Source organism: Brevundimonas sp. D3-1P (genome assembly GCF_055809335.1).
Genome location: NZ_CM147908.1, coordinates 1,545,240 through 1,600,627, shown reverse-complemented (window position 1 = coordinate 1,600,627; position 55,388 = coordinate 1,545,240). Strand labels below are relative to the sequence as shown.

At 67.8% G+C, this 55,388-nt stretch carries 53 protein-coding genes (2 of these 53 cut by a window edge); 26 read left to right on the top strand and 27 right to left on the bottom strand.

The window, feature by feature from the left end; genetic code table 11:
- On the top strand, positions 1 to 2,031 hold the 3' portion of the coding sequence (locus AC0L6G_RS08215) for a S8 family serine peptidase (RefSeq protein WP_473253180.1). It extends 1,266 nt beyond the left edge of the window; only the last 2,031 of its 3,297 coding nucleotides appear in the window; its start codon lies off the left edge, out of view; its stop codon occupies positions 2,029 to 2,031.
- A gap of 77 nt (positions 2,032 to 2,108) precedes the next feature.
- Here the strand turns inward: AC0L6G_RS08215 and AC0L6G_RS08210 are convergent, their stop codons facing one another.
- From AC0L6G_RS08210 to AC0L6G_RS08185, 6 genes are all read right to left on the bottom strand, one after another.
- Positions 2,109 to 2,780, bottom strand: coding sequence for a hypothetical protein (locus AC0L6G_RS08210; RefSeq protein WP_293825411.1), 672 nt, complete (start codon positions 2,778 to 2,780; stop codon positions 2,109 to 2,111).
- A gap of 45 nt (positions 2,781 to 2,825) precedes the next feature.
- A complete protein-coding gene (locus AC0L6G_RS08205) occupies positions 2,826 to 5,024 on the bottom strand; it encodes a GumC family protein (protein ID WP_473253178.1) in 2,199 nt (732 codons plus the stop codon).
- A 74-nt stretch (positions 5,025 to 5,098) separates the two neighbouring features.
- A complete protein-coding gene (locus tag AC0L6G_RS08200) occupies positions 5,099 to 6,373 on the bottom strand; it encodes an outer membrane beta-barrel protein (RefSeq protein ID WP_473253177.1) in 1,275 nt (424 codons plus the stop codon).
- Positions 6,374 to 6,383: 10 nt separating this feature from the next.
- Entirely contained in the window at positions 6,384 to 7,358 is a 975-nt protein-coding gene (locus AC0L6G_RS08195) for an NAD-dependent epimerase/dehydratase family protein (RefSeq protein WP_473253176.1), read from the bottom strand.
- Positions 7,358 to 8,680, bottom strand: coding sequence for a UDP-glucose dehydrogenase family protein (locus AC0L6G_RS08190; RefSeq protein ID WP_473253175.1), 1,323 nt, complete (start codon positions 8,678 to 8,680; stop codon positions 7,358 to 7,360). Before AC0L6G_RS08190 ends, AC0L6G_RS08195 begins: the two co-directional genes overlap by 1 nt.
- A gap of 148 nt (positions 8,681 to 8,828) precedes the next feature.
- On the bottom strand, positions 8,829 to 9,620 hold the full coding sequence (locus tag AC0L6G_RS08185; RefSeq protein ID WP_473253224.1) for a PhoH family protein: 792 nt from the start codon (positions 9,618 to 9,620) through the stop codon (positions 8,829 to 8,831).
- A gap of 309 nt (positions 9,621 to 9,929) precedes the next feature.
- Here AC0L6G_RS08185 and AC0L6G_RS08180 point away from each other — a divergent pair, with 309 nt between their 5' ends.
- A complete protein-coding gene (locus AC0L6G_RS08180) occupies positions 9,930 to 10,457 on the top strand; it encodes a gamma carbonic anhydrase family protein (protein WP_291535793.1) in 528 nt (175 codons plus the stop codon).
- Here the strand turns inward: AC0L6G_RS08180 and AC0L6G_RS08175 are convergent.
- Genes AC0L6G_RS08175 through AC0L6G_RS08165 form a run of 3 tightly spaced genes read right to left on the bottom strand, consistent with a single transcriptional unit; the run spans position 10,452 to position 12,756 of the window.
- Entirely contained in the window at positions 10,452 to 11,384 is a 933-nt protein-coding gene (locus tag AC0L6G_RS08175; RefSeq protein WP_473253174.1) for a bifunctional riboflavin kinase/FAD synthetase, read from the bottom strand. The genes AC0L6G_RS08180 and AC0L6G_RS08175 overlap by 6 nt on opposite strands.
- 1 nt (position 11,385) lies before the next feature.
- Positions 11,386 to 11,847, bottom strand: coding sequence for a MaoC family dehydratase (locus AC0L6G_RS08170; RefSeq protein ID WP_293825421.1), 462 nt, complete (start codon positions 11,845 to 11,847; stop codon positions 11,386 to 11,388).
- Positions 11,848 to 11,886: 39 nt separating this feature from the next.
- Positions 11,887 to 12,756 carry a TIGR01459 family HAD-type hydrolase gene (locus AC0L6G_RS08165; protein WP_473253173.1) on the bottom strand — a complete coding sequence of 290 codons (870 nt, stop codon included), beginning with the start codon at positions 12,754 to 12,756 and terminating at the stop codon, positions 11,887 to 11,889.
- Between the two features lie 96 nt (positions 12,757 to 12,852).
- Here AC0L6G_RS08165 and AC0L6G_RS08160 point away from each other — a divergent pair, with 96 nt between their 5' ends.
- Positions 12,853 to 13,986, top strand: coding sequence for a mechanosensitive ion channel family protein (locus AC0L6G_RS08160; RefSeq protein WP_291535795.1), 1,134 nt, complete (start codon positions 12,853 to 12,855; stop codon positions 13,984 to 13,986).
- On the opposite strand, the gene AC0L6G_RS08155 is transcribed toward AC0L6G_RS08160, so the two are convergent.
- From AC0L6G_RS08155 to AC0L6G_RS08135, 5 genes are all read right to left on the bottom strand, one after another.
- Positions 13,955 to 14,368 (bottom strand): hypothetical protein, encoded by a 414-nt coding sequence (locus AC0L6G_RS08155; RefSeq protein ID WP_293825426.1) that lies wholly within the window; start codon positions 14,366 to 14,368, stop codon positions 13,955 to 13,957. The two genes, AC0L6G_RS08160 and AC0L6G_RS08155, sit on opposite strands and share 32 nt — an antisense overlap.
- The gene (gene smc, locus AC0L6G_RS08150; RefSeq protein ID WP_473253172.1) at positions 14,365 to 17,802 is read right to left on the bottom strand and encodes a chromosome segregation protein SMC; all 3,438 of its coding nucleotides are present in this window, start codon (positions 17,800 to 17,802) and stop codon (positions 14,365 to 14,367) included. Before smc ends, AC0L6G_RS08155 begins: the two co-directional genes overlap by 4 nt.
- A gap of 12 nt (positions 17,803 to 17,814) precedes the next feature.
- Complete coding sequence (locus tag AC0L6G_RS08145) at positions 17,815 to 18,426, bottom strand: thioredoxin domain-containing protein (RefSeq protein WP_293825430.1); 612 nt, start codon at positions 18,424 to 18,426, stop codon at positions 17,815 to 17,817.
- Between the two features lie 11 nt (positions 18,427 to 18,437).
- Positions 18,438 to 19,079: a DsbA family protein gene (locus AC0L6G_RS08140; protein ID WP_293825431.1), complete on the bottom strand. Its 642-nt coding sequence runs from the start codon at positions 19,077 to 19,079 to the stop codon at positions 18,438 to 18,440.
- 96 nt (positions 19,080 to 19,175) lie between these two features.
- Complete coding sequence (locus AC0L6G_RS08135; RefSeq protein ID WP_293825433.1) at positions 19,176 to 19,727, bottom strand: DUF721 domain-containing protein; 552 nt, start codon at positions 19,725 to 19,727, stop codon at positions 19,176 to 19,178.
- Positions 19,728 to 19,748: 21 nt separating this feature from the next.
- On the opposite strand from AC0L6G_RS08135, the gene mutY reads away from it, so the two are divergent.
- From mutY to AC0L6G_RS08120, 3 genes are read left to right on the top strand one after another with little or no spacing between them, the layout of a single operon-like run.
- Positions 19,749 to 20,786, top strand: coding sequence for an A/G-specific adenine glycosylase (mutY, locus tag AC0L6G_RS08130; protein WP_473253171.1), 1,038 nt, complete (start codon positions 19,749 to 19,751; stop codon positions 20,784 to 20,786).
- 27 nt (positions 20,787 to 20,813) lie between these two features.
- Positions 20,814 to 21,095, top strand: a complete 282-nt coding sequence (locus AC0L6G_RS08125) for a BrnT family toxin (protein ID WP_473253170.1) — start codon at positions 20,814 to 20,816, stop codon at positions 21,093 to 21,095.
- A complete protein-coding gene (locus AC0L6G_RS08120; RefSeq protein ID WP_473253169.1) occupies positions 21,049 to 21,312 on the top strand; it encodes a BrnA antitoxin family protein in 264 nt (87 codons plus the stop codon). The genes AC0L6G_RS08125 and AC0L6G_RS08120 overlap by 47 nt, the downstream gene beginning before the upstream one ends.
- On the opposite strand, the gene AC0L6G_RS08115 is transcribed toward AC0L6G_RS08120, so the two are convergent.
- From AC0L6G_RS08115 to AC0L6G_RS08100, 4 genes are all read right to left on the bottom strand, one after another.
- Positions 21,313 to 23,460, bottom strand: coding sequence for an amylo-alpha-1,6-glucosidase (locus AC0L6G_RS08115; protein WP_473253168.1), 2,148 nt, complete (start codon positions 23,458 to 23,460; stop codon positions 21,313 to 21,315).
- Positions 23,461 to 23,629: 169 nt separating this feature from the next.
- The gene (locus tag AC0L6G_RS08110) at positions 23,630 to 24,745 is read right to left on the bottom strand and encodes a glycosyltransferase family 4 protein (RefSeq protein WP_473253167.1); all 1,116 of its coding nucleotides are present in this window, start codon (positions 24,743 to 24,745) and stop codon (positions 23,630 to 23,632) included.
- Positions 24,746 to 24,944: 199 nt separating this feature from the next.
- Positions 24,945 to 26,036: a site-specific DNA-methyltransferase gene (locus AC0L6G_RS08105; protein ID WP_293825444.1), complete on the bottom strand. Its 1,092-nt coding sequence runs from the start codon at positions 26,034 to 26,036 to the stop codon at positions 24,945 to 24,947.
- A 96-nt stretch (positions 26,037 to 26,132) separates the two neighbouring features.
- Positions 26,133 to 28,220 (bottom strand): catalase, encoded by a 2,088-nt coding sequence (locus AC0L6G_RS08100; protein ID WP_293825445.1) that lies wholly within the window; start codon positions 28,218 to 28,220, stop codon positions 26,133 to 26,135.
- Positions 28,221 to 28,400: 180 nt separating this feature from the next.
- Between AC0L6G_RS08100 and murC the strand changes: the two genes are divergently transcribed.
- The 10 genes from murC (at position 28,401) to lpxC (ending at position 41,208) form a co-directional block, all read left to right on the top strand.
- Positions 28,401 to 29,813, top strand: a complete 1,413-nt coding sequence (gene murC / locus AC0L6G_RS08095; RefSeq protein WP_293825447.1) for a UDP-N-acetylmuramate--L-alanine ligase — start codon at positions 28,401 to 28,403, stop codon at positions 29,811 to 29,813.
- A 68-nt stretch (positions 29,814 to 29,881) separates the two neighbouring features.
- Positions 29,882 to 30,127 (top strand): type II toxin-antitoxin system VapB family antitoxin, encoded by a 246-nt coding sequence (locus AC0L6G_RS08090; RefSeq protein ID WP_293825449.1) that lies wholly within the window; start codon positions 29,882 to 29,884, stop codon positions 30,125 to 30,127.
- Complete coding sequence (locus AC0L6G_RS08085; protein WP_293825451.1) at positions 30,127 to 30,522, top strand: type II toxin-antitoxin system VapC family toxin; 396 nt, start codon at positions 30,127 to 30,129, stop codon at positions 30,520 to 30,522. Before AC0L6G_RS08090 ends, AC0L6G_RS08085 begins: the two co-directional genes overlap by 1 nt.
- Positions 30,519 to 31,427, top strand: a complete 909-nt coding sequence (gene murB, locus AC0L6G_RS08080; protein WP_293825452.1) for a UDP-N-acetylmuramate dehydrogenase — start codon at positions 30,519 to 30,521, stop codon at positions 31,425 to 31,427. The genes AC0L6G_RS08085 and murB overlap by 4 nt, the downstream gene beginning before the upstream one ends.
- A 77-nt stretch (positions 31,428 to 31,504) precedes the next feature.
- Positions 31,505 to 32,446 (top strand): D-alanine--D-alanine ligase, encoded by a 942-nt coding sequence (locus tag AC0L6G_RS08075; protein ID WP_293825454.1) that lies wholly within the window; start codon positions 31,505 to 31,507, stop codon positions 32,444 to 32,446.
- Positions 32,434 to 33,321: a cell division protein FtsQ/DivIB gene (locus AC0L6G_RS08070; RefSeq protein ID WP_473253166.1), complete on the top strand. Its 888-nt coding sequence runs from the start codon at positions 32,434 to 32,436 to the stop codon at positions 33,319 to 33,321. Before AC0L6G_RS08075 ends, AC0L6G_RS08070 begins: the two co-directional genes overlap by 13 nt.
- Positions 33,322 to 33,334: 13 nt before the next feature.
- Positions 33,335 to 34,669: a cell division protein FtsA gene (gene ftsA / locus AC0L6G_RS08065; protein WP_293825457.1), complete on the top strand. Its 1,335-nt coding sequence runs from the start codon at positions 33,335 to 33,337 to the stop codon at positions 34,667 to 34,669.
- 248 nt (positions 34,670 to 34,917) lie between these two features.
- Complete coding sequence (locus AC0L6G_RS08060) at positions 34,918 to 38,256, top strand: TonB-dependent receptor plug domain-containing protein (protein WP_473253165.1); 3,339 nt, start codon at positions 34,918 to 34,920, stop codon at positions 38,254 to 38,256.
- A 235-nt stretch (positions 38,257 to 38,491) separates the two neighbouring features.
- Positions 38,492 to 40,087, top strand: coding sequence for a cell division protein FtsZ (gene ftsZ, locus AC0L6G_RS08055; RefSeq protein WP_293825460.1), 1,596 nt, complete (start codon positions 38,492 to 38,494; stop codon positions 40,085 to 40,087).
- A 221-nt stretch (positions 40,088 to 40,308) separates the two neighbouring features.
- Positions 40,309 to 41,208: a UDP-3-O-acyl-N-acetylglucosamine deacetylase gene (lpxC, locus tag AC0L6G_RS08050; protein WP_293825462.1), complete on the top strand. Its 900-nt coding sequence runs from the start codon at positions 40,309 to 40,311 to the stop codon at positions 41,206 to 41,208.
- Here lpxC and pgeF read toward each other — a convergent pair.
- The 3 genes from pgeF to lgt are packed head-to-tail and all read right to left on the bottom strand — an operon-like array spanning position 41,205 to position 43,951.
- A complete protein-coding gene (gene pgeF / locus AC0L6G_RS08045; RefSeq protein WP_473253164.1) occupies positions 41,205 to 41,975 on the bottom strand; it encodes a peptidoglycan editing factor PgeF in 771 nt (256 codons plus the stop codon). The two genes, lpxC and pgeF, sit on opposite strands and share 4 nt — an antisense overlap.
- A 12-nt stretch (positions 41,976 to 41,987) precedes the next feature.
- Entirely contained in the window at positions 41,988 to 43,085 is a 1,098-nt protein-coding gene (locus AC0L6G_RS08040) for a class I SAM-dependent methyltransferase (RefSeq protein WP_293825466.1), read from the bottom strand.
- Positions 43,082 to 43,951 (bottom strand): prolipoprotein diacylglyceryl transferase, encoded by an 870-nt coding sequence (lgt, locus tag AC0L6G_RS08035; protein WP_293825468.1) that lies wholly within the window; start codon positions 43,949 to 43,951, stop codon positions 43,082 to 43,084. The genes AC0L6G_RS08040 and lgt overlap by 4 nt, the downstream gene beginning before the upstream one ends.
- 174 nt (positions 43,952 to 44,125) lie before the next feature.
- Between lgt and AC0L6G_RS08030 the strand changes: the two genes are divergently transcribed.
- The 3 genes from AC0L6G_RS08030 (at position 44,126) to AC0L6G_RS08020 (ending at position 45,802) form a co-directional block, all read left to right on the top strand.
- Positions 44,126 to 44,425, top strand: coding sequence for an accessory factor UbiK family protein (locus AC0L6G_RS08030; protein WP_291535773.1), 300 nt, complete (start codon positions 44,126 to 44,128; stop codon positions 44,423 to 44,425).
- Positions 44,426 to 44,501: 76 nt separating this feature from the next.
- Positions 44,502 to 45,005 carry a type III secretion system chaperone family protein gene (locus tag AC0L6G_RS08025; RefSeq protein WP_291535772.1) on the top strand — a complete coding sequence of 168 codons (504 nt, stop codon included), beginning with the start codon at positions 44,502 to 44,504 and terminating at the stop codon, positions 45,003 to 45,005.
- Complete coding sequence (locus tag AC0L6G_RS08020; RefSeq protein WP_293825470.1) at positions 45,005 to 45,802, top strand: pyrroline-5-carboxylate reductase family protein; 798 nt, start codon at positions 45,005 to 45,007, stop codon at positions 45,800 to 45,802. Before AC0L6G_RS08025 ends, AC0L6G_RS08020 begins: the two co-directional genes overlap by 1 nt.
- A gap of 10 nt (positions 45,803 to 45,812) precedes the next feature.
- Here the strand turns inward: AC0L6G_RS08020 and AC0L6G_RS08015 are convergent, their stop codons facing one another.
- The 3 genes from AC0L6G_RS08015 to AC0L6G_RS08005 form a co-directional block, all read right to left on the bottom strand.
- On the bottom strand, positions 45,813 to 46,292 hold the full coding sequence (locus tag AC0L6G_RS08015) for a hypothetical protein (RefSeq protein ID WP_291535770.1): 480 nt from the start codon (positions 46,290 to 46,292) through the stop codon (positions 45,813 to 45,815).
- Between the two features lie 84 nt (positions 46,293 to 46,376).
- Complete coding sequence (locus tag AC0L6G_RS08010; RefSeq protein ID WP_293825472.1) at positions 46,377 to 47,744, bottom strand: sensor histidine kinase; 1,368 nt, start codon at positions 47,742 to 47,744, stop codon at positions 46,377 to 46,379.
- A 4-nt stretch (positions 47,745 to 47,748) separates the two neighbouring features.
- A complete protein-coding gene (locus AC0L6G_RS08005; protein WP_291535853.1) occupies positions 47,749 to 48,480 on the bottom strand; it encodes a response regulator in 732 nt (243 codons plus the stop codon).
- An 88-nt stretch (positions 48,481 to 48,568) separates the two neighbouring features.
- On the opposite strand from AC0L6G_RS08005, the gene AC0L6G_RS08000 reads away from it, so the two are divergent.
- Positions 48,569 to 49,447, top strand: a complete 879-nt coding sequence (locus tag AC0L6G_RS08000) for a branched-chain amino acid aminotransferase (protein ID WP_293825474.1) — start codon at positions 48,569 to 48,571, stop codon at positions 49,445 to 49,447.
- A 12-nt stretch (positions 49,448 to 49,459) separates the two neighbouring features.
- Here the strand turns inward: AC0L6G_RS08000 and AC0L6G_RS07995 are convergent, their stop codons facing one another.
- Positions 49,460 to 49,849: a type II toxin-antitoxin system VapC family toxin gene (locus AC0L6G_RS07995; RefSeq protein WP_293825476.1), complete on the bottom strand. Its 390-nt coding sequence runs from the start codon at positions 49,847 to 49,849 to the stop codon at positions 49,460 to 49,462.
- Entirely contained in the window at positions 49,836 to 50,111 is a 276-nt protein-coding gene (locus AC0L6G_RS07990; RefSeq protein ID WP_293825478.1) for an AbrB/MazE/SpoVT family DNA-binding domain-containing protein, read from the bottom strand. The genes AC0L6G_RS07995 and AC0L6G_RS07990 overlap by 14 nt, the downstream gene beginning before the upstream one ends.
- A 137-nt stretch (positions 50,112 to 50,248) precedes the next feature.
- Here AC0L6G_RS07990 and AC0L6G_RS07985 point away from each other — a divergent pair, with 137 nt between their 5' ends.
- Genes AC0L6G_RS07985 through AC0L6G_RS07975 form a run of 3 tightly spaced genes read left to right on the top strand, consistent with a single transcriptional unit; the run spans position 50,249 to position 52,829 of the window.
- Positions 50,249 to 51,523, top strand: coding sequence for a NupC/NupG family nucleoside CNT transporter (locus AC0L6G_RS07985; RefSeq protein ID WP_293825480.1), 1,275 nt, complete (start codon positions 50,249 to 50,251; stop codon positions 51,521 to 51,523).
- A gap of 40 nt (positions 51,524 to 51,563) precedes the next feature.
- A complete protein-coding gene (locus AC0L6G_RS07980) occupies positions 51,564 to 52,184 on the top strand; it encodes a glutathione S-transferase family protein (RefSeq protein WP_473253163.1) in 621 nt (206 codons plus the stop codon).
- Positions 52,185 to 52,190: 6 nt separating this feature from the next.
- Positions 52,191 to 52,829 (top strand): YoaK family protein, encoded by a 639-nt coding sequence (locus tag AC0L6G_RS07975; RefSeq protein ID WP_473253162.1) that lies wholly within the window; start codon positions 52,191 to 52,193, stop codon positions 52,827 to 52,829.
- Here AC0L6G_RS07975 and AC0L6G_RS07970 read toward each other — a convergent pair.
- Positions 52,813 to 53,247: a PaaI family thioesterase gene (locus AC0L6G_RS07970; protein WP_473253161.1), complete on the bottom strand. Its 435-nt coding sequence runs from the start codon at positions 53,245 to 53,247 to the stop codon at positions 52,813 to 52,815. The genes AC0L6G_RS07975 and AC0L6G_RS07970 overlap by 17 nt on opposite strands.
- Positions 53,248 to 53,295: 48 nt before the next feature.
- Between AC0L6G_RS07970 and AC0L6G_RS07965 the strand changes: the two genes are divergently transcribed.
- The 3 genes from AC0L6G_RS07965 to AC0L6G_RS07955 all read left to right on the top strand — a co-directional run.
- Positions 53,296 to 53,601, top strand: a complete 306-nt coding sequence (locus AC0L6G_RS07965) for a DUF3253 domain-containing protein (RefSeq protein ID WP_473253160.1) — start codon at positions 53,296 to 53,298, stop codon at positions 53,599 to 53,601.
- Positions 53,602 to 53,737: 136 nt separating this feature from the next.
- The gene (locus tag AC0L6G_RS07960; protein WP_473253159.1) at positions 53,738 to 54,367 is read left to right on the top strand and encodes a uracil-DNA glycosylase family protein; all 630 of its coding nucleotides are present in this window, start codon (positions 53,738 to 53,740) and stop codon (positions 54,365 to 54,367) included.
- 23 nt (positions 54,368 to 54,390) lie between these two features.
- On the top strand, positions 54,391 to 55,388 hold the 5' portion of the coding sequence (locus tag AC0L6G_RS07955; protein WP_473253158.1) for an alpha/beta fold hydrolase. 85 nt of this gene lie beyond the right edge of the window; 998 of the gene's 1,083 nt are visible here — the first part of the coding sequence; its start codon is at positions 54,391 to 54,393; its stop codon lies off the right edge, out of view.

Sequence of the window (55,388 nt, the reverse complement as noted above, 5' to 3'; positions counted from 1 at the left end):
TCCCGGGCCGTGCTGGAGTACGCCGACGCCGAACTGCAGCGCGTGCTGGGTCAGTACATCGACTACACCGGCGCGGGTTATGCGGCCTACACCGGCACCTCGATGGCGGCGCCGAACATCTCGGGCTTCGGCGCCCTGCTGATGGAGAATTTCCCGGAATATTCGACGGCCCTGATCTCGGATATCCTGGTGTCCAGCTCCAGGGACCTGGATACGCCGGGCGTCGACTTGCGCTCGGGCTGGGGCGCGCCGCAGATGGACGTGGCCCTGCGCGGCCCGACGGCGCTTCGCGACACCCGCGACGTCACCGTCGCCGTGGGCACGGTCGATATCTGGAGCAACAACATCGGCGACGCGCGCGACCGCTATTCGGCCGAGGTCCGCGCCAACTTCGGCGCCGACATCGGCGGCCTGGTCAAGAAGGGCGGCGGGCAGCTGATCCTGACCGGCGCCAACGACTACAGCGGTCCGACGCGGGTCGAGGGCGGCCTCCTGACCGTCAACGGCAGCCTGCTGCGCTCCAGCGCCACGGTCGGCGGCGTCGGCATGATCGGCGGCACGGGCCGCTTGCTGAACCTGACGGCGGAAAGCGGCGGGGTCGTCTCGCCCGGCGACGGCACCAATCCGTTCGGAACCCTGACGGTGGCGGGCGATGTGAACTTCAAGCCCGGTTCCTTCCTGTGGATCCGGTCCAGCGTGAACGGCGGGGCCTATTCGCGCCTGAACGTAGGCGGGGCGACCCGCATCGACGGCGGCCAGGTCATTCTGAAGGCCGACAACGGCGAGTGGAATCTGCGCACGCGGATGAACATCATCAACTCGACGGGCGCCGTGACCGGGACCTTCACGGGGGCTCAGAGCGATCTGGCCTTCCTGGCGCCGGTGTTGACCTATTCGACGAACGGGGTGGTGCTGACGGTGCGGCGCAACGACGTGACCGTGGCTTCGCTGGGCGGCAATCCGAACCAGACCTCGGTCGGCGGCGCCCTGGACGCCATGATCAACAACACCGCCGGCGCCAATCGCGACCTGTCGCTGGAGAACGCCCTGCTGGACGCCAGCGTTCCGGCTGTTCAAGGGGCGCTCGGCGGGCTGACCGGCGAGGTGCACGCCTCGCTCGGCGGCCTGGCCGTGTCGGACACGCGCACGATCCGCGAGGCCATGTCGGATCGTGGTCGCGGCGAAGGCGGCCAGACCTATGTCGGCAACGGCGTCTCGGTCTGGGGCAGCGGCGTCTATGGCGACGGTCGGGGTTCGTCGCACGACGGCGTCGCCAGCTTCCGCAGCGAATCCTCGGGTTATATGGTCGGGGCCGACAAGGCGCTGTCGGACGATCTGCACATCGGCGTGGCCTTGGGTGAAACCCGCTCCGAACTGCGTTCGCCGCGTCTGCGCTCGACGGGACGGGTCAACAGCGAACAGATCGGCGTTTATGGCGGCGCCGGCGTCGGCGACTTCCAGATCCGCCTGGGTGGATCGTGGGCCAACGCCGATGTCCGCACCGATCGCACGGCCCAGCTGAACGCCTTCTCCAACGCCCTGGTCGGCGATTATGACGGCGACGTCTGGCAGGCCTATGGCGAGGTGGCGTGGAGCCGCGCGGTCGGCGCCACGGTGTTCGAACCCTATGGCGCCTACAGCCATGTCGAATACGACGCCGATGTCGCCGAGACGGGCGGAGACGCCGCCCTGTCCGGCAAGGTGAAACAGAAGGCCGATCTGCTGACGGCCGGCTTCCGCACCCGCACCTTGCTTGCGGGCGGCCAGGGCCGGCCGCGCCTGTCGGCCGTGACCCACCTGGCCTACACCCACGATCTGAACGGCGACGGTCCGGTGTTCGACGCCGCCTTCGCCGATGGCCCGCGCTTCCTGATCCAAGGGGCCAACCCCGGCGACGACGTGGTCTCAGGCGGCTTGTCCTTCAACATCCAGGCGAGCGAACGGACGGCGTTCGAGATGGGCTATACCGGCCTGTACAAGGACGAGTACTACGACAATCGCATCTTTGGACGATTCAGCGTCAAGTTCTGATCCGAACCCAGGCGATGGTTCTCGCGCCTCCGGTCATGGGCCGGGGGCGCGATCGCGTTCAGGGCTCCAGAGCTTGGCTATTGAGTTTGGGCGGAAAGCGCGTCGTCGCCCTGGGTGAAGGGGCGGTCGCGGTCAGCCTTGCGATGCTCGATCCAGACGCCCCGCACGCGCGTCAGATGCTCGATCGCCTGGACCGCGCCGCGCATGAAGGTCTCTGGCGTTTCTGCGTCGAGGGGCGGGGCGACGGCGCCCTGGTCGCCGTGAAACACGGTGGCGGCGTAGATGTCCAACTGGTGTCCCTGACGCCGCCCGTCGCGATAGGGGAACAGACACAGGGTGTAGCGTTGCTCGATGCGGCCGGGGCGGCGAGGGGCGACATCGGCGCGCCAGCTGGCGCCGTCGCAGACCGCGGCGCGCACGGGGCGCAACCAGCCGGCCGGGGCGCGCGTCGTCGGGCCTTCCAGACCGAACCCGCCGGGGGCCGCCGGATCGACCAGGGTGAAGCGTCCCGGCGCGCGGGGAATCCGGGCGACGGCCTGGTTGCGGACCGCGACCGTCACGTCCTGACGGGCCAGGTGGCTTTGCAGCGTCTGGGCGATGTCGCGGCCTGAGCGCGAAGTCTGGAAATCGACGATGGCATAGGCCTGGTCCAGACTTTGGGCGACCAAAGGCGCCTGCGCCGCCGCGCCCTGAGCCGCGGTCAGGGCGACCAGTCCGGCAAGTGCGGTCAGACCTTTGCGCATCGTCATGCCTTATCAAGGGCCAGGGGTCTGGCGCGTGTCAACGCCGCGCGGTCAGGCGGCGTAGTATTTGCGGTAGGCCTCGTGAGGATAGGCGCCATAGCTGTGACCGTGAAGGGACCGGTCGCGGGCGTCGACCTGGGTCAGGCAGACGCCCAGGAGACGCGCGCCGGAAGCGTGCAGGACGCGGGCGGCGGCGGAGACGGCGCGGGCGGGCGTGCGGCGCCATCGGGCCAGCAGCAAGACGGCGTCGGCCCTGGCCGACAGGACACGGGCGTCGGCCATCACCAGCACGGGCGCCGTGTCGATCAGGACCAGGTCGAAGGCCTGGCGCAGTTCGGCCAACAGGGCGTCCATCGGCGGGGCGGCGAAGGCGTCGTCGGCCGACAGGCCCGAGGCGGCCAGCGGCAGGACCTGCATGCCCGAGGCCGGGTCCGTCGCCAAGACGGTTCGCCAGGCCGCCGCGCCGTGGAGCACCTCGGCCAAACCGGCGTCGGGATCGAGGCCCAGCATCCGGGTGGCGCCGCGTCGGCGCGGATCGCCGTCGATCAGCAGGACCCGTGCGCCGGAGCGGGCCGCCACGCGCGCAAGGCACAGGGCGGTCGTGGTCTTGCCTTCGCCCGGCAGGGCCGAAACGACCGCCACGATCCGGGCGCTCGGGGCCGCCAGGGGAATGACCGGCGCAGCCGGCGGGGACAGGCCGGCGCGAAGGCCGCGCGTGGCCTCGGCGAAGACCGAGGTCGGGCGCTGGACGACCAGGTCGATGGGATGAAGGTCGCGCTCGTCCGGGGCGGCGACCGTGTCGGCCAGGGGCAGGGCGCCCAGCGGATCGAGACCCAGCCTGCGTTCGACGTCCTCTGGCGTGGACAGGCCCTGCTGAAGCGCATTGGCGGCCAGGACCGCGCCGACGCCGGCGCCCAGGCCAAGCACGACCGCCAGAGCCAGGCTGATCGCAGGCTTGGGCGCGCTGGGCGCCGTGGGCGGGGTCGCGCGCGATACGATGCGGGCGTCGGCCTGTTCGACCCCGGTCTGGGCGTCCGTCTCGCGGTATCGGTCCAGGAAGGCGCGGTAGATGGCGCGCGCGGCCTCGGCCTCGCCCTCGAGTTCGCGCAGGCGGACGGAGGCGGCGTTGTTGTCGGCCAGGGAACCGCGCGCCACGTCCAGGCTGGACTGGACCGAAGCCGTGCGTTGGCGGGCCACCTGGGCCTGGGCGTCCAGATTGGAGACGACGCGGCGAATCTCGGCCTGGATCTGGGCGTCGATGTCGGACAGTTCGCTGCGGGCGCGCGCCAGGTCGGGATGCAGCGGACCATAGCGGACCGACAGATCTGCGACGCGGGTGCTGATGGCCGCGCGCTGGCCGCGCAGGTTCTGAACCACCGGCGAGTTCAGGGCCTCGCCCACATCGTCGCCGTTCGATCCGGCCGCCATCTGGGCGCGGGCGGTCCTTAGCCGGGCGTCCTGTTCGGCCTGATGGGCGCGGGCGGCGGCCAGTTGCTGATTATAGACGGAAATCTCCTGTTCGGTCAGGGTCGCGCCCTGGGCGCTGAGCAGGCCGTTGTCGATGCGATAGGCCGAGACGGCGGCGTCCGCGGCCTCGACCTGACGTCGCAAGTCCTCCAGCCGGGCGCCGAGGAAGGCGTTGGCCTGGCTGTTGGCGTCGAACTTGGCGGTCAGTTGGGCGCGCAGATAGCGGTCTGCGAAGGCGTTGGCGATGCGGGCCGCTTTCACGGGATCGTCGGCGGTGAAGCCGACCGCCATCGAATAGGTCAGGCCGACGCGACGCACGGTCAGGCGCCGGCCGACGGCTTCGATCACCCGCTGGCGCTCTACGGCCGGGTCGGACGCGGGCGGCGCGCGGCCGGTCAGGCGGGCGAGGAGGTCGGGACGCAGCGAGCGGTTGAAGGCCGGATCGCGGACCAGGCCCAGGTCGTCCACGACGGCGGCCGCCAGCTGCGGGGATTTCAGCACCTCCACCTCGGTGTCGACGATGGCGGCCTCGGCGTCCAGGGCGGACAAGACGGCGGGTCCGGCGACCACCTGCGCCTTGCGGGTGTTGATCTGGAGGTGGGTGGCGGCGGTGTAGACAGGCGGGCGGGCCAAGAGCGCGACCAGCACAATCAGCCCGACCAATCCGGCCGCGCCGACGAACAGGCCCGCGCGCCGACGCAAACCCTCGATCCAGGCGGCGATGTCGATGTCGCCGGCGGCCGCGCGGACGGCGGCTCCAGGCGAAGGGTCGGTCAGGGTCATCGCGCCGTCGAACGGTGATCGTCAGTCTAAGTGGTGCGGCGTCCCGCCTGGGTTGTCAATCGGCCGTGGGCGGATCAGAAGCGGGCGACGGCGCCCACGGTCATCCGTACCGTCCGATAGCGGGGACCGCGCGCGGCGCCGTCGGAGGCCTGGTCCATCAAGCTCAGTTCGGCTGTCAGGCCATGACGTCGATTCAGGCGATAGTCGGCGGCCAGGCTGGCGCCGCGCCGCCGATCGGTGCGGTCGCGGCCGACATAGGCGTCTTCGACATGGTCGATCCGGGCCGTCAGGATCAGGTTGCGCAACAGTTCATGATCGACAACCAGCGACAGGTCGCTGCGCCGGGCGCCGGCGGCGCCGACCACGCCCGTATCGGCGACCGCGCGCGCCGCAGCGGCGGAGACAGTGGTCAGGGCGGTGGGAAACCAGGTCAGGCGCGCCCGGCCGCTGAATCCTTCCAGGTCGCCGAACGCCGGGTCGTCGAACATCTGGCGCCGATGGCCGGCGGCGATCTCTCCCCGGATCAGGCCGCCCCGTTCGAAATCCACGCCCGTCAGGGTCTCTCGCCCGGTCGATGAGCGGTCGGGCCGCCCGTCGATGCGCCGATAGTCGCGGTCGTCGCCGGCGATCTGCAAGAAGACGGACGCGGCGGGCGACACGGCGTAGTCGGCGCGGCCGCTCAGGCTCAACGTCGTGCGGTCGCGGTCGTCCTGCTCGACCGGGCCGCCCGCCGCATCGACGTCGTCGCGGTAGTCGATACGCCGCATGCCGGCGTGGGCGGCCAGGCGCAGGCGGCCGTGCGTCGTCTGGGCCGTCAGCCGAGCCGCCGCACTGTCGAAGGCGACGGGGCGGACCGTCAGGGGATCGGCGCCGGCGGCGGCGCGGGCCTCATGCCCCTGTTCCAGATCGACGCCCACAGCCAGATGGGTGTCGCGGGTCACGTCCAGTCGGCCCGCGCCGCCCAGCCGCCAATCGGTGGTGTTTTCGCTGGCGAGGTCCAGGCTGCGGTTCATGTCGAGCCGGGCGTAAGCCTCGATCCGATGCCGGTTCCAGTCCGAACGGGCCGTGATCTCCGGGGTCAGGCGCAGGGAGACGGCGGCGCGGGCGTCGACCTCGGCGGCGAAGACATTGTCGTCATGAGTCGCCGTCGCCTGAACGCTCGGCCAGAGGGTGAAGGCGCCGGCGCGCAGGCCCAGGGCGTCATACGCGGGCTGCGCCCGGTCGCGAACGGCCTGGCCGCGCTGGCGAAAGAAGGGATCGGCGGCCTGAAAAGCGGCCTGCGCGGCGGCTTCGACCGGGGCGACGACCAAACCCAGCGCGGCGATGGCGAGAAGGGCCGCGCGTCCCATAGCCCGCAGGTCAGCCGTTCTGATACTGGCGCCACCAGGCGACGAACTTCTCCAGCCCGTCCTTCAGCGGAACCTGGGGCCGATAGCCGCAAAGGGCGTTCAGCTTGGAGACGTCGGCATAGGTGGCGGTGACGTCGCCGGGCTGCATCGGGCGCATGATCTTCTTGGCTTCGACGCCCAGGGCGGTCTCCAGGGTCGAGATCATCTCCATCAGGCCGACGGGCCGGCTGTCGCCGATGTTGTAGATTTCGTGCGCGCCCTGGGCCGGCGGGCGGTCCAGCACCCCCACGATTCCGTCCACGATGTCGTCGATATAGGTGAAGTCGCGCGCCATCCGGCCTTCGCCATAGACCTCGATGGGCTCGCCGCGCACGATCTTCTGGGTGAAGCCGAAATAGGCCATGTCGGGACGGCCCCACGGGCCATAGACGGTGAAGAAGCGCAGGCCCGACTGGGGAAAGCCGTAGAGTTTGGCGTAGCTCTGGCTCATCAACTCGCACGACCGCTTGGTGGCGGCGTAGAGGGAGACGGGGTGGACCGTCGGATCGTCTTCGCGAAAGCCCGAACCCTCCAGCGGCCGGTCGCCATAGACCGAGCTGGACGAGGCGTAGACCAGATGCTCGACCTCGCCGTGGCGCGCCGCCTCGAGCATCGACAGATGGCCCGCCAGGTTCGACCGCTCATAGGCGAAGGGGTTTTCCAGCGAATACCGGACCCCCGCCTGGGCGGCCAGATGGACGATCCGTCGAACGCCCTCGTCCGCGACCAGAACGCGCATCCGCTCGTGGTCGGCGATGTCGGCGCGCACCATGCGGAAGCCTTCGCGCCCTTCCAGGCGGGCGGCGCGGGCCGCCTTCAGGCGCGGGTCGTAATAGGCGTTGAAGACATCGACGCCGATCACCCGTTCGCCGCGGCTCAGCAGGCGTTCGGCGACGTGCATGCCGATGAAGCCGGCCGCGCCGGTGACGAGGATCGGCGACCCCATCAGCCGCGCCCGACGCCCATGTAGCGGAAACCCCGGGTCTTCATGTCTTCGGGCCGATAGATGTTCCTCAGATCGACCAGCACGGGCTGTTTCATCAGGCGCTTGATTCGGTCCAGGTCCAGGGCGCGGAACTGATCCCATTCGGTGACGAGGACGACGGCGTCGGCGCCGGCGACGGCGTCATAGGCGTTCTCCTTCATCTCCACGTCGGGCAGCAGCTTGGCCGCCTCCTGCATCCCCTCGGGGTCGAAGGCCTGGACCTTGGCGCCGGCGGCGATCAGGGCGGGGGCGATGTCCAGGGACGGGGCGTCGCGCATATCGTCCGTATTCGGCTTGAACGTCAGGCCCAACAAGGCGACGGTCTTGCCCGCCACGCTGTCGCCAAGGGTCGTCTCGACCCGTCCGGCCATCGCCTTCTTGCGCGCGTCGTTGACCTCGACCGTCACTTCGATCAGCCGCGTCGGGGCGCCGTACTGCTGGGCCGTACGCACCAGGGCGATGGTGTCCTTGGGAAAGCAGGAGCCGCCATAGCCGGGGCCGGCGTGCAGGAATTTCGAGCCGATTCGCTTGTCCAGGCCGATGCCGCGCGCGACCTGCTGCACGTCGGCGCCGACGGCCTCGCACAGGTCCGCCATCTCGTTGATGAAGGTGATCTTCATGGCCAGGAAGGCGTTGGCGGCGTATTTGATCAGTTCGGACGTGCGCCGGCCCACGAACAGCAGCGGGCTCTCGTTCAAGTTCAGCGGGCGATAGAGTTCGCTCATGACCTTCTGGGCGCGCGACCCGACCTCGCCATCCATGTCGTTGACGCCGATCACCACCCGATCGGGGCGTTTGAAGTCGCCGATCGCGGCGCCCTCGCGCAGGAACTCGGGGTTGGAGACGACGGCGAAGTCGGCGTTCGGATTGGCCTTCCTGATGATGGCCTCGACCTCGTCGCCGGTTCCGACCGGGACGGTGGACTTGGTCACGACCACGGTGAAGCCGTCGATCAGACCGGCGATCTCCTCGGCCGCCGCATGGACATAGGTCAGGTCGGCATGGCCGTCGCCGCGCCGGGTGGGGGTGCCGACCGCGATGAAGACGGCGTCGGCGCTGCGGATGGCCTCGGCGCCGTCCAGGGTGAAGAACAGCCGTCCCTCGCGCACGTTTGCGGCGACCAGATCGTCCAGCCCCGGCTCGTAGATCGGAATCTCGCCCCGCTCCAGCCGTTCGATCTTGGACGGGTCCTTGTCGATACAGGTGACGACATGGCCGAAGTCGGCGAAACAGGCCCCGGACACCAGGCCCACATAACCCGTCCCAATCATCGCTACGCGCATCGGCATCCCTCATCAGCGGCGAGCCGACCTTTAGCGGGTGAGCGCCGCGGGGGACAATGGGCGTTTGGCCCAAGCTCTCGGACCGTCTTTCGCCGTCATTCCGGTTTTCGTCCCGCCGACGAACCCGGAATGACGACCTGAGACAAGCTCAGAGCACGCCGATCATGGAGGCGACCAGCGGGTGGCGCACGATGTCGCGTTCGGCCAGGCGCACCACGGCGATGTCGGGCACCGCCTCCAGCCGGGCCGAAATGTCCGACAGGCCCGAGATGCCGGGCAGCAGGTCCGACTGCTGAGGATCGCCCGTCACCACCATGGTCGAATGCCAGCCCAGGCGGGTCAGCAGCATCTTCAGCTGGACGTAGGTGCAGTTCTGGGCCTCGTCCACGACGATGAAGGCGTTGTTCAGCGTGCGGCCGCGCATATAGCCGACGGGGGCGATCTCGATCAGACCCTCGGCCATCAGCGCCTTGACCCGCTTCATCGACAGGCGATCCGACAGGGCGTCGTAGAGGGGGCGCAGATAGGGCGCCAACTTGTCCTCCATGTCGCCGGGCAGGAAGCCGATGGACTCGCCCGCCTCGACCGCCGGGCGGCTCAGCACGATGCGCCCGACCTTGCCGGCCTCCAGCGCCTCGACCGCCTTGGCCACGGCCAGATAGGTCTTGCCCGTGCCTGCGGGCCCAAGCGCCATGACCAGGTTGTGGTGGTCGATGGCCTCCATCAACTCGCCCTGGCCATCGGACTTGGGTTTCAATGTCTTCAGATATCCCTGCTCCCGGTCGTCGTTGGACGGATAGGGCGACCAGCCTGACCGCGCGTTCTGCGGGGCGTGGAGCCGGCGGACTTTCGATTCCTCCACGAAGTCTCGCGAATCCAGGATTCCGTTTTCCCGCGTTTGACGCTTGGTTGCAGCACGCTTGGTCATGGACGCCTCCAGGGCATGAAAAAAGGCGGACCCGAACGGGCGCCGCCTTGGATGGTCTTGGGGAGGAAAAGGTCGCGGCCTTGAGACCAGCCGCCCGGATCCAATGCAGGGCCGTCTGCAACGGGATGTTCCCGCCGCCGAACCGCCGAACCCGGATCCCAACGCGCCACGCAAAAGCCTCGACGACTGACCGGACCGCGCTTGATCCGGTTTCGGATTCGAGGCCGAAATGGCGACCTCCGAATCGCATCAACAGAATGATGCTATCGTGGTTAGCGATCCGTTAAAGCCCTCGTTTTTCAAAGATTAGGTGGTGTTCTGATGACTGTTTACGCATTGGGCGACAGCAAACCTCAGCTTCCGCCCGAGGGCGAATACTGGGTGGCGCCGAGCGCATCGGTGATAGGGAACGTGATTCTGCACGCCAACGCCAGCGTCTGGTTCGGCGCGACCCTGCGCGGGGACAACGATCCGATCGTCGTGGGGCCGGACAGCAACGTCCAAGACGGCGGCGTGCTGCACACCGATCTCGGTTCGCCGCTGACGCTGGGGCGCGGCGTGACGGTGGGGCATCAGGCCATGCTGCATGGCTGCGAGGTGGGGGACTACAGCCTGATCGGCATCGGGGCGGTGGTCTTGAACGGCGTCAGGATCGGCCGGAACTGCATCATCGGCGCCAACGCCCTGATCACCGAGGGCAAGGTCATTCCCGACAACAGCCTGGTCATGGGCCAGCCCGGCAAGGTGGTGCGCGATCGCGACCCGGCTCACATCGCCGTGCTGCAGATGTCGGCCGAGCATTATGTGCAGAACTGGAAGCGGTTCGCGGCGGGGCTGCGGCCTTTATGAGGCGCTGAGCACGGCCCGCGCCGCCGCCGCATCGGCCTCGATCTGGGTCTTCAGAGCTTCCAGGCCGTCGAACGCCTCTTCGCCGCGCAGCCAGGCGACCAGTTCGGTCTCGATGGTCTGACCATATAGATCGCCGGCGAAATCGAGCAACCAGACCTCCAGCAGCGGCGTCTCCAGCGCGTACATGGGCCGCACGCCCAGGCTGGCGACGCCGTCGATCACGCGCCCGTCCGCCAGACGGCTACGGGTCGCATAGACGCCGTAGGCGGGCCGCATATAGTCGCCCAAGGCCACATTGGCGGTCGGCACGCCGATGGTGCGGCCGCGCTTGTCGCCGTGGATCACCTCGCCCCGTATGGCGAAGGGACGGCCCAGGATGGCGGCGGCGCGGGCCATGTCGCCGGCCTTCAGCGCCTCGCGCACGGCGCTAGACGACAGTTTCAGCCCGTCGGCGTCGTCCAGGCGCTGAACCACCGACACGGTGAAACCAAGCCGCTCGCCATAGGCGCGCAGGGCCTCGGGCGACCCCGACCGGCCCTTGCCGAAGGTGAAGTCGAAGCCGACGGCGGCGTGGCGCACGCCCAGCCCCTGCGCCAGCACCCGCTCGGCGAACGCGACGTCGGTCATGCCGGCCATCTCGGCGTCGAACGGCAGCAGATACAGGATGTCCACGCCCAGCGGCGCCAGGGCCTGGGCCATCTGGTCGGCGGTCATCAGGCGAAAGGGGGCCGCGTCCTTCTGGAACCAGCGGCGGGGATGGGGATCGAAGCTGACGACGCCCGCCGGCGCGCCCAGTCGATCGGCCGCCGCCTTCGCATCGGCGATGACGGCCTGGTGGCCCCGATGCACGCCGTCGAAGGCCCCGAGCGCGACGGCGGCGCCCTTGAGGGCGTCCGGCAGGTCGCGCCAGTCGCGAACGACCTGCATATCAGCGCTGGGACGGTTTGCGCCGGCGCGGGACGCGGACCACGGCGACGCCGTCCATGATCATGGTCTCGCCCACGAAGCCTTCGCAGCTCAGCTTGACCCGCGCGCTGTCGGCCTCGACCTCGATTACCGTGATCAGGATGCGCACGACATCGTCGATCCGCACCGGCTGGTGGAACGCCAGGGTCTGGGAGATGTAGATCGAGCCCGCGCCCGGCAGGATCGTGCCCACCACCGCCGATCCGAAAGAGGCGCTCAGCAGGCCGTGGGCGATCCGGCCGCGATAGGCGGTCTTGGAGGCGAAGGCCTCGTCCAGGTGAACCGGATTGAAATCGTCCGACGCCTCGGCGAACAGGCGAATGCGGTCCTCCGTCGCCACGACGATTTTCTCGGCCGCCATGCCGACGTGAAGTTCGTCCAGGATGTAACCACCGGACGGATGCTGCTGAACCAATTCTACCATGATCGTGGCTTTAGACGCCGTGCGACAAAATGGCGAGCCTTACCAGGCCAGTTCCAGCGCGGCGTAGCGGGCATAGGTCGTCTCGGCCTTCAGCAACTCGGCGGCGCGGGCCGGATCCAGCGTCCCGTCCGCTCCCTTGGCCTGGTCGCCGTGGATTCCCTGCGCGATGAACAGGCAGTCCAGCCCTTGCGCATTGGCGCCCATGACGTCGGTCACGACGCCGTCGCCGATGCACAGAACGCGGGAACGATCGACGGGCCGGCCCAACAGGCCTTCCGCCTCCTTGATCGCCAGGTCGTAGATGGGGGCGAAGGGCTTGCCGGCCATGACCACCCGTCCGCCCTGCGACGCATACAGATCGGCCAGGGCGCCGCCGCAATAGATCAGTTGGTCGCCGCGCTGGACCACCCGGTCGGGGTTGGCGCAGATCAGCTCGATGCCGCGTGCGGCGCCCACGGCGAACCGCTCGCGATAGTCCTCCGGCGTCTCGATCGTGTCGTCCACCGGGCCGGTCACGGAAATGAAGGCGGCGTCCTCGGCGCTGGCCGCCCGTTCCAGCCCCAGGCCGGCGTACAGGGGCGCGTCGCGTTCGGGGCCGACGATCCACGCCGGACCGGGCGCCCGCTTGGTGAGTTCCGCCCGCGTCGCATCGCCCGAGGTGACGAAGGCCTTCCACGCCTCGCGCGGCACGCCCAGCCCGTCCAGCTGTGCGATCACGTCCGAGGCCGGACGCGGCGAATTGGAGATCAACACCACATGCCCGCGCTCGCGATTGAACCGCGCCAGCGCCTCGCACGGCGCCGCCCAGCTCTCGCGCCCATTATGGATCACCCCCCACACGTCGGAGAGCAGGATGTCATAGTCGCCGGCGACGGCGCCGAGATGGGGCAGGGGGCGGGGAAGGGTCATCGGGCGGTGGTAGCCGCTAGCGCCCAGCGACGAAAGCCTCCGTGTCGCGATGGACCAGACCCCTCAACCGTCCAGCTTGTCGTGCGTTAGAAGGTCATGCCGCCCGAAATCATCGCTCTGACCCGTCACGTCCGCGCCCTGTGGCATCGGTTCGATTGGCTGCCGGAATGGGCGGTGATCGGCCTAGTGCTTTTGGTCTTCGTGGGCGGGGGCTGGCTGACGCACAAGGTCGTCTTCGCCGTTCTGCGCCGCGTGGTCAGGAACAAGGATGTCTTCTGGCGCGGGGTGGTCGAACGGGCGCGGGTCAAGCTGCGGGTGCTGATCATAATCATCGGCGTCGGCATCGGCGTGACCGTGTCGCCGATGGCGCCCGAACCCTCGGCCGACATCCGCGCGGTGCTGCTGTTTCTCTTCATCCTGACGCTGGGCTGGCTGGCGTCCGGGGTGCTGGACATGTGGTCCGTCATGCACCTGAAGCGATACAACATCGCCGTCGAGGACAATCTGCTGGCCCGCAAACACCTGACCCAGACCCGCATCCTGCAGCGGGTGGCCAAGGTGATCCTGTTCATCGTCACTGTCGGCCTGGCTCTGATGACCATCGCCGGTTTCCGTCAGTGGGGCGTCAGCCTGCTGGCCTCGGCCGGGGTGGTCGGCATCATCGCCGGCCTGGCGCTCCAGCCGATCCTGACGAACATGGTCGCCGGCATCCAGATCGCCCTGACCCAGCCGATCCGCATCGACGACGCCGTCATCGTCGAGAACGAGTGGGGCAATGTCGAGGAGATCACCTCGACCTATGTCGTGGTCAAGCTGTGGGACTGGCGGCGGATGGTCCTGCCCCTGTCCTATTTCATCACCAAACCCTTCCAGAACTGGACGCGCGAGAACGCCCGGCTGATCGGCACGGCCTTCTTCTACGTCGATTACGAGGCGCCGATCGACAAGCTGCGCGAGGCGTTCGAGGGAATCGTGAAAGCCTCGAAACTGTGGGACGGCGATGTGCAGGTGATGCAGGTGACGGACATCACCGAACGCGTGTTGCAGGTCCGCTGTCTGGCCAGCGCCCGCTCGGCGCCCGTCGCCTTCGACCTGCGCTGTGAAATCCGCGAGAAGCTGATGGCCTTCATGCGCGACGAGTGCCGCGAAGCTCTGCCGCGCGACCGGATCGAGTGGCCGCAGGGAGAAGAGCGGCCGATCAGTCCGCCAGAGCCGACCGGCCCTGGCTGATCGCCTGGTCCAGCGTCAAGGTGCGGGCGGGCGGCGTCTCGCCGCAGGTCACGGCCAGCAGTTCGGCGGCGTCGCCGCCGGGCGCCGCGGCATAGGGCGGGGCCGTTTCGGGCGTCGCGGGACCTTGGACGCCGTCGTCGCGCAGGGAAGCGAAATCCAACCTGTCGGCCGTCCTTGTTCGGCAGTCGAAGACCCAGCGCGACCAGCCGCCGACATAGAGGACGTCGCCCACGTGAAACCCCTGTTCCGCCACCTGGAGGCTGCGCATCCGCGCGGCGTCGCCCTGGCGCACGATGGAGGCCACGTCCGCATATTGCGCGAAACGCCCCACGCCGGTCTGGACCAGGGCGGGATCGGACAGGGCCAGCAACATCGCGATCATGCCACCAAGGTCTCGGCCTGGTGCAGGTCCACGCTGACCAGCTGGCTCATGCCGCGTTCGGGCATGGTGACGCCGTAGAGGCGGTCCATCCGGCTCATGGTGACGGGGTTGTGGGTGATGACGATGAAGCGGGTGTCGGTGCGGCTGCGCATCTCGTGCAGCATCCGGCAGAAGCGGTCGACGTTGGCGTCGTCCAGCGGGGCGTCCACCTCGTCCAGCACGCAGACGGGGGCGGGGTTGGCCAGGAAAACGCCGAAGATCAGGGCCGCCGCCGTCAGGGCCTGTTCGCCGCCCGACATCAGGCTCATGACCGACAGCCGCTTGCCGGGCGGGCAGGCGTAGATTTCAAGCCCCGCCTCCAGCGGATCGTCGCTCTCGACCAGCTTCAGCTCGGCCTGGCCGCCGCCGAACAGGGCTTCGAACAGGCTCTTGAAGTTGGCGTTGATGACGTCGAACGCCGCGACCAGCCGCTCGCGGCCCTCGGCGTTCAACTCGTCGATGCCGTCGCGCAGTTTGGCGATCGCCTGGGTCAGGTCGATGCGCTCGGACTTCATGCTGTTCAGCCGGTCGCCGTATTCGACCGCCTCGTCCTCGGCGCGCAGGTTGACGGCGCCCAGGGCCTCGCGCTCGCGTTCCAGCCCGTAAAGCAGGCTCTCGGCGCCGGCCGCGTCGGGCGGGCGGGCGACGGCGTCGTCGGTCAGCTTCCGGCCCAGGTCCTCCGGCGACATCTGAGCTGTTTCGCGCAGGGTGGTCTCGGCCTCGATCAGTTTCTCGGCGGCGGCGTCGGCGCGGGCCGAGAGGCCGGCTCTGGCCTCGCGGGCTTGCGACGCGGCGGTCTCGGCGGCGCGGCTGGCGCGGTCGGCGTCACCCGCAGCCGAATCGGCCGCCGCCATGGCGTCGGACGCGGACTGCTTCCTCTGTTCGGCGGCGGCCAGCGTATCCAGCAGCTTGCCGCGCTGTTCGGCGAAGCCCTGGGGGGCGATCTCGGCCTGTTTCAGCAGGGCGGCGGTCTTTTCCGCGTCCTTGGCCAAGGCGGCGATGCGGGCGGCGCTGTCCTTGGCGCGGCCGAGCCAGCCGTCGCGGGCGCGGGTCAGGCCGCCCAGCCGCTGTTCGCGCCCCTGACGGTCGCGGGCCTCGGCGTCGCGGTCGGATCGGGCGGCCTGGGCGGCGGTGCGCGCCGTGTCGGCGGCGACGCGGGCGCCGGCCAACGCCTCGCGCAGCCCGGCCAGGGTTTCGGACGGCGCATCCGTCGTCCGGGCGGCTTCAAGCGCCCCTTCCGCCTCTGCGACCTCGGCCGCCAGGCGGGTCACGGCATCGTCCAGCGCCTGGGCGCGGGCTTCGCGCCGGGCCTGGTCGCGGGCCAGTGTCTCGACACGGTCGCGGGCGGCGGTCGCGGCCTTGTCGGCGGCGAAGGGTTTGAGGCGCGCAGCCTTCATCGCGTCCTCGGCGGCGCGAAAGGCGTCGGTGGCGGCCTTCTGCCGGGCCTGGGCCTGTTCCAGGGCAGGCTTGCCCTTGTCGATCTCGGCCTCCAGTTCAGCTAGTCGGGTGCGCTGGGCCAGGCGGACGGCGGCGGGGCGCGGGGCCTCCGCGCGGCTGACGAAGCCGTCCCAGCGATAGAGGTCGCCCTCGGTCGTCACCAGCCGGGCGCCTGTGGGCAGGCCCGGAGCCAGCCGGGCGGCGTCGGCCCTCGCCGCGACGCCGCACAGGGCCAGGCGGGCGGTCAGTTGGTCGGGCGCCTGCACATGGGCGGACAAGGGCGAGACGCCCGCGGGCCAGACGGGGGAGGGAACATCCGCGCCGCCCCAGTAGGCGGCGGCCCGCGCGTCCAGCGCCGCGTCCAGATCGTCACCCAGGGCGGCGGCCAGGGCGGCCTCGTAGCCCTTGTCGGCGCGGACCTTGTCGAGGGCGGGCGGATGGTCGCGCTTGCCCGTGACCAGCAGCTGGGCCAGGCCGCGCGCTTCGGTCTGGAAGCGACCCAGACGGTCCTCGGCGGCGCGGGCGGCGGTGCGAGCCTCCTGCTCGGCGCTGGCCAGGTCGCCGCGTTTCGCCTCGGCGGCTTCGACGGCTTCGCGCGCGGCCGCCAATTCGCCCTGGGCCGCCTCCAGCGCCTGACGGGCGGTCTCGAGCTCCGGCGTTTCCAGCGGCCCCAGGGCCTCGCGTTCCCGCTTCGCCTGATCGTGCTGGGCCGTGACGCGGGCCAGTCGGGTCTCGGCGTCGCGCTTGCGGGCCGTTTCGGCGTTGGCGCGGGCCTCGACGGCGGCCAGGGCTCCGGCCAGACGCTCGACCTCCCCATCGGCGGCCTTGCGGGCGTCCTCGGCGGCTTGGAGGGCCTTGTCCAGTTCCGGGCCGCGTTCGGGGGCGGCGGCGATCTCGGCCTTCAGGCGGGTCAGTTCGTGGTCCAGCCGGTCCAGTTCGCGTTTCGCGTCGGCGGCCATAGTCTCTTCGCGTTCGACGTCGGCGGCGATGCGGGCGGCCTCGGCCTCGAGGCGTTCGACCTCGGCGCGGGCGGCCTGTTCGGCCATGTCCAGCCGGTCGCGTTCCAGGCTGGCGCGGTGCAGCAGGGCGGAGGCGACGGCGTCCTCCTCCCGCGCCGGTTTCAAGGCTTCCTGGGCGGCCAGGGCGGCGGTCTGGGCGGCGGCGGCGGCGGTCGTGGTCTCGGCCACGGCCTGGTCGGCCTGGCGCAGTTCGGCGGCGGCGGCCTCGGCGGCCAGGCGCGCGTCGTTCCAGCGGACATAGAGCAGGGCGGCCTGCAGGGCGCGGATCTCGGCGGAGATTTTCTTGTATTTCTCGGCTTGCCGGGCCTCGCGCTTCAGCCGGTTCAGCGCCGTCTCCAACTCGCGGCCGATGTCGTCTAGCCGGTCCAGATTGGTTTCGGCCGCCTTCAGGCGCAACTCGGCCTCGTGGCGTCGGGTGTGCAGGCCGGCGACGCCGCCCGCCTCTTCCAGGATGCGGCGGCGGTTCTGGGGCTTGGCGGCGATCAGTTCGGAAATCTGGCCCTGACGCACCAGGGCGGGCGAGTTGGCGCCGGTCGAGGCGTCCGCGAACAGCAGCTGGACGTCCCGCGCCCGCACCTCCTTGCCGTTGATCCGATAGGTCGAGCCCTGGCCCCGGTCGATGCGGCGCGACACCTCCAGCACCGGCGCGTCGGTAAAGGGCTGGGGCGCGCGGCGCTGCGCATTGTCGATGGTCAGGCTGACTTCGGCGTGGCTGCGCGGGGGGCGGCCCGCCGCGCCGGCGAAGATGACGTCGTCCATGCCCTGGCCGCGCATGGCCTTGGCCGAGTTGGCGCCCATGACCCAGCGCAGGCTTTCCAGCACGTTGGACTTGCCGCAGCCGTTGGGGCCGACCACGCCGGTCAGGCCGGATTCGATCTGGACCTCCGCCGCATCGACGAAGGATTTGAAGCCGACCAGCCGGAGCCGCTGGAACTGCATGGCCTTAAGCGATCACCGACGCAGCAGCGGGTCGATGGCCGCCGACAGAGCCTCCAGCGAATGGTCCATGACGAGCGTCCCGTTGACGAAGAAGCTGGGCGTGCCGGTGACGCCCGCCGCCTGGGCGCCGGCGATCTGACCATCCAGGGCCGCGCGCGTCTCGGGCGCGCTGAGGCAGGTCTCGATCTCTGCGCGGGTCCGGCCGCTGGCGGCGACCCCGGCGGCGAACCAGGGCTGGGCGCCCGTCGCGACCAAGTTCGCCTGATCGCGCATAAAGACCGCCGCCACGTCGAAATACTTGCCCGGAGCGGCGCACAGGGCCACGGCGGCGGCCGCTGCGGCGACGTTGGCCGGCGCCGTCGGCAGGTTGCGGTGGACCAGCCGGACCTTGCCCGTGTCGATATATTTGGCCTTGAACGCCGGCAGGACCGTGTTGTGGAAATCGGCGCAGTGCGGGCAGGTGAAGGAGGCGTATTCGATCACCGTGACCGGGGCGTCCGCCCGGCCCAAGACATGATCCTGGGCCGTGACGGGCGGCGGCGCATCGGCGGCGACCGCGGACGCCGCCGCGCCCATCGACAGGGCGGCGGCTAAGGAGAGGGTCAGGACGGCGCGCCGGATCATCGACGGCGGTCCTACTTGGCCAGTTCGGCGTCTATCGCCGTGGACAGATCGGCCAGGCTGGCGCCCTCGCCGCCAGGGGTCAGGACCTGCTGGTCGTTGACGTAGAAGGCCGGGGTGCCGGTCACGCCCTGGGTGCGGGCGAACTGGACGCGCTTCTCCATGGCGGCGACGGCGTCCTTGTCGGTGACGCAGTCGTTGAACTGCTGCTCGGACAGGCCAGCGGCCTGGGCGGTGCGAAGCAGCCAGTCGCGCGGCGACGAGGTCAGCATCTCCTGCTGGGTGGCCATCAGCTGGTGAACCACATCGAAATATTTGTCCGGGCCGGCGCAGCGGGCGACCAGGAAGCCGGCGGTGGCGGCGTCGACCGGCGGGGTCGGCAGTTCGCGGAAAACGTAGCGCACCTTGTTGGTGTCGACATATTTGGCCTTGAAGGCCGGCCAGGTGTTCTTCTGCCACAGGGCGCAGTGGGGGCATGTGACCGAGGCGTATTCGACCACCGTGACCTTGGCGCCTTCCGGCGCGCCCAGCGCCATGTCGCCTTCGGCCGAGCCCTTGGCGCCGCCGCAGGCGGCCAGAGCCATGGTGGCCAGGGCGGCGCCGGTGATGGCCGCGCGGCGGCTCATGCGGGCGAAACGGGATTCAGTCTGGGCCATGGGGCTTCCTTGATCGGATCGTTGGCGAAGGGTGGCGCGATTCCCCCGGAACGGCGCAATCCTGAACTAGTCGAGAACAGGTGCGGCGAAGTTTTGTCAATCCTGCCCTTCGGCGCGTGAAAGCGCGGCCCGGCCCAGCCGCGCCAGGGCCGCGCGCAGTTCGTCGGGGGCCGAGGCGATGGAGGCGGCCAGGTCGGCCTCCGCCTGGGCGGGCAGGGGCGGCGGCTTGGCGCTGCGCCTGGGGCGGGCGGCGGCCTCTTTCAATGGGGCGACGGGGCCTTGGGCGATGCGCAGCCGATCCACCGACCCGGCGCCGAGGAACAGATTGACGCGGGCCAAGATGTCCTCGGACTGATGCTGGACCAGAAGGGCCGCGGCGCCGGCGACGCGCAGTTCCAGCACGCCGGGCTGGCCGCCCTTGCCCTTGGTCAGCTTCTGCGGCCGGGTGACGCGGGCCAGGCGGTCGCCGACGATCTCGCGCCAGCGGGGCTCCAGGGCGGCGGCGCCGCGCCCGAACTGCTCGTCCAGCTTCTTGATCAGAGGCGTCAGCGCCTTGCCGGCGCGCGGCGCGGGACGCGGCGCCGGGCGGGTGCGGCGGCGAGACAAGATCTCGCGGACCTCGGCGTCTGTGGGCAGGGTGCGGCGCATGGGCCTATATAGCGCGATCCCATGCCTGACGTCTCTCCCGACATCGTCTTCGTCCGCTCCCGGCTGCTGGCCTGGTACGATGCCCATGCGCGCAGCCTGCCTTGGCGGGCGACGGCGGGGGCGGCGCGGACCGAACCCTATCGCGTGTGGCTGTCCGAGGTCATGCTGCAGCAGACCACGGTGCCGCACGCCACGCCCTATTTCCACGCCTTCACAACGCGCTGGCCCAGGGTCGAAGATCTGGCGGCGGCTGAGGACGCCGAGGTGATGGCCGCCTGGGCGGGGCTGGGCTACTACGCCCGCGCTCGCAACCTGCTGGCCTGCGCGCGAGCGGTGGCGGGCAGGCATGGCGGCGTGTTTCCCGATACGGAGGCGGGGCTGCTGGCCCTGCCGGGGGTTGGCGCCTATACCGCCGCCGCCGTCGCCGCCATCGCATTCGACCGGGCGGCCAATGTGGTCGACGGCAATGTGGAACGGGTCATGGCGCGGCTGTTCGCGGTCGACGCCCCGGTTCCGGCCGCGCGGCCGGAGTTGCGGCGGCTGGCCGGGCTGTTCGTCACGGACGAGCGGCCGGGCGACTGGGCGCAGGCTTTGATGGACCTGGGGGCGACCGTCTGTCGGCCGAAGTCGCCGTCCTGCGACATTTGCCCGGTCTCCAGCCAATGCCGGGGCCTGGCGACGGGAGAGCCGACGCGGTTTCCGGTCAAGGCGAAGAAGGCGGACCGGCCGCAGCGCCGGGGCCGGGCCTATGTGCTGTTCGCCCGCGACGGCCGGGTGGCGGTCCAGACGCGGCCGGGCAAGGGGCTGCTGGGTGGCATGCTGGGCCTGCCGACCAGCGACTGGACCGCCGAGGAGCCCTCAGGTCAGCCGCCCGTCCGGGCCGACTGGCGCACGGCCGGGGCGGTGGAGCACGTCTTCACCCACTTCAGCCTGACCTTGACCGTCCTGGTCGCGCAGGTCCAGTCGGCCGACGACGCCTGGCGCTGGATGGCGCCCGAGGCCGCCCGCGCCGCCCTGCCGACCGTCTTCGCCAAGGCGCTGGACCGGGCCTTGTCTTGAACCCGATCTGTTTTTGTAGTAACAGAAATGGTGCGCATCACCTTTGATCCCGGCAAGCGTGAGCGTACGCTGTTCGATCGTGGTCTGGATTTCGTCGAGGCGGTTGAGGTTTTCCAAGGGGACCATCTGACGTTCCCGGATGGTCGCCGCGACTATGGCGAACAGCGCCTGATCACCATTGGACGGATGCGGGCTCGGATGGTGGTTCTGGTGTGGACGCCCCGTGGCGAGGCGCGCCATGTCATTTCTTTGAGGAAGGCCAATGACCGCGAGCAAGGACGCTATCAAGACCGATTGGATCGACCCTGAAGACGCGCCAGAGCTCGACGACGCCTGGTTCGCCCAGGCCGATCACTATCGGGGCGAGACCCTGATCAGGCGCGGCAGGCCCAAGGGCGCCGAGAAGGTTTCCACCACCATCCGCTTTGACGCCGATATTCTGGCCGCGTTCAAACACGCCGGTCCCGGTTGGCAAACGCGCATGAACCAGGCCTTGCGGGACTGGTTGGCTAAGAACGCCGCCTGATCAGCGCAGGGTGCGGACCGCGACCTTGCCTTGCTTGTGGCGGGGGATGACGACGGCGCGGCCTTCCAGGTGCTGGATGTTCAGATCGACGACGGAGGCGCCGACCTCCAGCCCCGTGATCTTCAGCCGGTCCAGGCCGACCGGCAGCACGGGATCGGCCAGATTGACGGTTTCGGTCCAAGCGTCGATGCGCAGCCCCAGCGTCGCCTGGAGCATCAGGAAGACTGAACCGGCGGCCCAGGCCTGGGGCAGACAGGCGACCGGATAGGCGATGGGCGGTTCGCCCGGCGTGCGGGGGAAGCCGCAGAACAGCTCCGGCAGCCGCAGGTGGAAGTGGGCAGCGGCGGCGTAGATTTCGGCCAGGATCTGGGCCACGGCGTCGCGCTCGCCATAGTTGGCCATGCCGGCCGCGGCCATGGCCGTATCGTGGGGCCAGACCGAGCCGTTGTGATAGCTCATCGGATTGAAGCGGGCCTGGCCGACCTCGAGCGTGCGGATGCCCCAGCCGGTGCGGAAGGCGGCCGACAGCAGGCGTTTGCTGACCCGCCGCGCCCGCTCCAGCGACGGCAGGCCGGTGAACAGCAGATGGCCGGCGTTCGAGGCGATGGCGCGGCACTGCCGACCGTCGCCGTCCAGGGCCACGGCGTAGAATCCCTCGTCCTCCATCCAGTATTTGTCCTCGACCAGAGCGCGGACCTGTTCGGCGCGCATCCGCCATTCGGGCGCACGTTCGTCGTGCAGCCGCTCGCCCAGTTCGCCCAGCGCCTTCCAGGCGGCGAAGGCGTAGCCCTGGACTTCGAGCAGGGCGATCGGCCCCTTGGGGAAGCGCCCGTCGGCGTGGAAGATGGAATCCTCCGAATCCTTCCAGCCCTGGTTCGACAGGCCGGTGTCGGCTCCGCGCTGATAGTCGATCAGCCCGTCGTTGTTCGAGTCGCCATAGTCCCGCATCCACTCGGCGGCGGCGATCAGATTGGGCCAGAGCCTGCGGATCAGGTCCAGGTCGCCGGTGCGGTCGGCGTAGGCGCCGGCCAGGGCCACGAACAGGCAGGTGGTGTCGACGCCGCCGTAATAGAGGCCGAACGGCACCTCGTGCAGGGCGCTCATCTCGCCGCCGCGCGTCTCGTGCATGATCTTGCCGGGCTGGCTGTCCTGGAACAGCGAGGTCTCGGCGGCCTGGCGAGACGCCAGATAGGTCAGCACCCCCCGGGCCAGCGACGGGTCCAGCCACAGCATCTGCCAGGCCGAGATGATGCCGTCGCGACCGAACGGGGTCGAAAACCAGGGCGTGCCGGCGTAGGGGTAGGGGCCGGTCGGCAGGTCGGTGGTCAGCAACGCCATGTCGGCGCGCGACTGATCCAGCCAGTCGTTGAAGCGCGGGCTGCGCGGTCCCCGCACCGATGCCCCGCGGCGGCGTTTGGCGCGCATGGCCAGCCGCGCCTGGATGGCGTTCAGCCGCCAGCGCCGCTCGTCCGGCGCTTCGCAGGAATCCACGCCGCACTCGATATAGAGGTCCAGGGTGCGGCCCTTGGGCAGGCTGAACATGAACTCGGCGCGCTGGTGCGTCAGGCGGGCCGGCGGTTCGGAAAAAGCCAGGCAGGCGATGCGATCCACATCGTCCAGGCCGGTATAGCGGAAGGTGACGCGCCGGCCGTCGGTCGTCGGCGCGTGGACCGCGCCGCGCTTCGCCCGAGGCGTGCCGCGCACCTGGAAGATGTCGGCGAAGTCGGCGCCGAAATCGAAGGCCAGGGGCAGGAGGATGTCCTCCACCCCATGATTGACCATCTGCACCCGCTCGAACATCCGGCGCCCCCACAGAAAGCGGCGACGCTCGATATGAAGGACGCCGGCGGGGGCGGACCTTCCGCCCATCGGCGGGAGGGGGCGGTTGGTCGTGTGGCACGAGAAGAAGACATTGTCCTGGCTGACGCCCGACGACAGCCGCGACGGTCGCAACAGCCCGACCGTCATGATCCAGCGCGACAGCACGCGGGTGTCGTCGGCGAACAGGCCGTCCGCGCCGCCCTTCATGTCCCCCCAGCCGTCGGCCACCAGGAAGGTGTCGCCGTCCTTCAGCGCCATCAACTGTTCGAGGCCGGACGCCTCGACCGAGTCGCCGGCGGACAATAGCGTGGTGTAGGCGTCGTCCATGCGGTCTTTTCCCCGTGGCTGTGAGGTCTCGGCCGAACGTGTCCCACCCGAATGCGGCGCTGAAGGGCCGCTTGGATGGTCAACTGATGAGGCGGCGGAGAGTTCACCTCCGCCGCCCCTTATTTATCGGATTGTCGAAGCGCCGTCGCCGGGTGGCCGACGAAAGCCGTCAGGCCAGGGCCGCGAAGCTGCGATCCTCGCCGCGCGATCGCAGGGGCGTGACCACTTCGTCCAGCGGCGCCTCGGCGAAAGGCCGTCGCGCGAGCAGGTCGCCATAGACGTCCAGATAGCGGCGGGCCATGGCGGTGGCCGAGAACCGAAGATCGAACCGGGCCCGCACGGCCTCGCGGTCCAGCAGATGGACGCGGCCGGCGGCGGCGACGGCCTGTTCCATCGTATCGACCAGGAAGCCGGTGGCCCCGTCCTCGATCACCTCGGGCGTCGAGCCGCAGCGGAAGGCGACGACCGGCGTGCCGCAGGCCATGGCCTCGATCATCACCAGGCCGAAGGGTTCCGGCCAGTCGATGGGAAACAGCAAGGCGTCGGCTCCACCCAGAAAGGCGGACTTCTGGTGGTCGCCGATCTCGCCGATGAATTCGACCAGAGGATTGGATTCGACCAGAGGGCGGATCGTCTCTTCCCAGTAGCGTTTGTCGGCGGCGTCCACCTTGGCGGCCATTTTCAGCCGCCTGCCCAGTTTGGTGGCGATCTCTATGGCGCGGTCGGGCCGCTTTTCAGGCGAGATGCGACCGAGGAAGGCCAGATAGCCCTCGGACTTCGGCGAGAAGACATATTGATCGCCCGGCATGCCGTGATGAACGGTGGCTTTCCAGTTGGCGAAATGCAGGGGCTTGCGCTGATCGTCTGAGATGGAGACCAAGCCGAACTCGCTCCAGCGCGCATAAACGCCGGGCAGGTCCTTCATGTCCAGCCGACCGTGCAGAGTGGTCAGGGTCTTGTCCGCATATTTCTGGAACAGCGGGAAATGGACCATGTCGGTGTGGAAATGGATGACGTCGAATTCGTCGGCGCGGTCCAGCACCTCGCCCAGCATGGACAGGTGTGCGGCCAGGTCGGACTTCAACGGCGCCGGATCCAGCCGGATGGCCTGATCGCGGACGGGCACCAGGCGCGCCTTGGTCTGGGCGTCGGCGCTGGCGAACAGGGTGACGTCGTGGCCCAGATCGACCAGGGCGTCCGTCAGATGCGCGACCACGCGTTCGGTCCCGCCGTACAGCTTCGGCGGGACAGCTTCATACAACGGGGTGATCTGCGCGATCTTCATGATGAAATGCTCCGAACCCCGCTCTTGCGGGCCACGGACATCAATGTTCTCGCAACTGCGAAGTTCCACCGCGAGGGTGGATTTTCCGCAACAGTTTCGGCGGGTTACAGCGAAGCTATGCCTATTCGGCGTGTGGAATCGTACACACTCGATCCTAAGTCATTGATGTGATTGCTGCGACAGCGGGTCGCAGGCGAAATCACATCGCGGCGCGCACCTCGGATCGCAGGGCGTCGATGGATTTCAAACCCTGGTCCGTCTTGAACCGCCAATAGGTCCAGCCGTTGCAGGCGGGCGCATTCTCCAGCAGGGCGCCCAGCTTGTGGATGGAGCCGGTCAGGGAGCCGTGGACCAGCGATCCATCGGCGCGTACGCGGGCCTCGCGCTCGCCCTTGGGGCAGTACAGGCGGTCGCCGGGATGCAGGAGGCCGGCCTCGACCAGGGCGCCGAACGGCACCTTGGGCTCGGCGCGTTTGGAGGTGGTGACGACCAGGTCCTCGGGCCGGGCCGGCAGGACCGAGGCGATGCGGGTCTCGGCGACCTGGGCGTAGGTCTCGTCGCGTTCGATGCCGATGTAGCTGCGACCCAGGCGCTTGGCGGCGGCGCCGGTGGTGCCGGTGCCGAAGAAGGGGTCCAGGATCACGTCGCCGGGGCGGGTCGCCGCCAGAAGCACGCGGTGCAGCAGGGCCTCGGGTTTCTGGGTGGGGTGGGCCTTCTTGCCGTCGGCGTCCTTGATCCGCTCCTCGCCGGTGCACAGGGCGAAGGTCCAGTCGGAGCGCATCTGGGTGTCTTCGTTGAAGGCCTTCAGGGCGTCGTAGTTGAAGGTGTAACGCTTCTGGTCGCGCGACCTGGCGGCCCAGATCAGGGTCTCGTGGGCGTTGGTGAAGCGCGTGCCCTTGAAGTTCGGCATCGGGTTGGACTTGCGCCAGATGATGTCGTTCAGCACCCAGAAGCCCAGGTCCTGAATCGCCGAGCCCAGGCGGAAGACGTTGTGATAGGAGCCGATCACCCAGATCGAGCCTTCCGGTTTCAGCACCCGGCGGCATTCCGCCAGCCAGGCCCGGGTGAAGGCGTCGTATTCGGCGAAGCTGCCGAACTTGTCCCAGTCGTCGTCGACGGCGTCGACCTTGGAGTTGTCGGGACGCAGCAAGTCGCCGCCCAGCTGAAGATTATAGGGTGGGTCGGCGAAGACCATGTCGACCGAGGCGTCGGGCAGGCTTTTCAGCACCTCGATGCAGTCGCCACGGTGAATGACGTCCTTGGCCAGGACAGGGGTCTTCAGATCGGACATGGAAACGCGGCCCCGAAACATTGAGAGCCGCGATGGTGAATCCTTGTGGTTAAGGTGGAGTAACCGGCGCGACGCATCGCGCCGGTCACGTCGTCGTCAGGCCAGCATTCGGACCTTGGGCTCGCGATCCCACTGGCGGGTGCGCGCGGGGGCGAGGAAGCCGTCGGCGTCCTTGGCCAGGTCGATCACACCCGCATCCGGCTCAACGCCTGCCTTGTCCAGCAGGGGCTGGGCCTCGGGGGTATGACCGATGGCCTTGAGGTGGCCGAAGGCGTCCTTGACGAAATCGACGGCGGCGCCTTCCTTCATCAACGTCGCGCAGCCGTCATCGGACAGAACGACCGCGACGGCGTCGAACAGGACCGACGGGCTGCCGGCCAGTTGGCCGTCGGCGGCCAGGGTCGATCCGTCCTTGAGCTTGGCCCCGCCGATCTTGGGCGCGACGATGAAGATCGAGCCGCCGTCGCCTTCCACCGCCGCCCTGACCGCATCGACGACCGTTCCGTCCGACCCGTCGGCCACCAGGACGGCGACCTTTCGCCCTTTCAGGGTGTCGGGATATTTGCCGACGATGCGAAGGGCGGGCGACGGCTCCAGGTCGATCGGCGCCACAGCGGGCTCCGAGGCCGCAGGCAGGGGCAGGTTCAGCCCGTCGGCCACGCGCTGGGCCAGGGTTTCGTCCACGTTCTGCAGATTGGCCAGAATCCGTTCGCGGACATTGGCCAGGGAGACCTTCGACAGTTCGAAGACGATGGCGCTGGCCAAGTGGGCTTGTTCGATCTCGGTCTGCGAACGGAAGAACAGCCGCGCCTGGCTGTAGTGGTCGGCGAAGGTCTCGGCGCGCAGACGCACCTTCTCGCCCTGGACCGGGATGGGCGCGGTGCGAAAGCCCCCTTTGGAATCCTCGCGCGGGCCGCCTTCCTCTCCCGCCTGGGCCAGGCTGTTGGGCTCGTAGTTCGCGCGGCCCTTGAAGACCTGGGTCTGCATCTGGCCGTCGCGCTGGAAGTTCTGGAAGGGGCAGCCCTTGGCCTGGTTGATCGGTATCTGGTGGAAGTTGACCGTGCCCAGGCGCGACAGCTGGGTGTCCTGGTAGGAGAACAGCCGGCCTTGCAGCAGCGGGTCTTCCGAGAAGTCGATGCCCGGCACGATATTGGTCGGCAGGAAGGCGGCCTGTTCCGTTTCGGCGAAGAAGTTGTCCGGGTTGCGGTTCAGGACCATGCGGCCGATGACGCGGATCGGATAGTCCTCTTCGGGCACCAATTTCGTGGCGTCCAGAATGTCGAAGGGCAGGGCGTCGGCCTCTTCCTGGGTGAACAGCTGCACCCCGAACTCCCACTCGGGGAAATCGCCTTGGGCGATGGCCTCGAACAGATCGCGGCGGTGATAGTCGGGATCGGCGCCGGCGATCTTGACCGCCTCGTCCCAGCAGGTCGATTGCGTCCCGAGCTTGGGCCGCCAGTGGAACTTAACGAGGGTCGCCTCGCTCTTGGCGTTGACCAGGCGGAAGGTGTTGACGCCGAAGCCCTCGATCATCCGATAGGAGCGCGGAATGGCGCGGTCCGACATGGCCCACATGATCATGTGGGTCGATTCCGGCATCAGGCCGATGAAGTCCCAGAAGGTGTCGTGCGCGCTGGCCGCCTGGGGATAGCCGCGGTCGGCCTCCATCTTCACCGAATGGATCAGATCGGGGAATTTGATCGCGTCCTGGATGAAGAAGACCGGGATGTTGTTGCCGACCAGGTCCCAGTTCCCTTCTGTGGTGTAGAATTTGACCGCGAAACCGCGCACGTCGCGCGGCGTGTCGATCGAGCCGGCCCCGCCGGCCACGGTGGAGAAGCGGGTGAAGACCTCGGTCTGCTTGCCGACCTCGGTCAGGATTTTGGCGGTGGTGTAGTCCGCCAGACTGTCGGTCAGTTCGAAGAAGCCGTGGGCGGCCGAGCCGCGCGCATGGACGATCCGCTCGGGGATTCGCTCATGGTCGAAATGCTGGATCTTCTCGCGAAGGATGAAGTCCTCCAGCAGGGTCGAGCCGCGCGGTCCGGCCTTCAGCGAATTCTGGTTGTCGCTGATCGGCGCGCCATGATTGGTGGTGGTGCGGGCATCGGGCGCGGAGGCGGTCTGGTGCAGTTCGCCGCCGTCGCCGGTCTCGGACGCCGGGGCGCGCGCGGGGGTCTTGGCCATCTGAAAACCTTTCGGGAAGCCGGCGCGCACAGGGCGTGGCGCGCATCTCCCTGCTAACGCCATGGGTTTGCGAATGGTTCTGTTCGGTCGCGCACAAGGCGTCGGGCGTCGCATCCAGAAAAGTTCGCTCCGCGCGCGGCGCGCCCTTCGCAGGAGGCGAGGCGGCGGTTATGACGCAGCATGATCGCACGCCTTCGCCCCGTTCCGTTCGACCTCGGTCCCGTCCACTTCGTCGGCATCGGCGGCATCGGCATGAGCGGCATCGCCGAGATCATGCTGAAGATCGGCTATTCGGTTCAGGGCTCGGACGCCAAGGCCAGCGCCAACATCGAGCGGCTGGAACAGCTGGGCGCCAAGATCTTCATCGGCCACGACGCCGCCCATCTGGGCGAAGGCGTGTCGGCTGTGGTCTATTCGACGGCGGTCAAGGCCGAGAACCCGGAACTTAAGGCCGCGCGCGAGCGGCGCATCCCCCTGGTCCGCCGGGCCGAGATGCTGGCCGAACTGATGCGGCTGCAATTCTCCATCGCGGTGGGGGGCACCCACGGCAAGACGACCACGACCTCGATGGTGGCGACCCTGCTGGATGCGGCGGGCCTGGACCCCACGGTGGTCAATGGCGGCATCATCAACGCCTATGGCACCAACGCCAAGGTGGGCGACGGCGACTGGATCGTGGTGGAGGCGGACGAGTCGGACGGCAGCTTCCTGCGCCTGAAGTCCACCGTCGCCATCGTCACCAATATCGACCCGGAACATCTCGACCACTACGGCGACTTCGACGCGGTGCGTAAGGCGTTCGTGGACTTCGTCGAGAACATTCCCTTCTACGGTTTCGCCGCGGTCTGCCTGGACCACCCCGAGGTGCAGAAGCTGGTCGCCTCCATCGATAACCGGCGGCTCGTGACCTATGGGACCAATCCTCAGGCCATGGTGCGGGCCGACAATGTCGAGATGGGACCGGATGGCTGCCGCTTCGACGTGGTGATGCAGAACGGCGAGCCTCATGTGATCGCGGGTGTCCATCTGCCGATGGCCGGCTGGCACAATGTCTCCAACGCCCTGGCCGCCATCGCCGTGGCGCGCGAACTGGACGTGTCGGACGAGGCGATCCGCACCGGCCTGGCCGGTTTCGGCGGGGTCAAGCGCCGCTTCACCACCACGGGCGTCGTCAACGGCGTGCGCATCGTCGACGACTATGGCCATCACCCGGTCGAGATCGCCGCCGTCTTGAAGGCCGCGCGCCAGGTGACGGAAGGCCGCGTCATCGCCGTGGTCCAGCCGCACCGCTACACCCGCCTGCGCGACCTGATGGACGAATTCTCGACCAGTTTTTCGGACGCCGACAGCGTGATCGTCGCCGACGTCTATCCCGCCGGCGAACAGCCGATCGAGGGGGTGGACAAGCACGCCCTGGCCGATGGCGTGCGCCGCTACGGCCACCGTCAGGTCCAGGCGCTGGAGAACGCCGCCGTCCTGCCGCGCCTGATCAAGGACGAGGCCAAGTCGGGCGACGTGGTCGTGCTGCTGGGCGCGGGCGACATCACCAGCTGGGCCTATGGCTTGCCGGGGCAGCTGGAGGCGCTGGGCTGACGCCCGGCTTGTCCGGGATTCCCAAAAGTATATATTCCGACGTGACGGTATATCCCCTGGAGGATGTCATGGCGCTGTATGTAAAAGACCCGGAAGTCGATCAGATGGCCGAACGGCTGAGCCGCATCGGGGGGATCAGCAAGACCGAGGTGGTGCGCCGCGCCCTGCGCCGTCAGTTGGAGCAGGTTGAGACGCCGTCCGACTTTGTCGAGCGCGGCCTCGCTTTCACCCGCGCTCTAATAGCTCGGGGCAATTTTGCCCAGGGCCGACCGGTGGACAAGGCTTGGATCGACAGCCTCTATGAGGACGACTGATGTTCGTGGATGCTTCGGCGCTTACGGCCATCCTGACCGACGAGGACGACGCGCGCTCACTCTATGCCCGCCTGGAGACCTATCCGCGCCGGACGACATCGCCCATGGCCGTCTGGGAGGCGGTCCTCGCCGTTGCGCGTCGGCTGAAACTAGACATCACCGACAGCGAAGCGGCCGTCGAAGCCTTCTTGAAGACTTTCGGTATCGAGGTGGTCGCCATCCCGCCCGAAGCCCGTCGCATCGCCATTGAGGCCCATGCCCGGTACGGCAAGGGCCGGCACCCGGCCGCATTGAATTTTGGCGACTGTTTCGCCTATGCCTGCGCGCGCCACGCGCGGTCGCCCCTGCTGTACAAGGGCGACGATTTTTCCCGGACAGACATCGAAGCCGCATGACTGAGATCACCCTTCCCCCCGTTCGCGGCAAGCTCCTGCGCAACGAGCCGCTAGGGCCCTACACCTGGTTTCGGGTGGGCGGCGCCGCCGAGGTCCTGTTCATTCCGGCGGACGCCGACGATCTGGCCGATTTCCTGAAGGCGCTGGACCCGGCCGTCCCGGTGACGGTGCTGGGCGTCGGGTCGAACGTCATCGTTCGCGACGGCGGGGTGGATGGCGTGGTGATCCGTCTGGCGGGCAGGGCTTGGGCGCAGGTCATGGCGGACGGGCTGACGATCACGGCCGGAGCGGGGGCTCTGGATTCCATGGTGGCCAAGGCCAGCGCGAAGGCGGGGATCGCCGGGCTGGAGTTCTATGCGGGGATCCCGGGCGCCATCGGCGGCGCACTGACGATGAATGCGGGCTGTTATGGTTCCGAGACCAAGGATGTGCTGGTCTCGGCCTCGGGCCTTAACCGTCAGGGGCGGCGGATCGATTACGCCCTGGCCGACTTCGGCTACGCCTATCGCCATTCCCAGGCGCCGGCCGAGATCATCTGGGTCGAGGCGACCTATCACGGGACGCCGGACGACCCCGAGGCCGTGGCCGCCCGGATCGCCGAGATCACCCGCCGGCGCGAGACCACCCAGCCGATCCGCGAGAAGACGGGCGGCTCCACCTTCAAGAACCCCGAGGGTCATTCCTCGTGGAAACTGGTCGACGAGGCCGGATGGCGCGGCAAGCTGCATGCCGAAACGGGAGGCGGCGCCCTGTTCAGCGACCTGCACTCCAACTTTATGATCAATCCCGGAGAAGCCACCGCCGCCGACATCGAGGGGCTGGGCGAGGCGGTCCGCGCTGACGTCCTGGCGAAGACCGGCGTTCAGCTGGACTGGGAGATCAGGCGGATCGGACGGCCCGCCTAAAAATCCTCCGCAAAATTGAGCGCGATGCGAGAAGGGTTGACGGCCTGTTAAACATGTAGGCCGCAATCGGAGACGTCATGGCCCGTGCTTTCAAAGACCTTCACGTCGCCGTCCTGATGGGCGGTCTTTCCGCCGAGCGAGAGGTGTCGCTGTCGTCGGGGGAGCAGTGCGCCCAGGCGCTGGAGCGGCAGGGGGTGCGCGTCAGCCGCGTGGACGCCGGGCGCGACCTGGCCAATGTGCTGTCCGGCCTGATCAAGCCCGATGTGGTGCTGAATTGCCTGCACGGCGCCTGGGGCGAAGACGGTTGCGTCCAGGGCGTGCTCGAAACCCTGCGGATTCCCTACACCCATTCCGGCGTCCTGGCCTCGGCCCTGGCCATGGACAAGGAAAAGTCCAAGGCCGTGTTGCGGATGGCGGGGGTCAAGGTGCCGGGCGGCGGCCTGTTCGACCGCCACGAAGTCGCCAGCCGTCACGTCATCGACCCGCCCTATGTGGTCAAGCCCAACGCCGAGGGGTCTTCCGTCGGGGTCTTCCTGGTGCGCGAAGGGGCCAATCGCCCGGTCGCCGAGGTGGGCGAGCCCGGCTGGGCCTACGGCGATCAGGTCGTCGTCGAACCCTATATTCCCGGCAAGGAACTGTGCGTCGCCGTGCTGGGCGAGGCGTCCGGCTCGCGCGCCCTGACCGTGACCGACATCACCCCCGCCAAGGGATTCTACGACTACGAGGCCAAGTATTCGCCGGGCGGGTCGGTCCACGTCCTGCCGGCCGTCCTGCCGCCGCATGTGTTCGAGGCGGCCCTGCGTCAGGCAGAGCTGGCGCACGCCGCCATGGGGTGCCGCGGGGTGTCCCGGTCCGACTTCCGTTATGACGACGTTAAGGACGATCTGGTCCTGTTGGAGGTCAATACCCAGCCCGGCATGACCCCGACCTCGCTCGCGCCCGAGCAGGCCGCCTATGCCGGAATGAGCTATGACGATCTGGTTCGGTGGATGGTGGAGGACGCCTCATGCCCGCGGTAGTTCGCGGCGGCCGGCGACAGGGTTCCGCCCAGGCCCCAGGACGCGGCGCGGCGCCCAGGGGCGGGGGACGTTCCCGCGGCGCAAACCCTAACGCGTCGGCCATTCCCGCCAAGATGGCCGCCATCGGCCGTGTCGACATCTCGTCCCGCACCGCCGTCATCGCGCTGGGCGCAGGCGCTTTGCTGCTGGTCGGGGTGCTGGCGACCGGCGCGCGGGCCGAGCGGATCGGCGCGTCCGTCTCTCACGGGATCGACAGCCTGACCTCCGGCATGGGGCTGACGCTGAAGCGGGTGCATATCACCGGCGCCTCGGCCGAGGCCGAGCCGGCGATCCGACAGGCGTTGGGCCTTCAATCCGGCCAGCCGATCACCAGCCTGAAGCTGGACGCCATCCGCGACCGCGTGCAGGGCGTGGGCTGGGTCAAGTCGGCGCGGGTCGTGCGCCTGCTGCCCGACACCTTGATCGTCGAGGTCAAGGAGCATGACCGCCTGGCCGTCTGGCAGGAGGCCGGGCAGATCAAGGTCATCGACGCGCGCGGTCAGGTGATCGCGGGCGCCGACGCGCGCCGCTATCCGACCCTGCCGCTGGTCGTGGGCAAGGGCGCCGATGCGGCGGCCGGCGAAATCCTGCCGCTTCTGGCCCAGCGTCCGCGCCTGATGAACAAGATCGACGCCCTGGTCCGCGTGGACGAGCGACGCTGGGACCTGCGGCTCAAGGACGGCAGCCTGATCCAGCTGCCCGCCACCGAACAGGAGGCGGCCCTGATCCGCCTCGATGCGCTGGACCAGCGCGAACGCCTGCTCGACCTGGGTTTCGCCCGGGTCGACCTCAGAACCCCGGACGAGGTCGCGGTGCGACCCGCCGGCGACGCTTAAGGACCAGAACCGGATGTCGGGAAAGCCGCGCGCAGCCAATGATCAGGGTCGGGGCCTGGACCCCCGCGCCGGGCGCGCGCCCGTGGTCGCCGCCCTGGACATCGGCCAGTCCAAGGTGTCGTGCTTCATCATGAAGCCCGACGGCGTGCGCCACGCCGACCGCACCATCCGCGTCGCCGGCGCCAGCCACGTCCAGTCCAAGGGCGTGAAGGGCGGGGCCATCATCAATATGGACGAGGCCGCCCAGGCCATCGGCCACGCCGTCGAACGCGCCGAGCGCGCGGCCCAGAGCCCGGTCTCCGGCGTGGTCGTCACCACCGCCATCGGCCAGATGGCCAGCCACCGGGTGCAGGCGCGGGTGTCCCTGGGCGCCAATCCGGTCGGGGACGCCGACCTGGCGCGCGCCATCGGCATGGCCCTGGCCCAGATCCGCCTGCCCAACCGGCGCCCGATCCACGTCCTGCCCATCGCCTGGTCGGTGGACGGGGCCCGCGGCGTCCACGATCCACGTTCGATGCGGGGCGGGTCGCTGGGGCTGGATCTGCTGGTCGTCTCGATGGCCGAGAACGTCTTCACGACCCTGAGCCATTGCCTTGAACTGGCGCACCTGGACCTGCAGGGCGTGGCCGCCGCGCCCGTCGTCTCGTCCCTGGCCGCGCTGGAAGAGGACGAGATGGACCTGGGCGCCGTCTGCATCGACATGGGCGGCGGTTCGACCAGCGCCGCGGTCTGGGGCGGGCGATCCCTGCTGCATATCGAAAGCCTGAACGTCGGCGGCGACCACGTCACCTCCGACATCGCGCGCGGCCTGTCGACGTCGAAGGCCGGCGCCGAGCGGTTGAAGACCCTGCACGGCTCGGCCATGGCCAGCGCCAACGAGGACCGCGAAATGCTGGAGGCCCCGCCGCGCGGCGAAGAAGCCTCGGCCGGTCCCGTCATCGTCCCGCGCGCCATGCTGAAGACCGTGATCGCCCCGCGCGTCGAGGAAACGCTCGAACTCCTCCGCGACCGGCTGAAGACCGCCGGCGTCGGCCTGGAGCCGGGCGCGGGCCTGGTCCTGACCGGCGGCGCCAGCCAGTTGAACGGCGTGCGCGAGCTGGCCGTGCGCGTCTTCGACCGCCCCGTCCGCCTTGGAAAGCCCCAACGCGCGCCACATTTGGCCGACGCCGCCTCCGGTCCCGCCTTCTGCGCCACCGCCGGCGTCCTCCTCCGCGCCGCCTACGGCCCGCGCGAAGCCGTCTCCGCTCGCAAGCTGATGGCCCGCCAGATCACCGCCGCCGACGCCCCGCGGATTCATCGCGGCAACGTGGTCGGGCGCGTGGCCGGGTGGTTGCGGGATAATTTGTAAGTCTTTCGGCCAAAGGCTCCCCCGGCCGGAGGCCTAACCGGCGGCGCTGGCCAGCCTCCGACTGCCGTGCGCTGCGCCAACCCCCAACTCAAAACTGTGGCGTCATTGTAACATATTCGACGCTTGATGGCCCGATTTGGGCCACATTGGTTGCTTGGCCCCCATATTGCGTTAGAGGAGGTGGCTTCAAGCGACGGGGCGGTTTGCGAATCGGCGTTCGCTGTAGATTTTAGTGGGGGCTATCCATAATGAAGCTGAAGCGTAATCATCTGTTCGGAACGACGATCCTCGCCGGGGTGGTCGCCATGTCCGCTCCCGCTTGGGCGCAGGCGCAGCAGACGGCTGCGGAGGCCGAGAACGCAACTCAGGTTGAAGAGATTGTCGTTACCGGTTCGCGCATCCGTCGTGATCCGACTACTGCTCCGACCCCGCTGATCCAGGTTTCTCAAGATCAGTTGCTTGAGACCGGTCTGTCCACGGTGATCGATTATCTCGCCACGATCCCGGCCTTGTCCAACTCGGTGATCCCGTCCGATACAACCGGTTCTGGACTCAACGATGGCGGACTTTCTGTCGCCAACTTGCGTGCTCTTGGGACCGGCCGCACGCTGACGCTCGTTGATGGGCGTCGTCACGTTGGTTCGATTGGGGGGTCTCTCGGTGTCGACGTCGACACCATTCCGCGCCTTCTAATCCAGAATGTTGAGATCATTACTGGCGGGGCGTCTTCCGTCTACGGTGCTGACGCTGTGGCAGGGGTTTTGAACTTCAATCTTCGTCATGATTACGAAGGTATTGAAGTTGATGCCAACTACGCGATGATCAACCAGGACGGCCAAGCGGCAAAACGCATCTCGATCCTCGCCGGCAAAAATCTGTTCGACGACCGGTTGAACATCTATGCTCACGCCGAATACGAAAAGCAGGATCAGGTTCAAAGTCTGGATATGGACTGGCTGCGTCGTTCGCCAGTGCTGCTAGGCGTCGACGCTGATCCGACCAGTGCTGCGATTGGTCCCGCCTACGACGGCCGAGTGGACACCGCTCTGTTCACTGGTGTGGTGCGTTTGGATCGCCCGCGCTTCAGCCAAATGACGTTGGCGAATGCTCAGCAGCCCAGCCCGACGTCCAACCCCAATGTGGCGCAAGCAAACTGTACTGCCTACAATAGCGCGAACTGCTACTCAGTCGATCCGGCAAAGACCTGGTGGTTTGACGGCAACACTGCACGTCTGGCCAATTTCGGCCAACGGGTCGGCAATACGGGGTCTAGCCGCCCTTACAATATCGGCGGCGACGGCGAGAGCCCTTCGCGCTTCTCCACCGACAGCCGTCTGCCGGAGTCGGAATCCTACCGTTATCAAGCGGGCTCGACCTTCAAGGTCACGAACCAGATCACCGCTTACGCGGAGGCGAAGTATGTCGATGAAAAGACCTTCGACATCAGTCAGCCTATTTTCTACGATATCAATTTCAGCGATGCGGCTATCGCAAACACCCGGCAAGTTCAGATCACCGGAACTTCCAGCGCGAATATGCGCTGGTCGGACAACGCCTTTATTCCTGATAATCTGAAGGCTGCAATCGCCGCGAACACCGTCACCAACTATGGCACGCCCACACTGAACGCACCGGGTGTGGCTGGAACGCCGACGGCTGCGCCTTGGGCCCGGCTGTCTGGCTTTGGCGATGATCGATACCAACAGAACGAACGCAAGCTGCAACGCTATGTCCTGGCCTTCAACGGCGACCATGGCGATGTTGGCTTCATCAAGAACTTTGGATGGGATCTGTCGTATACCTACGGCAAGATGAACAACGAAAACCTGGAAGCTGCGGTTGACGCCGAACGTTTCTACTTCGGGGCTGACTCGGTCATCGACACCCGCGGCCTACTGGGTAACGCGGGGGCTACGGTTTGCCGTGTTCGTCTTCTGAACGCTCAGGGCATCGCCCTTCCTGATGCCGTGCGGGGCGGTACTTTGCAGGGTTCGGAAGCCGGTCGTGCAGCCATCAACGAATGTCAGCCCTACAACATCTTCGGGGCTGGCAACCAAAGCGAAGCTGGCAGGAATTACGTCGAGGCCTTCGTTGTAGTTAAGGAAGTCAACGAGCAACACGACGCCGTCGCTTCAACGTCAGGCCAATTCTGGGACTTCTGGGGCGCTGGTCCGATCGGAGCGGCCGTGGGCGTGGAGTATCGCAAGGAGCTCACTTCTGCTGAAGGACGCGACCGTCTTGTGGGTGATCGCTACCTATTCCTGAACTCGAGCCCCGATTTCCCTGAAAAATACTACGAGTCTAAAGAAGTATTTGGTGAAGTGTCGGTGCCGCTTCTCCGTGACAGCACCTTCGGCGAGTATGCTGAGTTGAGCGGATCGTATCGCTATTCCGACTATTCGACCGTCGGGGGGCAAGACGTCTATGGTGTGAATCTGGTTTATCGCCCCATTCGCGATATCGCATTTAAGACAAGCTTCAACACCTCGATCCGTGTGCCTACGCTGTCGGAAAATTTCCGTCCGTTCTCTCAGACGTTTGTCGATGTCCAGGACCCCTGCACGACGGCGCGGATTACGTCACCAACTCTGACAGCTGAAATCCGCGCCAACCGTATCGCAAACTGCACCGCCTTGGCGCGGGCGAAGGGGTTGAGCTATGACTTCGCCGGCGCTACGCCGACGACCGACGATGACTACATCCCCGTCTATACGTCTACGACTTCGGGCGTTAATGGCGGCAACATCGACTTGGTTCCGGAAGAGGCTGAATCCTTCACCTTCTCCACGGTGTTGCAGCCTCGGTTCATCCCCAATCTCAGCTTGGTGCTCGATTACTATGAAATCGAGATCACGAACGTCATAGCCGCTGTCGGTGCCGCCACCGTAGCAGCCAACTGCGTGGACGGACCGACGCTGAATGCACAGGCGTGCTCGACGATTTTCCGGAACACGACGCCCGTGACAAACCCGGCCTCTGCGCAAGATCGCTCGGAAGCCTTCAAGGTGGGCGACTCGGTGACGGGGATCGGCTTCATTCAGGGCTCCCTGAACTATGCAAAGCGGACGGTTCGCGGGCTGGATTTCATCGGTCGATACACGTTTGACACCGAAGAGATGCTTGGTCGGAACTTCGGACGCTTCGACTACTCCATCAACGGCTCTTGGCTGATCGAGCAGAAGCAGTTCAACAACTCGCAGAATCCGAACGACTTCACGGAGTATGCAAGTACGTTGCAAACTGGCGGGTCATTCCCTCGCGTTCGCTTTACATCGACCTTGGCGTGGGAGCCGACGCAAGATTTGAGGATATCATGGATCGCCGATTGGCAGACGTCGCAAGACATCATCCAATATCGTGCTTTCATTGCCAACGCAGATTCTCGTCCGGTCGATTATATCCGTACGGGTAACTTCATTCGGAACGACTTCCTCGTTCGCTATAACGTCAATGATGACGTCACTCTGCGGGCAGGCGTCACAAACATCTTTGATGCGGAGCAAGCGCCTTATCTGGGGACCACGCTCTACTCCAACTTCGATCCCTTCGGTCGTCGTTTCAATATTGGCCTGAACTTCCGCCTCTGATTGCGGTCATTCGAAAAGGGAAAGGGCGGTCCTTCGGGGCCGCCCTTTTCATTTGAACGACGGAAAACTGCGGCCAAGCTTTTGGTTTCGGGTGTCGTGGCGGCCGACTCACATTATCGCCGTAACCTTCTCTTAACCTTCGTGGGCGCAATCCTTAACGCGCTCATAACCAAGGCGATTCGGCGGGGCGGTCGGTTGGTTGGAAGGGGCGGGTCAGCAGGTCGGAAACACGAAAATGTCGCTCTCATTGGTCAAGCCGCAACATACTGAACTGAAGCCCCGCATCGTCGTGTTCGGCGTCGGCGGCGCCGGCGGCAACGCCGTGAACAATATGATCGACGCCGGGCTGGAGGGCGTCGAGTTCGTCGTGGCCAACACCGACGCGCAACACCTCAGCTTCGCCAAGACGGATCGCCGCATCCAACTGGGCGAGACGATCACCCAAGGCCTAGGCGCGGGCGCCCACCCCGAGGTCGGCATGAACGCCGCCGAGGAATCGGCCGACGAGATCCACCAGCACCTCGAAGGCGCCCATATGGTGTTCATCACCTGCGGCATGGGCGGCGGCACCGGCACCGGCGCCGCGCCGGTCATCGCCAAGTGCGCGCGTGATCGCGGCATCCTGACCGTCGGCGTCGTGACCAAGCCCTTCACCTTCGAAGGCCGCCACCGGATGCGCCTGGCCGATGCAGGCGTCGCCGAACTGCAGCGTTATGTCGACACCCTGATCGTCATTCCGAACCAGAACCTGTTCCGCGTCGCCAACGAACGCACCACCTTCGCCGACGCCTTCGGCATGGCCGACCAGGTGCTGCACTCGGGCGTACGCTCGATCACCGACCTGATGATCCTGCCGGGCCTGATCAACCTGGACTTCGCCGACGTGCGCGCCGTCATGTCCGAGATGGGCAAGGCGATGATGGGCACGGGCGAGGCGACCGGCGACGACCGCGCCCTGCTGGCCGCGCAGAACGCCATCGCCAACCCGCTGCTGGACGAAACCAGCCTGAAGGGCGCCAAGGCCGTGCTGGTCAACATCACCGGCGGTCTGGACATGACCCTGCTGGAAGTCGACGAGGCCGCCAACGCCATCTCGGCCGAGGTGGACGGCGACGCCAACATCATCTTCGGCGCCGCCTTCGACCCGGCGCTGGACGGCAAGATCCGCGTGTCGGTCGTGGCCACCGGCATGGACGAGGGCGAGGTGCGCCGCATCGAGCCGATCGCGCCCCAGGCCTCCTCCAACGCGCCGCTCGCCACCCACGAGGCGCGTCGCGCGGCCGGCGGGCATTACGGCGCGCAGGCTTCACGTCCGCCCGAGTCGACGCGCGAAAGCTATCGCGAGCCGGCCCGCGCCGAGGCGCCGCGCGCCCCCGAACCGCGCATCGAGCCGGCGCCGGTCGTGCCGACCTTTCAGGCCCCGCCCGCCCGCGAGCCGGAGCCGCGCCCCGAGCCGGTGATCCGCGTCGCCGAACCGCAGCCGCGCGCCCTGGACCCCATCGTCGATCCCTGGGTCGAGGAATACGAGACCCGCGCGCCCGCCGCGGCGCGCGCGCCTCAGGGCGACCTGTATGGCGAGCGCTCGGCGGCGCAACCGCAGCACCAGCCGCATGCCGATGACGGCTATGACGATCGCGACCATCGTCGCAGCGGCTGGAGCCTGTTCGGCCGGGGCAAGCGCGCCCAGCCGCAGGCCGACATGGGCTATGCGCCCCAGCACGGGCATCAGACGCGCGGTTCGGCCCAGGCCGCGCCGCAACCGGAACCGGAGGCGGGACAGGCCGATGACGACCTGGAAATCCCATCCTTTCTCCGCCGCTTGGCCAACTAGGAGACCCCGATCCTGACATAGGGTCGATCAGGACGCCCCGAGGTCGCAGGCCTCGGGGCGTTCGGCGTTCGGCGTTCGTGTTCGGAGGGAGCGGGGGGCGTTTCTGACCGAAACAATCCGAAACCGGACTTTGGTTTTGTCGTTGCGGCGCGGCCGCTAAACGGAAGTCGGGGCGTAATCCGCGCGATTTGCGGGGGCGCATTGAAAGAGCGAGTTTTCGGTTGTCGGTCAGAAACGACCATCACGAACGCACCATCGTCGCGCCGGCCATCATCGCCGGCGTCGGGGTGCACACGGGCCGCCGGGTGCGGCTGGCGGTTCGGCCTGCGCCGTCCGGCGCGGGCATCGTCTTCGTGCGCACCGACGTGACCGATCGCGACAACCGTATCCCGGTCTCGGGCGAGGCTGTGGTGGACGCTCGGCTGAACACCATGATCGCCAATGGCGACGACGTTCGCCTGTCGACCATCGAGCATCTGATGGCCGCCTTTTCGGCCCTGGGCGTGTCGAACGCCGTCGTCGAAGTGGATGGGCCGGAACTGCCGATCCTGGACGGTTCGGCTCTGGACTTTGTACAACTGCTGGACCGGGCCGGCTTCCGGCCGCAACCGACGCCGCAGCGCTATATCGAAATTCTGGAGACGGTCCATGTGGTGGAGGGTGACAAACACGCCGCCCTGATGCCGTGCGACCGGTTCGAAATGCGGTTCGAGATCGACTTTCCGTCCAAGGCCATCGGCAATCAGGTCATCGACTTCGTCGTGGACGAGCCGACCTTCCGCAAGGAGATCATGGCCTGTCGCACCTTCGGCTTCGCCCATGAGGTCGAGGCCCTGCGTCAGGCGGGGCTGGCGCGCGGCGGCTCTCTGGAGAACGCGGTGGTCATCGATGGCGACGACATCCTGAACCCCGGCGGGCTGCGGATGGAACGCGAGTTCGTGCGTCACAAGGCGCTGGACGCCATCGGCGACCTGTATGTGCTGGGCGCGCCGCTGCTGGGCCGGTACGAGGGTTACAAGGCCGGACACGCGCTGAACAACAAGCTGGTCCGCCAACTGCTGGCCAATCCCCAGGCCTGGCGCGAAGTGACGCGCGTGCCCGAACTGGCGCAGGCGGGCTAAACCCCGATCACCGAAATCAGCCGCCCGAAATCCGGCTCGCCCTGTTGGAAGGCGCGGCGGTTCGAATAAAAGCGTTCGGCGTCGGCGCAGGTGTCGTGGCCGGTCCAGGCCGCCTGGTCGACGCCGGCCTGCTGCAAGCGCCAAAGCACGAAGCCGGGCAGGTCGAACCGGCGCCTGTCGGCCGTGTCGCCGAGCCGGAAGAACCGTTTGCTGGCGGGATCGTGATGGACGAAACGGTCCTCGAAATCGACGCCGACCTCATAGCTGGCCGGGGCGATGCAAGGGCCGACGACGGCCAGGATGCGGCTCGGCTCGGCGCCCAGGGCCTGCATGGCGGCGACAGACGAATGGATCACGCCGCCTAGGGCGCCCTTCCATCCGGCGTGAACCGCCGCGACGATGCGCGTGTCGGGATCGGCCATCAGGATCGGCGCGCAGTCGGCGGTCAGGACCGAACACAACAGGCCCGGTTCGGCCGAGACCACGGCGTCGCCTTCCGGCCGGTCGCCGTTCCAGGGTCCCTCGGCGACGCGGGCGACGGCGGAGTGAATCTGATAGCAGCCGTTCAGATGGCCGGGCGTGGCGGCGAAATGGGCGGCGACGCGGCGGCGGTTCTCCGTCACCGCAGCGGGGTCGTCCTTGGACCCCACTCCAGCGTTCAGCCCCCGATAAAGGCCGGTCGAGACGCCGCCCGCGCGGGTGAAGAAGCCGTGGGCGACGCCGGCGGCGGTCAGCAGCGGATGGGTGATAGGGGCCAGATCGCTCATGCCCCCCTTCTATCAGACCTCCCAGCCCGGCACGACCAGAGTGCGGGGCGCGAAGATGGCGGCGGCCTTGAACAGGGTTCCCATCTGGTCGTCGGCGGTCAGGCGATGCACTTGGCGGTCGATGACGGCCGCCGCGGACGGTCGGCCGGCCTTCAGGGCCTGGGCGCGGGCCTCTATGCCCAGCCGGCGCAGGAAGTCCCCCTGGGCCAGACAGCCGGTGACGTCGGCGCCGGTGCGCACGGCGGCCTCCATGACCAGGGGGAAGTCGGCCCATTGCGTCAGGTCCGCCGCGCCGGGGTCGGCCAGGGGGTCGACCTTCCGGTGGCGATACAGGGCCTGCAAGGTGTCGCCCGCCTCGGGCCGGGCGCGGCCGTAGTCGATCAGGAGGGCGGCGCCCGTAGCGGCCTTCATCAGCAGGCCCAGCTCCCGGCCGAAGATCGCCTGCTGCTCCGAAGTCTCGACCACGCCGCCGGGCGGAACGTCGAAGTCCGGCTTGGCGAAGCCGCCGGTGATGGCGGTCAGTCCGAAGATCAGTTCGCCCCGGTCGTCGACGCCGATGCGGCGCTCGGCCCAGCCGCTCTCGGTGCGGACGAACTGGCGGGCGGGCAGGCAGTCCAGCACTTCGTTGGCGATCAGGATGACGGGGGCGTCGGTGTCGATCCGGCCCAGATCGCGCGTCCAGCGCGGCGACAGGTCCGCGCCGGCCAAGGCTTTGGCCTGGAGATCGCGCAGCGGCGCGCTGGGTTCGATCAGGATCAGGTCGCAGGCTTCCAGGAAGCCCGGCGCCAGACGCGCGGCCCCCCCGATCGCCTTCAGAGCGTCGCTCATCAGCGTGCCGTCGCCGGGACCGACCTCGACCAAGCGGAACCGCTCGGGCGCGCCGAGGCGATTCCAGGTCTCGACCGCCCACAGGCCGATCAGTTCGCCGAACATCTGGCTGACCAGAGGGGCCGTGATGAAGTCGCCGCCTTCGCCCAGCGAGGGGTGCGAGGCGTAATAGCCGTCCCGCGGATCGTGCAGGCAGCGTGTAACATAGTCGGCGACCGTCATCGGTCCCGTCAGGGCGATCTCGCGCGCCAGACGCGCCTTCAAGGTGTCGGCGGCGCTCATGCTGCGGCGGGCGGGCGGCTCCAGGCGCGCCAGATCAGCCAGGCGCCGACCAGGATCATCGGGATCGACAGCATCATCCCCATAGTCAGGCCCAGCGGGAAGTCGGGCATGCCGATATCGGGCTCGCGCACATTCTCAAGCGCAGCTCGGCAGACGCCGTAACCGACCAGGAACAGGCCGGTGATGTAGCCCGGCTTCTTCAGCAGATCGAACTTCCAGATCGCCAGCGAGAGGATGGAGAATAGCACGACCCCCTCCAGACCGGCTTCGTAAAGCTGGCTGGGGTGGCGGGGCGCGTTTCCGGCGGGGCAGAAGCCGTACATCTGTTCGATGCGGGCGTTGCAGAAGCGGATGGCCCAGGGAACGGTCGTCTCGCGGCCCCACAACTCGCCATTGATGAAGTTGGCCAGGCGTCCGAACATCAGGCCGATGGGCACGACCGGCGCCACCAGATCGCCCAGGCGCAGCATGTCGATCCTCTGCGACCGAGCATAGAGGACGATGGCCAGGGCGACGCCCAGGAAGCCGCCGTGGAAGCTCATGCCCCCGGTCCAGAGCTGGAACAGCTCCAGCCGCTCGCCCCACGTCTGGCCGGTGAACAGCTGGGCGTACATGACCGGTTTGTAGAACAGGGCGTAGCCCAGCCGCCCGCCCAGGATGATGCCCAGCACGATCCACAGCACCAGGTCGTCCAGCTGGTTCGAGGTGATCGGCGCCTTGCCCGGCGCCCACAGCCGCTGGGTCTTGGCCAGGCGCGCCGCATACCACCAGCCCAGCACGATGCCCGCGACATAGGCCAGGGCGTACCAGCGGATCGGAAGCGGCCCCAGATGAATCAGGACCGGATCGAATTCGGGAAAGGGCAAGGGGGCTTCCTGTGCTGGCCTGTCTTCGACAGGGGTTTAGCAAGCGTCGCAACGTCCGTCGCCTGTGAAGAAGGATCGCGACGGCTTGATGGCGCGGCCGAAGCAGCAGAAAGAAAGGTTTCGTTCACCATAGTCGGTGAACCTTCGTTAACGACGTCACGGTCGGAGCCCGCCATGCAGACCCGCAATCCCATCCTGGACGAATTCGCCAAGCTGACGACCGGCGCCATGGGTCTGGCCCAGGCCGCAGGCGAAGAGGCCAAGACCGCCTGGCGCGCCCAGGCCGACCGGATCGCCGCCGAGATGGACCTGGTCCGCCGCGACGAGTTCGATGTGCTGAAGGACGAGATCGCCGCCCTGCGCGCCGAAATCGCAGAGCTGAAGGCCGCCCAGAAACCGGCAGGAAAGCCGGCCGCCAAGCCTGTGAAGGGAACGTCCACAGATGGAACTCAACCCGGGGACGCAGCCGGTTGAGCCGAATCTGCGAACAGGCTTACCGTTCTGTTAACGCCCGCGATTCTCGCGGACGCAGCTCGAATCGAGACTATTGATGGATATCGCCCGGCCAGAGGAAACGGACGTGCCGTTCGACCCGCTTGAGGTCGTCGAGCATGTTCTGACGGCCGAGAACCTGCCGTTCGACCGTACGGACGACGGCGACCTGGCCTTCGCCCTGGCCGGCGACTGGAAGGACTACGAGCTGTGGTTCGCCTGGCGGCCCGAGGGCGATTGCCTTCAGCTGTGCTGCGCCCTGGACCTGAAGGTGGCCAAGAGCCGCAAGACGGCCGCCTATGAACTGGTCGGCCTGATCAACCAGCGCACCTGGATGGGGCATTTCGAGGTCTGGGCCGAAGACGGCGAGATCGTCTTCCGCCATTCGCTGGCCCTGCCGATGGGCGAACGCCCGACCCTGGCCCAGGCCGCCTCGATGATCGACGCGGCCATCGAAGCCTCGGATCGTTATTATCCGGCCTTCGACTTCATGGTGCGCGGCAACAAGAAGCCGCAGGAGGCCATCGACGCCTGCCTGTTCGAGACCGTCGGCACCGCCTGATGATTGCCCAGGGGCCTATCGTTCTGGTCGGTTGCGGCCGATTGGGTTCGGCGATTCTGGAAGGCTGGTTGCTGACCGGAACGGTCGCGGCCGAAGACCTGATCGTTCTCAGTCCTTCGGAAAAGCCTGCCGCCGAGGCGGCGCGGACCAGGGGCGCGCGGATCAATCCGCCGCTGGAGACCCTGACGCAGGCGCGTGTCGTGGTCCTGGCGGTCAAGCCGGCGATCTGGCGCGATGTCATGGCGCCGATAGCGCCCTTCCTGAACGATCGGGCGATGATCCTGTCGGTGATGGCGGGCGTCGCGGCCCCCACGCTGGCGGAAGGGATCGGCGGCTGGCCCATCGTGCGGGTCATGCCGACGACGGGGGTGTCGCGCGGGCGCGGCGTGGCCTCGGTCTGGTCGGCGGACGCGCGGGCGGAGGCGGTGGGGCGCGAGCTGTTCGCCCCGATGGCCGAGACCGTGGTGCTCAAGGACGAAACCCTGATGGACGCCGCGACGGCGGTGGCCGGATCCGGCGCGGCCTATTTTTACGCCTTCACCGACGCCCTGGCGCGGGCGGGAGAGGCGGCGGGGCTCGATGCGGCGACCGCCGATGTCCTGGCGCGCGCCACACTGCGTTCGGCGGCGGATTCGATGGGCGACGACGCCCTGGACGCCTTGATCGGCCGCATCGCCTCGCCGGGCGGATCGACGCGTGCGGGCCTGGACGCCCTTGACCAGAACGAGCGGCTGAAGACGATGCTGATCGACACGGTTGCGGCGGCGGTCCGCCGCAACCGCGAGATGGGCGCCTGAGCCGGCGCGGTTAGAAGCGCCCGCGCTCGATCTGGGCGCCGAACCGCTCGAACGCGCGATCCGCGTCGCGCCAGACGCTGTAGCCCCAGACGTCGCGCAGATCGGGCGAGAAGTAGGCATAGTCCACCGGCCGCGTCTCGCCATCGGCCAGCACGATCTCGCCCTTGATGGCGGCGCCCCCGATGGAGACGCTGCGGATCGGGTCCAGACCCGGCGTGCGCCGAACCTGTTCGATGGTGGGCCGATTGGGCTTCAGATCGACCAGGACCAGATTGGCCGTCGCGCCGGGGTAGCGCTGGGCCAGGGCCTTGCCGACCTCGGCCTGAAGGCTGGCGACCTGGTCGTTGACCTCGCGGTCGCCCAGCTTCTCGACCTCGCGCTGAAGGTCCGGGCCGATGACGACATTGACGGCGGGCGCCTGCGCTTGGGCGATGGCGGCGGCGGCGAGCGTGGCCGCCAGCGGTGCGAAGAAGGCGAGTTTACGCATCATCTGTGATCTCCTTGCCCCTGTCCCAACCAAGATGAGCCCGATCCGTCGATTTCGCTAGGGCCGGCGCACAGGAATCCGAGCGGTTCAGGCGTTTTCGACGATGGAGACCGCGCCCGGCACGCGCACGGTCGCCTTAAGCCCGCCCAGTTCGCTGCGATCCAAAGTCACGTCGCCGCCGTGCGCGCGCGCCACGTCGCGGGCGATGGCCAGACCCAGGCCCACGCCCTTGCGGTTCTGGTTTCGGGATTCGTCCAGCCGGGAGAAGGGACGGAAGGCTTCGTCATACATGGCCTCGGGGATGCCGGGACCGTCATCCTCCACCACCACCTCCAGCCCGCCGGACGCCAGGGCGCGCGCCGACAAGCGCACGTGCTCGCCGTGCGAGGCGGCGTTGCCCGCCAGGTTGACCACGGCGCGTTTGAACGCCAGCGGGCGCACCGAGGCGGTCATCCCCTCAGGAACCGATACGTCGACCACCGCGCCCGCGCGGCGCGCATCCTCGCCCGCCGCCTGCAAGAGATCGGAGATGGAGACGGGCTTGGGCGGTTCGCCCGCCTCGCCGCGCGCGAAATCCAGATATTCGTCGATCATATGCTCCATCTCGTCCAGGTCGCCGCGCATGGCGGCCTGGCGCTTGAACGCCGGGGCCAGGGCCAGTTCCAGCCGCAGACGGGTCAAGGGCGTGCGCAGGTCGTGGCTGACCGAGGCCAGCAGGGCGGTGCGCTGGTCGATATAGCGCTGGATGCGGTCGCGCATGGCCATGAAGGCGACGGCGGCGGCGCGCACCTCGCGCGCGCCATGCGGCTTGAACCGGGGCACCGTCTCGCCGCGCCCGAAGGCTTCGGCCGCATCGGCCAGCCGTTCGATGGCCCGGACCTGGTTGCGGATGAACAGGATGGCGACGCCCATCAGCAGGACGGTCGCCACCGCCAGCCACAGGACGAAGATATGGGCCTGGGTCGCCACCGCCCGCTCGCGCGGGGCGATGATGCGAAGCACCCCTTGCGGCTCCTGAACCTGGATGTCGACATAGGCGGGGTAGCGGGTCGTGTCGAACCAGTAGGGCCGGTCCAGCCGCGCATCCAGCGCGCGGTCGAGCACCCGGTCCACCACCCCGATGGCCCCGCGCCGCGTCTCGGTCGGCAGGGTGCGGCCTTCCTGAAGCACGATGGACAGAGACATGGACCGCTCTGCCCGGTCGGCCAGCTTGTCCAGATTGGCCTGAGTGGGATCGTCCTCATAACTCTGGACCGCCCAGGCGATGTCGCCGGCCAGGCCTTCGGACAGGCGTGCGGTCACGGTCTGCCAGTGGGCGTCGAAGAAGACCCATGTCACCGCCATCTGCATGACCAGCACCGGCAGGACGATGATCAGCAGCGACCGGCCCCATAGCGAGGTCGGCAGGCGCCGCTTCAGGAACCGCGGCCACAGATAGGCGGGCAGCAGCCGCATCGGATCAGTCGGGCGCCAGCATATAGCCGACGCCGCGCACGGTCTGGAGATAGCGCGGGTTCTTGGGATCGGTCTCCAGCTTGCGGCGCAGGCGCGTGACCTGGACATCGACGGCGCGGCCGGTGATGTCGGCGGTGTCGGGCGACAGGCTCATTCGCTCGACCGGCGCATGGGCGTGAAGCGCCAGGGTCTTCAGCAGCTGCGCCTCGGCTTCGGTCAGGCGCTGGGGGGCGCCGTCGCGCGTCAGCTCCAGCCGCTCCATATCGAAGACGGCGGCGCCGAGCTTAATCTCCTTGGGACCGATGGGCTTGCCGCCGGTGCGGCGCAGGATGGCGTCGATGCGCAGCGCCAGTTCGCGCGGTTCGAACGGCTTGGACATATAGTCGTCGGCGCCGCGCGACAGGCCCTCGATCCGATCCTCGGGATCGCCGCGCGCGGTCAGCAGCAGCACCGGCGTCTTGGACAACTCGGCCTTGTTGCGGACCCAGGTGGTCAGATCCAGTCCGCTCTCGCCCGGCATCATGACGTCCAGCACGACCAGGTCGAACTCGATCAGCTCCATCATCCGCTTGGCGGCGGCGGCGTGGGCGGCGCCGGTGACGCGGTAGCCCTCGCGCGCCAGAAATTCCTTCAGCAGCTCGCGAATGCGGTCGTCGTCGTCGACGATCAGCAGGTGGCGACCCACCCCCGGCCCCGCGATGGGGCCGGAACGGCCATGCGGACGCGATTCCGTCATGCTCATACGACGTTTCCCCCGCTCCGGGCGTTGACCTGAACGATTCGTGAGGCTCTAAGACCGTCAGTTTCGCGGGAGACGTATTTCAATGGCCTTCGTTCCTTTCGACGATCGTGATGGCTGGATCTGGGTGAATGGCGATTTCATTCCTTGGAGGGAAGCGAAAACGCACGTTCTGACCCACGCGCTCCACTATGGCTCGTCGGTGTTCGAGGGTGAGCGTATGTATGGCGGCGAAATCTTCAAGCTCACCCAGCATTCGGAGCGCCTGAAGCGGTCCGCGAACCTGCTCGATTTCGAGATACCCTACAGCGTCGCCGAAATCGACGCCCTGTGCAACGAAACCTGCGCCAAGAACGGCCTGACCGACTGCTATGTGCGCCCGGTCGCCTATCTGGGGCCAGAGCAGACCAGCGTCTCGGCCCTGAACAACAAGGTCCATCTGGCCATCGCTGTGTGGGACTGGCCCAGCTATTTCGACCCCGAGGTCAAGAAGCGCGGCCTGTGCCTGGAATGGTCCAAGTGGCGCCGGCCCGATCCGACGACGGCGCCGACCACGGCCAAGGCGGCGGGCCTGTACATGATCTGCACCATGTCCAAGAATGCGGCCGAGCGGCGCGGCTTCGCCGACGCCCTGATGCTGGATTGGCGCGGCTATGTCGCCGAGGCCACCGGCGCCAACGTCTTCTTCGTCAAGAACGGCGTCATCCATACGCCCAAGGTGGACCACATCCTGGACGGCATCACCCGCCAGACCGTGATCGAGATCGCCCAGGAAAAGGGCGTCGAGGTCGTGGTGCGCGACATCCTGCCGGAAGAACTGTCCGATTTCTCGGAATGCTTCCTGACCGGCACCGCCGTCGAGGTGACGCCGGTCGCGGAAGCGGGCGAATACCGCTTCACGCCCGGCGCCCTGTCGCTGGACCTGATGGACCACTACGGCAAGCTGGTGCGCGGCCAGCTATGAGGTTGTCGCCGATCAGGGACGCTCGACCCTGATCGGCGACAGCGGCCCGGCGGCTTCGGCCAATCTGCGATCGAAAGTCACAAAGGCCTCGCACCCGTCCGTTTTCGTCAGGTGCAGGGCGTCGGCGAAATCCATGCCGGCTTCGTGCCAGTCCAAGGCGCGCGCCAGCAGAATCGGCTCTTCGACCGTCACTTCAGCAAGACCCGCAAGACGGCGCAGCGCCGCCCCGATGCGAGCCGCCGAAAAACCGTGTCCGCTTCTGAGCACCCATTCCGTTTCCAGGAACACGGTCGTGGCGATGAAGATGTCGCCCGCCTCGATGATCGCGCGCGCGGCTTGCGCCTGGGCCTTATCGTCTCCCGTCAGGAAACGGACGACCACATTGGTGTCAATCGCGCGCACGCCGCTTCGCCTCTGCGGCGATCGCCATGTCCATGTCCTCGATCGTCAACGGCGGCGCGTCATACGCGAGAGCGCCAAACGCCTCGTCGATCGTCGTCGCGGGGAAGGCCGGCGCCGGCCTTAGCAGTACGCCTTCCGCCGTGTCCTCCACCGTCAGCCGCGTGCCCGCGGGCCATCGCAGATGGTCCCGAAGCGGCTTGGGCAGGATGACCTGTCCCTTCGTCGACATCACCGTCGTCAAAACTTCTCTGGCAACCGCCATGACACGCTCCGTGTAAGACGAAGGTAAGATAATGTCTTCAGCGAGCCTTGCAAGGCGAAAGCACTTGCCAGGTGCGTCGACTTGTCCTTGAAGCGAGCCCAGATCGGCAGGGACGCCTGCCTAGGGGATCGTCTTTCATGTTCAGCGTTCTGAACCTCCAGAGCCTGCTCGGCCTGGTCGTCATCGTCGCCGTCTGCTGGGCGATCTCCGAGAACCGGCGCGCCTTTCCCTGGCGGCTGACCATCGGGGCCATCGCGGTCCAGGCCCTGCTGGTGCTGGCTCTGTTCGCCATTCCTGGCTCCCAGGCCGTTCTGGCGGCGGTGACGGGGGCGGTCGACGGCCTGGCCGTGGCCACGACCGAGGGAACCAAGTTCGTTTTCGGCTATCTGGCGGGCGGGGACCAGCCCTATGCGGTGCAGAACCAGGGCGCCCTGTTCACCTTCGCCTTTCAGGTGCTTCCGCTGATCCTGGTGATCTCCGCGCTTTCGGCCCTGCTGTGGCACTGGCGGATCCTGAAGTGGATCACCCTCGGTTTCGGTCTTCTGTTCCAGAAGACTATGGGTCTGGGCGGCGCTTCGGCCCTGGCGGTGGCGGCCAACATCTTCCTGGGCATGATCGAGAGCCCGATCGTCATCCGCGCCTATCTGGACAAGCTGACCCGGTCGGAAATCTTCCTGATGATGGTGGTCGGCCTGGCCACCGTCGCCGGTTCGACCATGGTGGCCTATGCGACCATACTGGCGCCGGTCCTGCCCAATGCGGCGGGCCATGTGCTGGTCGCCTCCATCGTCTCGGCGCCGGCCGGGGTGCTGCTGGCGCGCATCATCATACCCGAACAGCCGGGCATGGGCGGGGCGGTGGCCGACTACGATTCCGCGCTGAAGTACGACAGCGCCATCGACGCCATCGTCAAGGGCACGTCCGACGGCCTGATGGTGGTGCTGAACATCTCGGCGGTGCTGATCGTGTTCGTGGCCCTGGTGGCCCTGGTCAACGTCATGCTGGGCGGGTTCACGGTGTTCGACGCGCCGCTGACGGTGGAGCGGATGCTAGGCTGGGTCTTCGCTCCCGTCGCCTGGCTGATCGGCGTGGAGTGGAAGGACGCCGACGTCGCCGGCTGGCTGCTGGGCGTCAAACTGACCCTGACCGAATTCGTCGCCTTCATCGACCTGGGCAAGGTGCCGGCCGCCGAGATGACGGAGCGGACGCGGATGCTGATGACCTATGCGTTGTGCGGCTTCGCCAATATCGGCTCGGTCGGCATCACGGTGACGGGCCTGTCGGTGCTGATGCCCGAACGACGCGAAGAGGTGCTGGGCATGATCTGGAAAGGGCTGTTCGCCGGCTTCCTGGCCACGCTGATGACCGCCGCCGTCGTGGGCGCCTTGCCCGCCGCCGTCTTCGGGGGCTAGCCTTGGGATCGACGGCCTTGAAGGCCGACGAGGCCGGGTCATGAAACTCTACACCTCCAATCGTGCGCCGAACCCGCGACGGGTGCGCTGGGTCATGGCCGAGAAGGGCGTGACCGACGTGGAGATGGTCGAGATCGACATCATGACGGGCGAGCACAAGAAGCCCGCCTTCCGCGATCGCGTCGGCGTGCCCCACCTGCCGGCGCTGGAACTGGACGACGGGACGATCCTGTCGGAATCCATCGCCATCTGCCGCTATCTGGAGGCGCTGCATCCCGAGCCGAACCTGTTCGGCCGCGACCCGCTGGAACAGGCCGAGGTGGAGATGTGGACGCGCCGGTGCGAATTCTATCTGGCGACGCCGATCATGCTGAACGTGCGCCACACCCACCCCGCGCTGGCGGCGCTGGAGGCGACCCAGATGCCCCAGGTCGCCGAATACAACCGCCTGTCGGCCGAACGGTTCATGGGCACGCTGGACGCCCATCTGGCGACCCGGACCTTCCTGGCGCTGGACCGGTTCACCATCGCCGACATCGTGGGCGTGGTGGGGCTGGATTTCGCGCGGGTGGTCAAATACAGCCCGCCGGCCGAGTTCGAAAACCTGGCGCGCTGGCTGGACACCTGCCGCGCGCGGCCGGCGGCCAAGGCCGGGGTCTGAGCCGCCGTGCGCGCCCTGCCGCCTCCCCATCGGGCGCTGGCGCTGTCGCTGGCGGTGCTGGCGGGCTATGTCGACAGCCTGGGTTTTCTGCAACTGGGCGGGGTCTTCGTTTCGTTCATGAGCGGCAACTCGACCCGTCTGGCGGCCAGCCTGGCCGAAGGGCGATGGGCGGCGGCGGGCGGCCTGGCCGGCATTCTGATCCTGTTCGTCATGGGATCCTTCTTCGGCGCCCTGATCGCGCGCGGGCAGCAGGGACGTTCGCGCAGCCGGGTGCTGGCGTTCGAGGGCGGCCTGCTGACGCTGGCGGCGCTGGCGTCCTGGACGGGCCATAAGCCCGTGGCCATCGGCCTGATGGTCATGGCGATGGCGGCCGAGAATTCGGTCTTCCTACGAAATGGCGAGGTGGCGGTCAGCCTAACCTATATGACCGGCACGCTGGTCAAGCTGGGTCAGAGCCTGGCGGCGGCGGTCATGGGCGGCGACCGCTGGGGGTTCGGCCCCTATCTGGTCCTGTGGGCCGGGCTGACGGGCGGCGCGGTCGTGGGAGCCCTGACCTTCGGCCGGCTGGGGCTGGCGGCCCTGTGGCCGGCGGCGGCCTTCGCCTTTCTGCTGGCGGTCGTGACGCGGTTCAGCCGCGCGGCGTGAACTTTCGGATCACGCCCGAGAAGGTCATCAGCAGTCGCTCGCCCGTCGTGATCTGACCCCGCACGAAGATCAGGCTCTTGCCCGCCTTCGTCACCTGTCCGGTCGCCTCGATCAGTTCGCCGACATAGCCGCCGTCGATGAAGGTGGAGTCCAGTTGCACCGTGACGCCCGAGGCGCCCTCCATCTCCTGATAGGCGATCTGGAACATGGCGATGTCGGCGAAGGTCATCAGACAGCCGCCATGCATCCGTCCGCCCGCGTTCATGTGCTTCTGCTCGGCGCGGAAGGCGCAGCGCATCTGGCCGTCGGGGTCGGGCCGGCCGTAGAAGGGGCCGACCACGGTGTCGAAGGTGTCGTGCAGGTCGTAGGTCTGCCAGCCGGCGAATTCGCCTTCGGTGATGGTGATTTTCTTCGACATAGAGGTAACGGCCTTACTTCTGGGCGTGCGGTGCAGCATATAGGCGCAATGAGCGATCCGATCGAAACCGCAATCCTGAATAAAATCGCCTCGCTGGAGCCGGGCCAGAGCATCGAGCCGGCCGAAGTGGCCAAGACGCTACAGCCCGAACAGTGGCGGCGGATGCTGCCCAAGGTGCGCGCCGCAGCCCTGGGCCTGATGCGCCAGGGCCGGCTTACCATCACCAAGAAGGGCAAGGCGGTCGATCCCGACGATTTCAAGGGCGTCACGCGCCTGCGTCAGGCCACGCCCGAAGACACCGCCCTGGCGCTGAGCCGTCGTCCGCCGGCGGCGAACGACGAGATCGAGGATTAAACTTCCCGCTCATCCCCGCGAAAGCGGGGACCCAGTCCTTTGTGAGGCAAGGCGTTTGGGATCGATATCGCTCAAGATCGGTGAAAACGGAGCGCCCAAAGATCTGGGTCCCCGCTTTCGCGGGGATGAGCGGGTCGTGAGAAATCTTGACGCCGTTCTGGACGAAATCCGCGCCTGTCGCGCCTGCGCCGGCGTGCTGCCGCATACGCCGCGTCCGGTGGTTCGGGTGTTTGCGGAGACCCGTCTGCTGATCTGCGGCCAGGCGCCGGGGCGTCGGGTGCATGAAAGCGGCCTGCCGTTCACCGATCCGTCCGGCGACCGGCTGCGCGACTGGATGGGCGTGGATTACCAGACCTTCTACGCCGACCGCCGCATCGGCGTAGCGGCCCAGGCCTTCTGCTATCCCGGCACGGCCCCGAAAGGCGGCGACCGTCCTCCGCCGACACGGTGCGCAGACCTGTGGCGGCCGCAGCTGCTGGAGGCCCTGCCGCGCATGGCGCTGACTCTGCTGGTCGGCGGCTACGCCCAGGCCTGGGCGCTGGGTGGGCGGGCGGGGCGCAACATGACCGAGACGGTGCGGGCCTGGCGCGACCATGCGCCAGATGTTCTGGTCCTGCCGCATCCATCGTGGCGCAACACCGCCTGGTTGAGGAAGAACCCGTGGTTCGAGGCCGAGGTCGTGCCTTATCTGCGGGAACGGGTGCGCGGGATCCTCGCCCCTTCAATGTCCGCTCATTCCGGCGAAAGCCGGAATCCAGGTCTTTAGTGAGGCTGTGCGTGGGACGAACGATGACGACGCTGTTTGACCGCCTTTCGTCCAAAGTACTCGGTCCCGGCTTTCGCCGGCATGATCTGAAAAGATTGGCGCCGCTGGCCGCCTCCCTGGCCCTTTCCGCCTGCGCCGCGCCCCATATCCAGCCGCCTCTGACGCCGCCGCCGGGCTTCGTCGGACCGCACGTCGAGGACAAGGCCCTCGTCATGTCGGACGGCGCGCGACTGCCGCTGCTGCAATGGGGACCAAAGGATCGCGCGCCTTGGGCGGTGATCGTGGCCCTGCACGGCATGAACGATCACAACGCCAGTTTTCGCCTGGCCGGGCCGTGGTGGGCCGAACAGGGGATCGAGACCTGGGCCTTCGATCAGCGCGGCTTCGGCGGCGCGCCGGGGCGAGGCGTCTGGGCGGGCCGGCGGCGGATGACCGACGATGTGCGAGAGGCCGTGGCCATGGCCCGCGCCCGCCATCCCGGCGCCGTCGTCGCCGTCGTGGGCGAAAGCATGGGCGGTTCGGTGGCGGCCGCCGCCTTCGCCTCCGACGATCCGCCGGATGCGGATCGCGTGGTCCTGCTGGCGCCCGGCGTCTGGGGCTGGTCGTCGCAGGGGCCGTTCAACAGCCTGGCGATCAATCTGGCGGCGCGGGCGCTGGGGAATGTGGCGCTGGAGCCGCCGTCCTTCATCACGCGGGGCATTTACGCCTCGTCCAATACGCTGGAGCTGGTGCGCAACGGGCGCGATCCGATGAGCATTCTGGCGACCCGGTTCGACACCATCTACGGCCTGGTCGACCTGATGGAGACCTCGGCGCGGACTCTGGGCCGCATCCGCGGGGACGCCATACTGATGTACGGCGCCAACGACGAGGTGGTGAAGCCCGATCAGATGCGCGCGGCCCTGCGTCGCGCCCAAGCGCAAGGCGGAATGCTTCGGACCGCCTGGTATCCGCACGGCTGGCACCTGCTGGATCGCGATCTGGACGCGGAGATCGTCTATCGCGACGTCGCCGCCTGGCT

Excerpts from the sequence above, each read along its gene's own strand:
- AC0L6G_RS08010 (WP_293825472.1), bottom strand. The coding sequence starts at position 47,744 with ATGCGGCTGCTGCCCGCCTATCTGTGGCCGCGGTTCCTGAAGCGGCGC.
- AC0L6G_RS08115 (WP_473253168.1), bottom strand. The coding sequence starts at position 23,460 with ATGGACGACGCCTACACCACGCTATTGTCCGCCGGCGACTCGGTCGAG.
- murC (WP_293825447.1), top strand. The coding sequence starts at position 28,401 with ATGATCGCACGCCTTCGCCCCGTTCCGTTCGACCTCGGTCCCGTCCAC.
- AC0L6G_RS08060 (WP_473253165.1), top strand. The coding sequence starts at position 34,918 with ATGAAGCTGAAGCGTAATCATCTGTTCGGAACGACGATCCTCGCCGGG.
- AC0L6G_RS08140 (WP_293825431.1), bottom strand. The coding sequence starts at position 19,079 with ATGGCCCAGACTGAATCCCGTTTCGCCCGCATGAGCCGCCGCGCGGCC.
- AC0L6G_RS08000 (WP_293825474.1), top strand. The coding sequence starts at position 48,569 with ATGGCCTTCGTTCCTTTCGACGATCGTGATGGCTGGATCTGGGTGAAT.
- AC0L6G_RS07980 (WP_473253163.1), top strand. The coding sequence starts at position 51,564 with ATGAAACTCTACACCTCCAATCGTGCGCCGAACCCGCGACGGGTGCGC.
- AC0L6G_RS08100 (WP_293825445.1), bottom strand. The coding sequence starts at position 28,220 with ATGGCCAAGACCCCCGCGCGCGCCCCGGCGTCCGAGACCGGCGACGGC.
- AC0L6G_RS08165 (WP_473253173.1), bottom strand. The coding sequence starts at position 12,756 with ATGACCCTTCCCCGCCCCCTGCCCCATCTCGGCGCCGTCGCCGGCGAC.
- AC0L6G_RS08020 (WP_293825470.1), top strand. The coding sequence starts at position 45,005 with ATGATTGCCCAGGGGCCTATCGTTCTGGTCGGTTGCGGCCGATTGGGT.
- AC0L6G_RS08160 (WP_291535795.1), top strand. The coding sequence starts at position 12,853 with ATGCCGCCCGAAATCATCGCTCTGACCCGTCACGTCCGCGCCCTGTGG.
- AC0L6G_RS08205 (WP_473253178.1), bottom strand. The coding sequence starts at position 5,024 with ATGACCCTGACCGACCCTTCGCCTGGAGCCGCCGTCCGCGCGGCCGCC.
- AC0L6G_RS08090 (WP_293825449.1), top strand. The coding sequence starts at position 29,882 with ATGGCGCTGTATGTAAAAGACCCGGAAGTCGATCAGATGGCCGAACGG.
- AC0L6G_RS08015 (WP_291535770.1), bottom strand. The coding sequence starts at position 46,292 with ATGATGCGTAAACTCGCCTTCTTCGCACCGCTGGCGGCCACGCTCGCC.
- AC0L6G_RS08210 (WP_293825411.1), bottom strand. The coding sequence starts at position 2,780 with ATGACGATGCGCAAAGGTCTGACCGCACTTGCCGGACTGGTCGCCCTG.
- AC0L6G_RS08195 (WP_473253176.1), bottom strand. The coding sequence starts at position 7,358 with ATGGGGTCGCCGATCCTCGTCACCGGCGCGGCCGGCTTCATCGGCATG.
- AC0L6G_RS08190 (WP_473253175.1), bottom strand. The coding sequence starts at position 8,680 with ATGCGCGTAGCGATGATTGGGACGGGTTATGTGGGCCTGGTGTCCGGG.
- ftsZ (WP_293825460.1), top strand. The coding sequence starts at position 38,492 with ATGTCGCTCTCATTGGTCAAGCCGCAACATACTGAACTGAAGCCCCGC.
- AC0L6G_RS07990 (WP_293825478.1), bottom strand. The coding sequence starts at position 50,111 with ATGGCGGTTGCCAGAGAAGTTTTGACGACGGTGATGTCGACGAAGGGA.
- AC0L6G_RS08125 (WP_473253170.1), top strand. The coding sequence starts at position 20,814 with ATGGTGCGCATCACCTTTGATCCCGGCAAGCGTGAGCGTACGCTGTTC.
- mutY (WP_473253171.1), top strand. The coding sequence starts at position 19,749 with ATGCCTGACGTCTCTCCCGACATCGTCTTCGTCCGCTCCCGGCTGCTG.
- smc (WP_473253172.1), bottom strand. The coding sequence starts at position 17,802 with ATGCAGTTCCAGCGGCTCCGGCTGGTCGGCTTCAAATCCTTCGTCGAT.
- AC0L6G_RS08005 (WP_291535853.1), bottom strand. The coding sequence starts at position 48,480 with ATGACGGAATCGCGTCCGCATGGCCGTTCCGGCCCCATCGCGGGGCCG.
- ftsA (WP_293825457.1), top strand. The coding sequence starts at position 33,335 with ATGTCGGGAAAGCCGCGCGCAGCCAATGATCAGGGTCGGGGCCTGGAC.
- AC0L6G_RS08030 (WP_291535773.1), top strand. The coding sequence starts at position 44,126 with ATGCAGACCCGCAATCCCATCCTGGACGAATTCGCCAAGCTGACGACC.
- AC0L6G_RS08040 (WP_293825466.1), bottom strand. The coding sequence starts at position 43,085 with ATGAGCGCCGCCGACACCTTGAAGGCGCGTCTGGCGCGCGAGATCGCC.
- AC0L6G_RS08200 (WP_473253177.1), bottom strand. The coding sequence starts at position 6,373 with ATGGGACGCGCGGCCCTTCTCGCCATCGCCGCGCTGGGTTTGGTCGTC.
- pgeF (WP_473253164.1), bottom strand. The coding sequence starts at position 41,975 with ATGAGCGATCTGGCCCCTATCACCCATCCGCTGCTGACCGCCGCCGGC.
- AC0L6G_RS08180 (WP_291535793.1), top strand. The coding sequence starts at position 9,930 with ATGACTGTTTACGCATTGGGCGACAGCAAACCTCAGCTTCCGCCCGAG.
- AC0L6G_RS08145 (WP_293825430.1), bottom strand. The coding sequence starts at position 18,426 with ATGATCCGGCGCGCCGTCCTGACCCTCTCCTTAGCCGCCGCCCTGTCG.
- AC0L6G_RS07985 (WP_293825480.1), top strand. The coding sequence starts at position 50,249 with ATGTTCAGCGTTCTGAACCTCCAGAGCCTGCTCGGCCTGGTCGTCATC.
- AC0L6G_RS08025 (WP_291535772.1), top strand. The coding sequence starts at position 44,502 with ATGGATATCGCCCGGCCAGAGGAAACGGACGTGCCGTTCGACCCGCTT.
- AC0L6G_RS08085 (WP_293825451.1), top strand. The coding sequence starts at position 30,127 with ATGTTCGTGGATGCTTCGGCGCTTACGGCCATCCTGACCGACGAGGAC.
- AC0L6G_RS08120 (WP_473253169.1), top strand. The coding sequence starts at position 21,049 with ATGACCGCGAGCAAGGACGCTATCAAGACCGATTGGATCGACCCTGAA.
- AC0L6G_RS07965 (WP_473253160.1), top strand. The coding sequence starts at position 53,296 with ATGAGCGATCCGATCGAAACCGCAATCCTGAATAAAATCGCCTCGCTG.
- AC0L6G_RS07970 (WP_473253161.1), bottom strand. The coding sequence starts at position 53,247 with ATGTCGAAGAAAATCACCATCACCGAAGGCGAATTCGCCGGCTGGCAG.
- AC0L6G_RS08155 (WP_293825426.1), bottom strand. The coding sequence starts at position 14,368 with ATGATCGCGATGTTGCTGGCCCTGTCCGATCCCGCCCTGGTCCAGACC.
- AC0L6G_RS08170 (WP_293825421.1), bottom strand. The coding sequence starts at position 11,847 with ATGGTAGAATTGGTTCAGCAGCATCCGTCCGGTGGTTACATCCTGGAC.
- AC0L6G_RS08105 (WP_293825444.1), bottom strand. The coding sequence starts at position 26,036 with ATGTCCGATCTGAAGACCCCTGTCCTGGCCAAGGACGTCATTCACCGT.
- AC0L6G_RS08110 (WP_473253167.1), bottom strand. The coding sequence starts at position 24,745 with ATGAAGATCGCGCAGATCACCCCGTTGTATGAAGCTGTCCCGCCGAAG.
- AC0L6G_RS08135 (WP_293825433.1), bottom strand. The coding sequence starts at position 19,727 with ATGCGCCGCACCCTGCCCACAGACGCCGAGGTCCGCGAGATCTTGTCT.
- AC0L6G_RS08075 (WP_293825454.1), top strand. The coding sequence starts at position 31,505 with ATGGCCCGTGCTTTCAAAGACCTTCACGTCGCCGTCCTGATGGGCGGT.
- AC0L6G_RS08070 (WP_473253166.1), top strand. The coding sequence starts at position 32,434 with ATGCCCGCGGTAGTTCGCGGCGGCCGGCGACAGGGTTCCGCCCAGGCC.
- murB (WP_293825452.1), top strand. The coding sequence starts at position 30,519 with ATGACTGAGATCACCCTTCCCCCCGTTCGCGGCAAGCTCCTGCGCAAC.
- AC0L6G_RS08175 (WP_473253174.1), bottom strand. The coding sequence starts at position 11,384 with ATGCAGGTCGTTCGCGACTGGCGCGACCTGCCGGACGCCCTCAAGGGC.